The following is a 54,674-nucleotide window of genomic DNA, read 5'->3' on the forward strand; positions in this document are numbered from 1 at the left end:
CCGACCGTCACCGAGGTGAGGCCGGCCTGCTCCGTATCGGACGGCACCGGGTAGCCGCGCTCGCGCAGCAGCCGGGGCCGGCCGATCAGCACCTCGCGGCCGTCCACGGTGCCGGTGACGCCGAGCCCTTCCAGGTTGGCGAAGCCGGTGACCGGCAGCAGCGGGGCCTGCTCGGCGGCGGCCCGGGCGACGGCCTGGGCGATCGGGTGCTCAGAGGCGGCCTCGACCGCGCCGGCCAGGCGCAGCAGCTCGTCGCGGTCCTGCCCGTCGGCCGGGTGCACCTCGACCAGGGTCATCCGGCCGGTGGTGACGGTGCCGGTCTTGTCCAGCACCACCGTGTCGACGGCGCGGGTCGACTCGAGCACCTGCGGGCCTTTGATCAGGATGCCGAGCTGGGCGCCGCGGCCGGTGCCGACCAGCAGGGCGGTCGGGGTGGCCAGGCCGAGCGCGCACGGGCAGGCGATGATCAGCACGGCCACCGCGGCGGTGAACGCGGCGGTCCAGCCGGAGCCGGTGCCGACCCACCAGCCGAGCGTCGCCGCGGCCAGGGCGATGACGATCGGCACGAAGATCCCGGAGATCCGGTCGGCGAGCCGCTGCACCGGCGCCTTGCCGGTCTGCGCCTGCTCGACCAGTGTCGCCATCTGGGCCAGCTGGGTGTCGGCGCCGATCCGGGTGGCCCGCACGATCAGCCGGCCGCCGGCGTTGACGGTCGCGCCGACCACGGTGTCGCCGGGTTTGACCTCGACCGGCACCGACTCGCCGGTGAGCATGCTGGCGTCGACCGCCGACACGCCGTCCTCGACGACGCCGTCGGTGGCGATCTTCTCGCCCGGCCGGGCCAGGAACCGGTCCCCCACCGCCAGCTCGGCGATCGGGATCCGGCGCTCGGCGCCGTCGCGCAGCACGGTGACGTCCTTGGCGCCGAGTTCGAGAAGGGCACGCAGGGCGGCGCCGGCCCGGCGCTTGGAGCGGGCCTCGAAGTAGCGCCCGGCCAGGATGAACGTGGTCACCCCGGCGGCCGCCTCCAGGTAGATGGCGCCGGTGCCGTCGCCGCGGCCGATCGCGAACTCGAACGGATGCGTCATCCCGGGCGTGCCGGCCGTACCGAAGAACAACGCCCAGACCGACCAGCCGAAGGCGGCCAGGGTGCCGAGCGAGACGAGCGTGTCCATGGTGGCGGCGCCGTGCCGCAGGTTGGTCCAGGCCGCCCGGTGGAAGGGCAGCCCGCCGTAGACGACGACCGGCGCGGCCAGGGTCAGCGACAGCCATTGCCAGTAGTCGAATTGCCAGGCCGGCACCATCGCCAGCAGCACCACCGGGACGCTCAGGACCACCGAGACCCAAAGTCGGGTACGGGCATCGCGCAGCTCGTCGACGGGCTGCGCCGCCTCGGCCGGGTCGGTGCCGCCGGTCGCGGGCGGCGGCGGCAGCGCGGCGGTGTAGCCGGTCTTCTCCACCGTGGCGATCAGGTCGTCGGTGCTGACCGAGTCCGCGTAGCTGATCGACGCCTTCTCGGTGGCGTAGTTGACGGTGGCGGTGACGCCGTCGAGGCGGTTCAGCTTCTTCTCGATGCGGGCGGCGCAGGAGGCGCAGGTCATCCCACCGATCGACAGTTCGATCTGGTTCGGGGCCACCTTGAGGGTCATCGGTGTCCTCCTATTCGTGGGTGTGACCGTCGGAGCCGTGCCCGGACGGGGTCGGGGTGGCGGTCGCGGCCGCCGGTGGCGTGCTGATCGGCGCGCCGGCCACCGCGGTGAACTCGGCCGTGCGCACCTTCCCATCATGCTGGAAGTCCAGGTAGAGCCGGTAGGCACCGGTTGACGGGACCTCGGCGTGGAAGACCACCTCGGGCCCGGCCTGGGTGCGGCCGTCGCCCGGCTCGCCGTCCGGGTGGACGTGCAGGTAGGCCAGGTCGCCGTCGCGCAGCGCGACCAGGTGCCCGTAGGCGCCGAGGTAGGGCTGCAGGTCGGTGACCGGGCGGCCGTCCTTGCTGACCGACAGGGTCAGCCGGGACGAGGCCCCGGGGGTGAGCTCGCCGCCCAGCGTCACGGTGTAACCGTCGACGGTGGCGGTGCGGGCGGCCGCGGGCAGCGGGACCGGCCGGTAATCGCCCGGGGCCGGCACATCGGCGCCGAGGGTGAGCCCGTCGTGCCCGACGGGCTGGAAGTCGGCGAACACCCGGTACTGCCCCGGGGCCGGCACCGCGAGGGGGATGGACCAGGTGCCGTCGGCGGCCAGCCGCGGGTGCACGTGCTGGAAGCCGGCCAGGTCGCGGCGGACCACGATCAGGTGCAGGTCCTTGTCGTGGCTGGTGGTGTAGCCGGTGACCGGCTTGCTGTCCGGCCCGGTGATCTGGAACCGGAACTCGCGCGGCGCGCCGGTGGCGAGGGTGGCGGTGAGCGGGGTGAGCCGGTAACCGTCCTGGCTGATCTGCAGCCCGGCCGGCAGGGCGGTGGCCGGCCCGGCCGCGGTGGCAGCGGCGGCGTGGCCGCCGTGGGTCGGGGCCGGGGCGGCGGCCGGGGTGTGGCCGACCGTGCGGCCGAGGCCGAGGGCGGCCGTGAAGACGGCCGCCAGCCCGATCCCGAAGCCGCCCAGCTTCGCAACGGTGTTCATCTCCTACCTCGCCAGCTCGTAGCCGGCCTCGTCGACGGCCGCGGCGACCGCGGCCTGGTCGAGGGGCTGGTCGCTGGTGACGGTGACCGCGCCGGAGGGCAGGTCGACCTGGACGGCGCTCACGCCGGGCAGCTGCCCGATCTCGGTGCTGACCGAGGTCACGCAGTGCGAGCAGGTCATGCCGGTCACGGTGTAGGTCTGGGTCGCCATCTCGTCTCTCCTGTCTCGGGCTTCTGCCATCAGCCTATACCCATACCCCCCATGGGTATCAAGCGGACGCGCGATGGCGCGGCTCACAGATCGCTTCAGCCGGCCGTCAGGACTGGCGGCTGCGGCCGTAGTGACGCGCTGCCTTGGCCCGGTTGCCGCAACCGGTCATCGAGCACCAGCGGCGCGCCCCGTTCTTCGTGGTGTCGTAGAAGTGCAGGATGCACTGGTCGTTGGCGCAGGCGCGGATCCGGTGCGGGTTCTCGCGCAGCAGCTCGAGGTAGTTGTCGACGGCCAGCCACGCCGGTCGCCAGGCCGGGTCATCCGTCTCCAGGTCGTCGACCGGCACGCCGCCGGCCAGCCGCCGGCGGATCCGCCCGCGGGCCAGCACCTCGTTGGCGGCCGAGGCGTCACCGTCCCCGGCGACCAGGTCGAGCAGCGCGTCCCGGGCGGTGCGCACCGCGGCCAGGGCGGCCTCGTCGGCGGCGCAGCGGTCGGCCAGCCCGGCGCCGGTCAGCCAGATGGTGAGCCCGGCCACATCGGTGAGCAGGTCCTGGCGGCCACCCGCGTCGATCCACCGCGTGTTGACCAGGTCGAGGGCGAGCGGCTCGCCGATCAACGGCCGGGGATCACCCTGCATCTCTAACTCCCTAAACACGGTTAGCCGGTTGCACGCCGCCGACTAACCACCTAACCTCGTTTTGAAGGTTAGCGCGGCGTTCGGAGGCGTTCATGAGTACTGCTGCGACCTATCATCGCGGCGAGCACGCCGTACAGAAGCGGGTGGGTCTCGACGGGCCGGCGGGCAACGCGGTGCGCGGCATCCGGGACGCGGTGCCGGCGGTCGCGGCGGAGTTCCTGGCCGAGCAGCCGGCGGTCTTCCTGGGCGCGGCCGACCGGGCCGGGCGGATCTGGTCCACGATGCTCACCGGCGAGCCGGGCTTCCTGTCCGCGCCGCGGGCCGACCTGGTCGTCGTCCGGAACCGGCCCGAGGCGCCGGATCCGCTGGCCGAGGCGCTGGCCGGACCGGCCCGGCTCGGCATGATCGCGATCGAGCCGGCGACCCGGCGCCGGATGCGGATCAACGGGCGCAGCCGGCCGTACCGTCAAGGGTTGGCGATCGAGATCGAGCAGGTCATCGCGAACTGCCCGAAGTACATCCAGAAGCGCAGCCCGGAAGCGGTCGCCGCCGGTCCGGCCCGGCTGGTGGCCCGCGGCGCCGCGCTGACCGACCGGCAGCGGGCGGTGGTGGAAGCGGCGGACACCTTCTTCGTCAGCACCGCCGCCGACGACGGCGCCGCCGACACCTCGCACCGCGGCGGCCGGCCCGGTTTCGTCCGGGTGACGTCGCCGACCCGGCTCAGCTGGCCGGACTATCTCGGCAACGCGATGTTCCTGACCCTGGGCAACCTGGAGCTCAACCCGGCCGCCGGCCTGCTCTTCCCGGACTGGTCGACCGGCGGCCTGCTGCACCTGTCCGGCACCGCGGCGGTCGACTACTCGCCGGACCGGGCCGCCCGGGTGCCCGGCGCGCAACGCCTCGTCGACTTCACCGTCACCGACGTCGTCGAGGTCACCGGCGGCAGTCCACTGCGGTGGAGCGCACCGGAACCGTCCCGATTCAACCCACCCACCAGCACGGAGGTTCATCCGCGATGATGCAGACCGGCCACCTCGGCCTCAACGTCACCGATCTCTCCAGGTCCGTCGACTTCTACCGCCGTGTGTTCGGCTTCGAGGTGATCCGCGGCGAGGAGTCGTTCGCCTTCCTCGGCCGCGACGGCAAGCTGGTCGTGACCCTGTGGGAGCAGAGCAAGGGCGAGTTCGGCACCGCGACGCCGGGGCTGCACCACCTGTCCTTCCAGGTCGACTCGATCGACGAGGTGCGGGCGGCGGAGGGCGTGCTGCGCGAGCTGTCGGCGCGGTTCGCCTACGACGGCGTGGTGCCGCACGCCGAGGGTGCCACGTCCGGCGGGATCTTCTTCACCGACCCGGACGGTATCCGGCTGGAGATCTACGCGCCGACCGGCGCGGAGGGTGCGCCGGCGCCCAGCGGCGCGGCACCTACCTGTGGTTTCTTCTGAGCGCAAGTGAGGACAGCATCCCTCTTTATTCGGGATGTACCGTCACTGCGCCGCCCCGGTCGCGACCGACATCCTTGTGCCCATGTTGAATCGGGGAGATCGCACCATCAGCCGGCGCGTGGTTCTGGGCGGGGCCGGTGGCGCCGCCGCTGGAGTCCTGCTGGGACCGGCCGGGATCGGGCACGCCGTGCCGCGCTCGGTCGATCAGGATCTGATCGGGCTGCGCCGCGACATCCACCGCCACCCGGAGCTCGCCGGTCAGGAGGTCCGCACGTCCGCCCTGGTCGCGCAGCAGTTGCGCGCGGCCGGGCTGGACGTCACCACCGGCGTCGGCGGGCACGGCGTGGTCGGTGTGCTCACCGGCGCGCGCCGGGGACGGACCGTCGCCTACCGCGCCGACATGGACGCCGTGTCGCCGCAGGAGCAGATCGAGGGCGGCACCACCACCGCCCACCTGTGCGGGCACGACCTGCACACCACCATCGGGGTGGGCATCGCGCGGACCCTGGCCCGGCAGCGCCGCCGGCTCGCCGGCCGGATCGTCTTCGTCTTCCAGCCCGGAGAGGAGTCGCTCGCCGGGGCCCGCGCGATGCTCGGCGACGGCGTGTTCGACGAGGTCCGCCCGGCGGAGATCCATGCTCTGCACTGCGGGCCGTTCCCGGTGGGGACGTTCGCCACCACGGCCGGGTTCGGCCTGCCCGGGCAGGACCGGGGCACCGTCACGCTGACCGGGCCGGACGCCGCGGCGAAGGCGGCCGCGCTGGCCGGGGACATCGCCGCGCTCGGCACGGTCGCCCGCCCGGTCACCTCCGCCGACCTGGAACACCTGGTCGGCGAGCTGGAGCGGCCGGGCACGCCGCTGTCCCGGTTCGTCTTCATGCAGGCCCAGCCGGCCGGGACCGGGGTGCGGTTCGCCTACCGGTGCTGGCCGCAGGACCGGCACGCCGAGGTGCGGGACGCGATCCGGCGGCTGGCTGCCTGGTACGGCGCGGACGCGGTCACCTTCCCGGCCGAGCCGTTCCCGGCGATGGTCTGCCCGCCGCGCGAGGGGCAGGCGCTCCACCGGTATCTGCGGCACACGGTCGGGGACAGCAGGACCCTGCCGACGTACGCCGCCGTCCCGTTCAGCGGCGAGGACTTCGCCCTCTTCCTGAACCGGATGCCCGGCACCTACACCTATCTCGGGGTCCGCCGCCCGCGCTCGGACATCAAGACCGGCTACCCGCACTTCGGCGCCTTCGACCCGGACGAGCGCGCCATCGGGATCGGCGTCCGCGCCATGGCCGGCTGGCTCACCCACCGCGGTCAGGGATAGCGCCGCCGGAAAGTGGTAGAAAGTCATGTGATCGATCCGCTGCGGCTGCTGCTTCGCGAGTCGCACCATGCCCGGCCCGAGGACCTCCCGGGGATGGCGATGCGCGCCGCCGGCCTGCTGGGCGTCTCCGCCATCGTCATCTACCTGGTCGACCACCAGCAGCACCACCTGACCCCGCTGCTGGGCGACTCGGCGCCACCGCGGGAGACGATCGCGGTGGACGGCACCCTGCCCGGCCGGGCATTCACCCAGGTCAGCCCGTACCGCGGGGGCGACGAGGGGGATGCCCGGCTGTGGCTGCCGCTGCTGGACGGCGCCGAGCGGCTGGGCGTCCTCGAGGTCGTGTCGGACGGCCCGCTGGACGACGCCATGATCGACCGGTGCGTCTCGGTGGCCTCGCTGCTCGGCGAGCTGGTGGTCACCCGGAACCTCTACAGCGACACGATCGAACGGAGCCGCCGGCGGGCACCGATGCAGCTGGCCGCGGAGATGCTGCGCGCGCAGCTGCCGCCGCTGACCTTCTCCACCGGGCACCTGATGATCAGCGGCGTGCTGGAGCCGTGCTACGACGTCGGCGGCGACGCCTTCGACTACGCGGTGAACGGCGACACCGCGCACCTGGCCCTGTTCGACGCGGTCGGGCACGGCTCGGCGGCCGGCATGCGCGCGGTCATCCTGGCCTCGCTGGCCCTGGCCGGTTACCGCAACGCCCGCCGCTCCGGGCTCGACCTGGTCGCCACCTACCACCACATCGACGCCTCGGTCCGCGCCTACGACCGGCCCGGGATGATCACCGCGGTGCTGGCCGAGCTCGATCAGCGCACCGGCGTGCTGCGGATCATCTCGGCCGGTCACCCCGGCGGCATCGTGCTGCGCGACGGCAAGGTCGTCAAGATCCTGCCGTCCCCCACGGCGCTGCCGATGACGCTGGGCAACCGGCGGCCGCCGATCGTGGTGGAGGAGGAGCTGGAGCCCGGGGACCGGCTGCTGCTCTACACCGACGGGATCATCGAGGCGCGCTCCGCCGACGGTGAGGCGTTCGGCCTCGACCGCCTGGTCGATTTCGCCGTCAAGGCCGCCGCCGACCAGCTCGCCCCGCCGGAGACCACCCGGCGGCTGGTGCACGCCATCCTCGCCCACCAGAACGACAGCCTGCAGGACGACGCCACCGTGCTGCTGGTGGAGTACCGCAACCCCGCTCCGGCCCGGTCGGACGCCGAGCAGCACACTCCCCCGGCCACCGATCTGCTCGCCGGCCCGGAGAGTTCGTAGCGCCGGCCTGTTTCGCTTCACCATCGAGACGCCGGGAACCAGACGGCCGTCCCGGGCGACTACCGCTGCGACGCCTCGGGACGCCGGTGCGTCGACTGCAACTCCCGGATGCCGGCGCGACCTTCGCGCGCCGCCGACACCTCGACGAGGACAGCCGATGGCCATCACCCCCGACATCACCGAGCCGGTTGCCGCCCCGCCCACGCCGGCTCGCGCGCCGCGACAGCAGTCCGCGTTCGGCGGCCTGCTGCTGCGGCTGCACTTCTACGCAGGACTCCTGGTCGCGCCGTTCCTGCTGGTCGCCGCCGCGACCGGGATCCTGTTCGCGGTCACCCCGCAGCTCGAGAAGGCCGTCTACAGCACCGAGCTCACGGTCGACAACCCCGGATCCGCGGCGTTGCCGCTGGCTGATCAGGTTGCCGCGGCCCGGGCCGCGCACCCTTCCGGAGACCTTCTCACGGTACGACCGGGGGCCGGCGACGCGACCACCCAGGTCGATTTCAGCGACCCCGCGTTGGACGCCGACCACCAGCACACGGTCTACGTCGACCCGTACACCGGCGAGGTCACCGGGCAGCTGACCACCTGGTGGACCGCCACCCCGCTCAACGAGTGGCTGGACAACCTGCACGCGAACCTGCACCTCGGCGAGACCGGCGCGCTCTACTCCGAGCTGGCGGCCAGCTGGCTCGGGGTGATCGCGCTCGGCGGGGTGTTCCTCTGGTGGCGGCGGCTGGCGGGCAACCGCCAGGCCCGCCGCCTGCTCGCCCCGGACCTGTCCGCGAAGAAGGGCGTGCGTCGCACCCGCGGCTGGCACGCCGCCACCGGCATGTGGCTCACCGTCGGCCTGCTCTTCCTGTCGGTGACCGGCCTGACCTGGTCCAACCACGCCGGTGCGAACTTCGACGACGTCATCGACTCGCTCGGCGCCAGCCGCCCGGCCGTCTCCACCGACCTGACCGGCGCCGCCTCGGCGGCCGGCGGCGGGCACCACGGCGGCATGACCACCGGCGGCGCCACGGAGGCCGCACCGGTGGACCCGGCCGCGATCACCACCGTCTACCAGAGCGCCCGCGACGCCGGCCTGACCGGCGCGGTCTCGATCGCCGTCCCGGCCGACGCGAACACCGCGTGGAGCGTCACCGGTAACGACAGCCTCTGGCCGGTCGGCCGGGACAGCGTCGCCATGGACTCGACCGGCCACATCGTCGAACGCGTCGACTTCGCCGACTGGCCGCTGCTCGCCAAGCTGACCCAGTGGGGCATCTACGCGCACATGGGCCAGCTGTTCGGCCTGGCCAACCAGATCGTGCTGGCCGCCCTCGCGTCCGGGCTGATCTGCGTGATCATCTGGGGCTACCGGATGTGGTGGCAGCGCCGCCCCACCCGCGCCGACCGTCGCGCTCCGGTCGGCGCCGCGCCGGCCCGTGGCAACTGGACCGGCCTGCCCGCCTGGTCCGTCGCCGTCGGCCTGCCCGCGATCTTCGCGGTCGGCTGGTTCCTGCCGCTGTTCGGCATCCCGCTGCTGGCGTTCCTGGCCGTCGACTTCCTGATCGCCACCTTCGGCAGCCGCAAGCGCCCCGCGATCCCGGTGTCACCGGCGCCGCTCGACCGCTGAGCGACCTGGTTCCCGGCCCCGGCCCCCATCTCGGCCTCGGCCGCACGGTCGGAGCCGGGAGGATCCGATGACGCGCACCGGCGCTATCCTGCGCCGGTGCGCCCCGCGATGATCGCCGAAGTCGCTCTGCCACCGACGAGCGGGATCATCCACGTCGCGGGGATCGGATGGCTGGCCACCCACCGGGCCGCACGGTCGGTGTCCGTCCTGGACGCCGGCCTGCGCGTCGTCACGCAGGTACCCATCCCGGTCGCGGCGCACCAGTTCGAAGCGAGTGTCAGCGAGCACCACCTGGCCGCCGTGACCCTCGACGAACTCGTCGTCTGCGACCGGCTCGGCCGGCCGCTGTGGCGGCGCGAGCACTCGATTCCCCGTGCGGGCCTGCCCTGCCGGCCGAACTGTCATCTCGACTCCCAGGGAAATCTGTGGGTCTATCTGCCGGCCGGCGACGAGTTGGTCACCTACGCCGCCGCGACGGGTGCCGAACTGGACCGCATCCGGCTGGCCTCCGAGGTGGGCGTGGCCTACTTCTTCCCGCATCCCGACGGCCGGCGGCTCGGACTGCACGTCGCGATGGGGCAGGACACTCCGCTGAGCCATCTGGCCTGGATGTCGGACGGCCGGATCCACGGGCGGGACGTGCCGGGTGCCTTCCTCAACGGCTTCACCTCCAGCGGCGACCGCTACCTGGCAACCCCGCACGCGGACGTGCCGGAGCTCGCGATCCGTGACCTGTCCACCGGCGCGGTGGTCGTCGCCTGTGATCCCGCCGAGATCGCCGGCTACCACAACGCCGGCGACTACCGCCTCGCGGACGATCCCGCGCTGGTCAACGACGACCTGGTCCTGGTGGCCGTCAACACCGACGGGTTCGCCACCGCCTTCCAGGATCACCTGCTGCTCTCCACCCGCAGTCTGCGCTGGCAGGCCGATGTCGACTACGGCGGCACCATGACACCCGAGACCTTCGCCGCGACCGACGGCCAGGGCCGCTGGGTCACCCGGGCTCCGGGCGGCGTCGCGCGGCTGTGGCAGCTTCCGGAACGCATCACCGATGACATCCCCGGACAACTCCAGCTCTGGTGACCCGCCTTCAGGCGAGCAGCACGGACCTGGTGAGCAGCCGGGGGCGGTCCGGGTCGAGGCCACGGTGCTCGGCCAGGGCGACGGCGAACCGCTGCGCCAGGACCAACTGGGCCAGCGGATCCAGGTCGTCCCGGTGGACGATCGCGCCCGCCGCCCGGGCCGTCTCGTCCAGGGACGGCGGCACGTCGCCGAGCGACCACACGAGACTGCGCGCGCCGGCCACCGCCACCGGCCCGTGCCGGAAGTCCATCGCCGGGTAGGACTCGGCGTGGGCCTGCGCCGCCTCGCGAACCTTCAGCGCCGCCTCATGAGCCAGCCCCACGGTCCAGCCGGTGCCGAGAAACACCAGGTGGTCGACCGCCTCCGGGTCCGCGGGCAGGCTTGCGGCCAGGGCCGCCGCACCGTCCGCGATCACCCCGTCAAGACTTTTCCCGTACGCCCTCCGCACCATCGCGAGCACCGAGGTCGGGAACCGGGTCTGCACCACGCTCCGCTCGTCCGCGAAATCGAGCAGCAGCCGCGCGTCGGTCAGGTCGTCCACCGGCTCGCCCCGCACGGCGGTCACCGCGATCCGCCGGGTCCCCGCCGGAATGCGGCGCAGCGCGTCCAGGACCTCGGTCGACGTCCCGGAGCGGGTGATCGCGACGACCCGGTCGTAGCGGCGGCGCGGCACGTACTCGGAGGCGCAGACCGCGTCGGTCTCCCCCAGCCCGGCGCCCTCCCGCAGCTCGGCGATGCTCTGCGCGACGAACCACGAGGTGCCGCAGCCGAGCACGAGCATCCGCTCGCCGGGTGCGGCCAGCTCGCGGTTCGCGGCCTCGGCGAGCGTCCCGGTCTGCCGCCAGGTCACGGGTTGGCTGAATACCTCGGTGAGCGTGCTGTTCATGCCTGGCGATTATGCTCGTTTGTGCGCGCTTCACAAGACTCGCTCAGGAAATGAACATCTGTGACTGAGCGTTTCGGCCGACTCGGAGGCGGCATCGGCGCGCGGAAACGGACTATATTGACTGCGCGTTTGATCACCAGTTCCGGGAAGGTCCCATGTCTCTGCGTCGCGCCGACCGCGTCTCGGCCATTCTCGAACGGCTCACCGGCGCCGGCACGGTCGACGCCGGCCAGCTCGCCGAGGAGTTCGCCGTCTCCCCCGCCACCATCCGCCGCGACCTGCAGACCCTGGAGGACCAGCGGCTGCTGTCCCGGACCCACGGCGGGGCGGTCGCCGTCGACGCGGCCTACGAGCTGCCGGTCCGCTACCGGATCGGCCAGCAGCGCGAGGAGAAGGCGCTGATCGCCAAGGCCACCGCGGAGCTGCTGCCCAAGGGCCCGCTCACCCTCGGCCTGACCGGCGGCACCACCACGCACCTGCTGTCCCGGCTGCTCGCCGAGCGGGTCGACCTGACCGTGGTGACCAACGCGCTGAACATCGCCGCCGAGCTGGCCCTGCGCCCCCGGCTGAAACTGGTGATGACCGGCGGGGTGTCCCGGACCCAGTCCTACGAGCTGGTCGGCCCGATCGCCGACCAGGCGCTGCAGGGGCTGAACATGGAGGTCGCCGTGGTCGGCGTGGACGGGATCAGCGCCCGCGGCGGCCTGACCACCCACGACGAGATCGAGGCGAACACCAACGCCACCATGATCCGCCGAGCCGACCGGGTGATCGTGGTCGCCGACGGCTCCAAGGTCGGCAAGGTGTGCCTGGCCGGCATCTGCCCGATCACCGGCGTCGCCACCCTGGTCACCGACACCACCGCCGACCCGGCCGGCGTCGAAGCCATCCGCCGGGCCGGCACCGAGGTGATCGTCGCCGGCGCCTGACTCAGCGCACCGGGTACCGCGGGCGGCCGGACGGGCGGTAGACCTGGGTCGTCACACCCTTGCTGTCGGTGCGCGACTCGACCAGGTCGAGCTGGATGTCGGGGCCGGTCGCCGGGAAGAGGCGGGTGCCCTGGCCGAGCACGACCGGGACGGTCAGCAGGATCATCTCGTCGACCAGGTCGTGCTCCAGCAGCCGGCGGACGAGCGTGCCGCTGCCGTGCACCTGCAGCTCGCCGCCCGGTTTGGCCTTGAGGTCGGCGACCGCGCCGGCCAGGTCGCCGGTCAGCACCGTGGTGTCCGGCCACGCCGGGTCGGTCAGGGTGGTCGTCGCCAGGTACTTCGGCCGGGTGTTCAGCGCCCGCCAGACCCGCTCCCAGCCCGGGAAGCTCTCGACCGGCATCGATCCCCAGGATCCGGCGAACAGCTCGTAGGTGCGGCGGCCGAACAGGAAGGCGTCGGCGCGCCGGTAGGTCTCGTTGAGGAACCCGGTGGTGTCGGCGTCGCCCCGGCCCAGCGCCCAGCCGCCGCGCAGGAAACCGTTCGCGCGGTCCTCCTCCGACGCGCCGCCGTTGCCCTGCACCACGCCGTCGACGGTGATCTGGGTGATGGTGGTCAGCTTCATGATCCTGGTTCCCGCCTCGCTCGGCGCCGCCCCTCGCGGGCGGCTTCATCCCTGCTACGAACCGCGCCGCCCCGATCCGACACCGCCTCCCGGAATTTCTGCCAGATGCTCACCTGAGCAGCCCCGAACCGTCAAACGTGCAGAATCTGCGCTTGACAGTGCGCGTTCGATCAGTTGGAATCTGGGCGCCCTGCGCCGCTGACGCGAGGCCGTGCCGGCTCCGGCCGTCACGCGGCTCCCTGTCCTCGGCTGGCTCTCATGGGTGCCTCGAGGGGCTCGAGGCACCCATGAGAGCCAGCCGAACTGCCGCGAGGGGCGCTCCGGGCCCGGGACCCCGCGCGGTCCCGGCTTTCGACCATGACATCCATCAGGACTTTCGCACCCTCGGAGGGATCACGTGCTGACGCCGACCGGAGACCTTGTCGCCACCGCCCGGGAGCGTGGTGGCGCGGTCTGCGCCTTCAACGTGATCACCGTGGAGCACGCCGAGGCGATCGTGACCGGGGCCGAGGACGCCGGCTGCCCGGTGATCCTGCAGATCAGCGAGAACGCGGTGCGTTTCCACCACGGGCGGCTCGCCCCGATCGCCGCCGCCGCGCGGGCCGTGGCGATGTCCGCCGGCGTGCCGGTCGCCCTGCACCTCGATCACGTCGTCTCGGCGGAGCTGCTGGAGCAGGCCGCGCCGAACGGGTTCGGCTCGGTGATGGTCGACGCGTCGCACCGGCCGTACCGGGAAAATGTGGCAGCGACCGCGAGCGCCGCAGCGGCCTGTCACGCGGCGGGCCTGTGGGTGGAGAGCGAGCTGGGCGAGGTCGGCGGCAAGGACGGCGCGCACGCGCCGGGGGTCCGGACCGACCCGGCGGAGGCCGCCGCCTTCGTGGCGGCGACCGGGATCGACGCGCTGGCGGTGGCGGTCGGCTCGTCGCACGCCATGCTGGACCGGACGGCGCGGCTGGACCAGGAGCTGATCGTGCGGTTGCGGCGGGCGGTGCCGGTGCCGCTGGTGCTGCACGGCTCATCAGGTGTGCCGGACGACGAGCTGACCGCCGCGGTGCACGGCGGCATGGTGAAGGTCAACATAGGGACGGCGCTGAACACCGCGTTCACCGGCGCCGTGCGGGCCACCCTGGACGACCGGCCGGAGCTGATCGACCCGCGGCGTTATCTGATCCCGGCGCGGACCGCGATGGCGGAAACTGTCACCGCGGCGCTGCGGCTGCTCGCCTGCCCGGCCCGGGTTTGACGGTCAGGAGTGCTCGCCGCGATCGTTGCGGAACGCGGCGAGCACCGTTTCCCTGTACCGTTCGCTCGCTTCGCCGTGCCTGGCGAAGCCCCCGATCGTCAGGCGTTGCGCTCGGCGTCGGAGCGCTCGACGCAGAACTCGTTGCCCTCCGGGTCGGCGAGCGTGACCCAGCCGGTGCCGTCGGTCCGCCGGTGGTCGCCCACCAGGGTGGCGCCGAGCTCGAGCAGGCGGGTGACCTCCTCGTCGCGGGTGCGGTCGGTGGGCTTGAGGTCCACGTGCACCCGGTTCTTCACCGTCTTGGTGTCGGGCACCTGGACGAAGAGCATCCGGGGACCGGTGCCGGCCGGCGGGATCACCGAGGCCTCCGGGTCGCCCGGCTGGTCGTCGTCGCTCACCGGGTTGCCGGTGACGGCGCTCCAGAACTGCGCCAGGTAGTACGGGTCACCGAGAGTGTCGACGGTGATGTGGTTGACCACTGAACTCAACGTTTCCCCCAGGTCGGGCTATGCGACATCGGGAAGCCTATCGAAGAACGTCCGGAGGTCGGCGACCAGCAGCTCGGGCGCCTCCATGGCGAGGAAGTGCCCGGCCGTGTCCAGCTCGGTCCAGTGCACGATGTGGTGGTCCCGCTCGGCCCACGGCCGGATCGCGTTGTCGTGGCGGGACACCAGGACGCCGGTCGGCACGGTGCCCCGCTCCCCGCCGGGTGAGAGGACGGAGAACTCCTCGTAGTAGACCTGGGCCGCGGAGACGGCGGTCCCGGTCAGCCAGTAGATCGACACGTCGGTGAGGATGCGGTCCCGGTCGATGCCCGCCTCCGGCAGCGCCTCCTCCGGATAGGTCTCCTCCTTGAACTTCTCCACGATCCAGGCGAGCTGACCGGCCGGGGAGTCGGTCAGGGCGTACCCGACGGTCTGCGGACGTTTGCTGTTGCACCGCAGGTAGCCGTCGTTGCCGTTCTGCATGCGCTGCCAGCGTCGATGGTCGGCCTCGCCGAGGCTGTCGAACTCGCCGTCGGCTCCGGCCGGCAGGGTGACCATCGCGGTGACGTGGACACCGCGGACCCGCTGCGGGTCGCGCCGGCCCACCTTCGGGGCGATCCACCCGCCCCAGTCGTAGCCGTGGACGCCGTAGCGGTCGTATCCGAGCCGGGCCATCAGCGTCGCGAAGATCCCGGCCATCCGGTCCGCGGTCATCCCCGGCCCGGCCAGCGGGGTGGAGAACCCGAAGCCCGGCAGCGACGGGATCACCAGGTGGAAGGCGCCGGCCGGATCGCCGCCGTGGCCGCGGGGGTCGGTCAGCGGCCCGATGACGTCGAGGTAGTCGACCACCGAGCCGGGCCAGCCGTGCAGCAGGAGCAGCGGCGTGGCGCCCGGCTCGGGCGACGGCACGTGCAGGAAGTGCAGGTTCTGCCCGTCGATGGTGGTCAGGTGCTGCGGGTACCGGTTGAGCGCCGTCTCCTGGGCCCGCCAGTCGAAACCGGTGCGCCAGTAGTCGGCGACCTCCCGCAGGTATCCGACCGGGACGCCGCGGCTCCAGCCGACCCCGGGCAGCTCGTCCGGCCACCGGGTGGCGGCCAGACGGGCCGACAGGTCGTCGAGCTGGGACTGCGGGATGTCGATACGGAACGGGCGGAGGGCCGGGTGGCTGTCGGTCATGCCGCCACGCTAGGGAGCGGTCAGGACAGTTCCGGTCCTAATTACCGGCACGTTCTCGCCGGTGGTCCAGCCCTGGTGGTGCGGGCGCCAAATCCCCCGCGATCGCGACGCGCAGACCCACCGGGCCGCCTCAGTGACCTCCACGCCGCGGGCGGCGGCCTCGCGACGCTCAGGGGCAGATCGTCGGTTCCTGGCCCTCGACGTGGCCGGCCTGCAGGACCTTCTCCACGCACGAGGTCAGCTCACGAGCGAGGAAGGGCTTACGAAGAACCGCGGTGGCCTGCGCGACCGCCTCGGTGTCACCGGGCATCAAGCTGCCGCTGATGAAGATCACCGGCAGTCCGCGGGTCTCGGCGTGCTCTCTGATCCGGGCACAGAGGTCGGTGCCGGACATGATGGGCATGTCGATGTCGCTGACCACGATATCGGGACGAACCCGCTGGATCGCCTCCCACGCGGCGGCCCCGTCGGCGGCCACGACCACCTCGTGTCCGGCACGGGTCAGCAACCGCTGCGTGACAGCGAGAATGTCACGCTCGTCGTCAGCCAGGACGATCGTCGCCATGCACTCCCCCGATTGCCGTGCGCCACCTTTCCGACTACCCACCGGGCGACGGGCTACTCTCCCGGTCGGCCACCTGCCGCGTTCCGGGCACGCGGGGTGGCCGCCGAGACGACACTGACAGGATGGACTTCCGTCCCGCACCCGAGCACGGCGTCCTGATCGACGAACCGGTCCCGGCGGGGACCCCGGCGCCAACCATGGAGATGACGCCGGGCGGCATGTCGCGCACGGCCGCGGACCGGCTCGCCGCGCTGACCGAGGGCGGGGCACGGGCGGCCGGCGCGATGATCCACCTCGCCGAGGGTCGCAACATGCGGCTGATCGGTGGCCACAACCTGCCGCCGGGCTTCGAGCCGATGCAGCGGGTGCCGATGACCTCGACCCTGGCCGGACTGCTGCTGCGGACCGGCTTCCCGCTGGTGATCAGCGACGTGGAGGCCGACGACCGGGTGCCGGCCGACGCGCCGGCGCGGGCCGTGGGCATCCGCGCGTACGCCGGATTCCCGGTACGCGATCCGGCCGGTGCGATCGTCGGCGTCTGTGCCGTCATGGACTACCGGCCCCGGCACTGGCAGCCCGACGAATTGGCCGCTGTCGACAACGGCGCCCAGGCCTGCACCGCCTTCGTCGCCGAACAACGCGCCCGGGAGGCCGAACACCAGCAGCGTCGCTACCTGGACACGATGCTGGACAGCCTGGACACCGGCGTGGTCGCGTGCGCCGCCGACGGCCGCCTCGTCCTGGTCAACCGCTCCCTGCGCGAACGCCTCGCCATGCCGGCGGAGATCACCGACCTGGACACCTGGGCCTCCTGGCTGCCGATCACCACACCCGACGGCAAACCGGTCGACCGCTCTCACATGCCACTACGGCGGGCCCTGCACGGCACCGACATCCGCGGCACCGAATTCGCCCTGCACACCCCCGACGGCCGGCGTCTGATGCGCGTCAACGCCCACCCGATCACCGACCACCGCGGCAGCCGGCTCGGCGCGGTGGCCGTCTTCCACGACATCACCGAGGCGCGCCAGGCCGAACACCTCCAGGACATGCTCAGCCGCGCGAAGGACGAATACCTCAATCTCGTCGGGCACGAGCTGCGCACTCCGCTCACGATCATCGTCTCGTACCTGGAATTGATGGGCGACGCCGAACCGGACGCCCCGGCCGCCGACCTGCTCCCCATGGTCGAGGCGGCTCGGCGCGGCAGCGAACGGCTACGCCGGCTGGTCGACGCGCTGCTGGACCTCTCCGCCCTGGATGCCGGCCAAGCCAAGCTGCGTGTCGCCGACATCGACCTGGTCACCGTCGTCTCCGGGGCCACCTGCGCCGCCGAGGAACACGCGCAGGACAAGAACATCGCGCTCACCCAGACCACGCCGGCCCGCCTGCCCATGCGAGGCGACCCACGCCGGCTCACCCAGCTGGTCACCGCGCTGCTGGACAACGCGATCATCTACACCCCGCGCGGCGGCACGGTCAGCGTGACCGTCTCCGGTACCGAGACGACCGCCACGATCGAGGTGACCGACACCGGCCTCGGTATTCCGGACCACGAGCGCCCCCACGTCTTCGACCGCTTCTATCGGGGAGCCGTCGCCACCGAACTGGCCATTCCCGGCACCGGTCTGGGACTGGCCGTCGCGAGGCTGATCGCCGACCGCCACCACGGCACCATCACGGCCGGTCCGTCCGGCGCCCGCCCCGGCACCACGATGCGCGTGGAGCTGCCCCGCGACCTGCCCGCCGGCGGCAATGCCGGCTAGCCGGACCGGAGATCGCCAGGACCGGCCGGCTGAGCATCGCCGTCGGCCATGGCGCGGGGCAGCGTGAGGGTGAAGGTGCTTCCGTGCCCGGGACGCGACGAGACGGCGATGTCCCCCTGCATGCGCTGGGCGAGCAGGCGCGCGTAGTGCAGCCCCAGACCGGTGCCGGTGGCGGTCGAACCGGGGAGGCGCTGGAAGGGCTCGAAGATCTGCTCCAGCTCGTCGGCGGCGATGCCCGGCCCGGTATCGCGCACATCGAGCTCGATGTGCGCCGGTCCGGCGCGCACGACGACCTCGATCGCGCCGTGGTCACGATTGTATTTGACCGCGTTGGACAGCAGATTGACCAGGATCCGGTGGACATGGACCGGGTCGGCCCGCACCCACGCCGGCGCGTCGGTGACGGCCCGCAGCGCGACGCCGAGGTGACGTTGCTCGGCCAGCGGGCAGACGGTCACGATGGCGCCCCGGACCGTTTCGGCCAGGTCGATGACGGTGGTCCGGTCGGGCACATGACCGGCTTCCGCGCGGCTCTTGTCGAGAAGCTCATTGACCAGGTCGAGCATCCGGTTGCCGCCGTTGATGAGGCGGTCCAGCAGCTCGCCCTGCTCCGGCTCGAGACCCTCGTCCTGCAGCAGTTCGGCATAGGCCAGCACCGACTGCAGCGGGGTGCGCAGTTCGTGACTGATGTGCGCGACGTGCTCCCGCATCAGGCGGCGTTCGTCGTCCACCTGCCGATGTCTGCCCGCCAGGCTGGTGATGCGGTCGAGCAGCTCCTGCTGGGGCACCGGAACGGTGACGATCTCGTCCGCCGCCTCCAGTACCCGCGCCGGGAGAGCGGGCCGGTCGCAGGCCCGGGTGAGCACCATGATGGCCGGTTGACCGGCGGAACCGTCGTCGGCGGGCAACGGTCCGGCGCCGGGCCGCAGAGCCGCGTCCAGCGCCCGGGGCTCCGCGAGCAGGACATCGACCGGGGCGTCGGCGATCGCGGCGGCCGACACGATCTCGACGTCCAGGTCGTGATGGGTGAGGGCCGCCTCGATGAGTTCCCGGTTGCGTCCGGCAGGCAGCAGCAGTCCGATGCGGCTCACCGATCCTCCTCGCTGACATCACCGCCAGAACGGCGACCGGCGGTGCGAACGGTGCTATTCGAGCAGGGTCGGCGTGCCCTGCAGGATGCCGCGCATGTTGGTCAGCGCGGCGCCCACCTTGACGCCGTACCGGGTGATCTCGAATTCCCGCATGGTTTTCTCGAAGTCGCTCATCCGTTTCTTCAGCACGCCCATGACCTTGCGCAGTTCGCCGCGGATCTCGATGTACCGGAGATAGACGATGTTGTCGGCGAGATAGCTGATCTCGTTGTCGGTCGCGCGGAAGTCTCCGGTGATATTGGTCGTCTCGTTGATCAGTATCGTGGTGACGCCCATGTTGCGCAGGTATTTGGCCAAGGCGTGCAGATATGTCTGCGGATCGTCCTCACGCATGCACATCCCGAAGCCCGAGATGCTGTCGATCATGACGATTCGGGCATCGGCCTGCTCGACCTCGTCGCGCACCATGTGGCCGAACTGGTCGGCGGTGTAGCGCAGCGGCTCGATCTGCACCAGGGACAGGGCGCCCGTCGCGATCATCTTCGCGATCGGGATGTTCACCAGGTGGGAGCGGTGCGCGAGCGCCTCGGCACCCTCCTCGAAACTGTAGATCACCGAGCGTTCGCCGCGCCCCGCAGCCTCCTTCATGAACTGCAGGCCCAGCGTCGTCTTTCCCACTCCGCTCGGCCCCGACAAGATGGTGACGGTGCCGCGCTCGATGCCGCCCGCCATCAGTTCGTCGATCTCGGGAACTCCCGAGGAGATCGTTTCGGCGACGAACGGCTTGCCGTGGTCCTGCGGCATCAAGCGCGGATAGACGTGCATGCCGTCCGCGTCGATGCTCAGTGTGTGGCCACCTCCGGCGAATTCCGATCCACGGAACTTCGACACCATGATGGTCCGCAGTCCGGAACGATTGTCCATGTGGATCACGCCGTCGGACATGAACTGCAGATCCGCGTCGCCGTTGGCGTCCTGGCTCTCCGACACGAACAGGACCGTCGCACCGGACGAGACCAGGAACCGCAACAGCGACAGCGCCTGGCGGCGGAAATGGGTCTGGTCCAGGGACAGGTACCGCAGCTGGGTCATCACGTCGAGGAACACCCTGCTGGGCTGCGCCTGCCGGACGGCTTCGATGATCGCCTGCGTGGTCGGCTCGAGTTCCACCTCAGCCGGGTGGAAGATGTCGTAGGACTGCCCCTCCGCGAACAGCGTGCCCGAGGGGGCGAGATCGAGGAAGGTGACGCCGGCCAGGTCCAGGCCGATCGACGCCGCGTTGGCCCGCACCTCGTCCTCAGGCTCACCCTGGTTAATGAACAACGTCGCTTCACCAGCCACTACGCCCTGGGTGAGGAAGTGCAGGCCCACCGTCGTCTTGCCGGTACCCGGCCCGCCCCGCACCAGGTACGCCCGCTGCTTCAGCAAGCCACCGTGGAGAATCTCGTCCAATCCCCCGATTCCGGTATGCAACCGGTCACCCACCAGCGACTCCCCACAAAAGTCTGATCCCGCCCCCACCATGGCACAACGCCGGGAGCGGCGCGGGCAGATCGCGGATCGCCGGGTCGAGGCTGATGCCGCCGCTGCCCGCTGCTCAGCCGGCGGTGGTCGCCACGTAGACGGTGTTGGCGGAGCGGCCGCCGGTCAGCGGGTTGGCGAAGCTGACCACGTGCGCGTCGGCCGTGGCGAAACACTCGCGCAGCACCGTCAGGAAGGGCTCGTCCGGGGCGTCGTCGGACCACAGGCCGAACACCCCGCCCGGACGCAGGCGGTCGCCGAGACGGCGCAGACCGGCCGGCGTGTAGAGGTCGGCGTGCGTGGGGTCCAGGACGTTGACCGGCGAGTGGTCGATGTCGACCAGGACGGCGTCGAAGCGGCGCCCCGGATCCGCCGGGTCGAAGCCGGCGCCGTCGCGCAGCAGCGCGAAGAAGTCGCCGTGCAGCATCGTGGCGCGCGGGTCGGTGGTGAGACCGTGCGCGTCCGGCAGCAGCTCACGGCGGTGCCAGTCGATCACCGGGGCCAGCGCCTCGACCACGGTCAGCGAGCGGACCCGGTCGTCGGCCAGCGCCGCGAGGGCGGTGTAGCCGAGGCCGAGACCACCGACCACCACGTCGCAGGGCCGGTCCGGCAGGGCGGCCAGGCCCAGCCGGGACAGCTCCTCCTCGGCGACGGTGAACAGGCTCGACATCAGGTACTCGTCGCCGAGCTTGACCTCGTACACCTCGGTCCTGGTGGTCGGCTCCAGGCGCCGGCGCAGGCTGATCTCGCCGATGTGGGTGGGTGCCCAGCCGAGCTCGGCGAAGTGCGGACGCATGGATGTCCTTCCGGGGGCGCCTACTTGAGGCCGGTCGCGGGTGGGTTCACCCGCAGGTCACCGTAGCGCGCCAGGGCCGCCGGAACGTCGACCGACAGGCCGCGCAGCGTCGCGTCGAGGAAGGCGGCACAGGTCGCGGCCGACATCCGCACACTTTCGGTACGGCCGAGCGAACCCACCAGCGCCGGAACCGGCGGCAGGTAGAGCGGAGCGTCGGTGAAGCTGAGATGGGCGCTGTCCCGCACCGTGAGCCGGTAACTGGTCGCGGCTCCGCGCTCCAGGATCCCGGACAGCAGCGCGAGATATTCGGTGTCGGCCTTGCTCTCGATCGGGTGCGTGAGGGCGAGCACCGGCTGACGCAGCGGACCCTGGTCCGGGTCCGGCCCACCGTCGAGGTTGATCACGGCGGTGAACCGCGGATCCCGCCCGGCGGCGCGCATCGCGGCCGCCCCGCCGACGGAGTGACCGGTCGCCGCCACCCGCCCGGTGTCGAGCCGCCCGGCCAGCGGCCCGGTGAGCTCGCCCAGCCGGGTGAGCACGAAGCTGAGGTCGGCGGCCCGCACGTCGACCCAGCCCGCCCGCCGCCGGTCGTCCTCGGCCGCGTTCCCGCTGGCGGCGACCCGGGTCCGGACGGTGCTGCCGTCGGCCAGCACGACCGCGGCCGAGTCGTACGGATGGTCGACACCGGCCACTACGTAACCGCGACTGGCCAGGTCCTCGGCCCAGGCGGTGTTCTGGGTGCGCACGCCGCCGAGCCCGGGCGAGAACAGGACGACCGGGAAGCGGCCGGCGGCCGGCGCCGCGTCGAACGCCGCGTGGCTGCGCGAGCGCACCGCCCCGTCCAGCAGGAAGGCCGGCGCTCCCAGGTAGCCGGCCTCCGCCGCGGCCACGATGTCCGCCTCCTGCCGGGTGCGGCCGAGGTACTGCGCCCGCTGGGTGCCGGAGGGGATCGGCTGCGCCGGATACCAGAGCTGCGCCACCACGACGCGCCCGTCCCGGCCGGCATCGGTCCACTGCTGCACGGTGGTGCCGACCGCGGACGGCCCGGACGGCTGCGGGAACTCCGGCACCGGCAGCGCCCAGGCCGCACCCACGCCCACCGCGATCAGCGCGAGGCACAGCACCGACCCGGGCAGGGCCAGCCACCAGCGGGCCCGCCACTCGCCCCGCCCGGCACGGCGGCGCAGCAGCCAGGCCACCCCGGCTCCGACCCCGACGAGCAGGTCGGCCGCCAGCACCGGCAGCAGGTACCAGCGCATCCCCGGCAGGCTCAGGGCGGCCCCGACCGCGACCACTGCGGCCGCGGCGAGAGCAACCCGGCGGCGCGCACCCGACGGCAGCCACCGGCTCCCCACCAGAACGATCGAACCCAGCACGACGACGATGTCCATCACGCCAAGATCGTTCATCGCCCGTCCTGAGAGTCCGCTGAGGAGAGACCCGCCTCAGTGCGGGAAGGCGGTCGGCGGCCGGACGGTGATCTCCTGCCGGAAGGCGGCGATCCGGGCCGCCACCTGCACCATGTCGTCGGTCTGCTCGATCCGGTCGAGGTAGAGACAGCGGGCGGCGAGCGTCGCCAGGTCGACGGTGAAGTAGGCGGCCATCAGCGGGTTGACGAAGAGCGTGCTGCCGGCGGTCCGGCTGGTGAACTGGACGTCGCCGAAGGCTCCCGTGGTCGCCGCGGCGATCTGGCCCTGCACGATGCTGGGCCGGATCGGGGTGGCCCGGTGCGCGTCCGCCACCGCGTCGCGGTACAGCACCGCCTCCCGGCTCGCCCCGGGCAGGGACAACACGCCGAGGTAGCCGCCGTCCCGGTCGAGCGCGGCGAGGTTCTCCAGGACCTGGCTGTGCACCACCCCGTGGTAGGCGTCGATGCCGAAGCCCAGGCAGGTCACCAGCTTCACCGGCACGTCCAGGCCGGCGACCGCGGCCAGGCTGGTGAGGTCCTCCTCGGGGGTGCCGAGGCCGGTCTCGTCGCCGCGCATCAGGATGTCGGTCCCGCCGTCGACCAGCACGATCGCGTCGACCCCGAGCCGGTCGGCCAGGTGCTGGTAGGCGGCCCGCAACGGTCGCACGCCGGTCCGGGCGAAGGCGTACACCGCCGCAGGCAGACCGTGGCCGGCCAGCCAGCGGGCCAGGGTGCGCTCCGGGAAGTACTCCTCCGGCCCGTGGGTGGCCGGGCCGATCAGGGCCACGTCAGGCGCCAGCCACGCGTCCAGGTCCAGCGTCTCCATCGGGGTGAAGGACAGGTTCGCCAGGTGCGCCGGAACGCCGCGGTCCCACAGCGCGACGGCCAGCGGCAGCGCGGCGTAGACGTCGAAGCCGCCGCCGGCCCCGGCGAGCAGCACGCTGCGGGCCCCGTCCAGGGCGGCGAACAGCGGCGGCACAGCGAGGGAGAAGGTCACCCTCCGATGATCCGTCAGCGGCGCTCAGGCCCGGGCTGCCGCCGGCACCTCACACCCAGAGGTTGTCGTGCTTGAGGTAGAACTCGGTGCGCTCGTCGTCGGTCATCTCGTCGAGGTGGGCCAGGCCCTCGAAGTAGCCCTCGCGCGGGGCGCCCGGGGAGAAGTGCAGCAGCATCGAGGCGGGCTCGCCGGACTTGTTCTTGAAGGCGTGGATGCCGCCCGGCGGGACGTGCACCCAGTCGCCGGGCTCGGCGGTGATCCATCGACTGCCGTCATAGATGTTCATGACGCCGGTGAGAATGTAGAACGACTCGGCCAGGGAGCGGTGGAAATGCGGCTCGGGGCCGGTCACGCCGGGTCCGCACTCCCAGCGGTAAAGGCCGAAGAGTCCGCCGGTCGACTCGCCGGTGGACAGATAGTGGATTCTGGTGCCGTTCGGATAGACGAGTTCGGGCTTGCTGTCAGCGGGCCGATGGGTCGCCGAGACCTCGCCCGTCTCCCCGTGATACAGCGGCGGCGGATACGTCATGATCCGAACCTATCGCTCTCCGCCGCGAAATCCATGGCATGATCGCGAGCCCATTCCGCGAAGGTCCGCGCCGGCCGCCCGGTCACGTCCCGAGCCGTCGGCATCCCCTGCCCCGCAGCGGACCCTGGGCCGGGCGCGGGAGCAGCCGGCGCAGGATCGGACCCCGGCGCGGGATCGGACCCCGGCGCGGGATCGGACCCCGGCGCGGAGTCGGACGCCGGCGGCGAGTCGGGTGACCCGGCCGAGTAGGGCTGGAAGCCGGTCAGGAAGTTGGCGGAGGCGGCCGCGAACCCGCCCTGCGCCAGGTACAACTCCCGGGCCCGGGCCGGAGTCACCGCTTCGAACCGGATCTCCTCGCCGATCGCCGCGGCGATCGCCCGCACCTGCTCACGGCGGCTGAGCACCGCCGGGCCGTAGATCGTGTACGCCCGCCCCGAGTGCCCGGCACCGAGCAGCGCGGCGACCGCCACCTCGGCCACGTCCCGCTCGTGCACCGGCCGCCCGGTCCGCTCCGGGAACGGCTCGTAGACCGCCCGTTCGGCCCGGATCGTCGGACCCCACAGCCACAGGTCGTTCAGCATGAACTCGGCCGGCCGCAGATGCGTCCACTCCGTCCCGGACGCCTCGACGGCCCGTTCCACCGGCAGGTGGAAGTCGGTGTCGTACCCGGTGGTCACCGCCCCGGAGGAGAGCGTCACGATCCGGCGGACCCCGGCACGCTCGGCGAGACGGACGACTTCGGCAGCGGTCCGCGGGCACGGGAACAGGTACATCCGGTCGACGGATCGCAGGGCCGGGAGCAGAGAATCCGGGTCGGCGAGGTCACCCCGGACCATTTCCACCCCGGCCGGACCGCCGCCCGGTCGCCGGCTGAGCACGCGCACTTCCACATCGACCCGCGCCAAACGCTCGACGACCAGCCTGCCGACATTTCCGGTTCCCCCGGTGACCAGAATTCGCATTCCCTCTGCCTATCGCCCCACCGCCCCCGGAGCAAACGCGAACACGACGTTCACCTATCCATGGTCACCTGCCAAAACGCACTATTTCCCGATCCGGAAAATCCTGAATGTGAATGCTGCCGCGAAGGGAAGCCGGCGCGCGGTCAGGCCGCGGCGAGACCGCGCGGTCAGGCAGCGGCCGGTGAGACGTCGCGGGTGAGCTGGTCGGCCCGGCGCAGGCGGCCGTCGGCGGCCAGCTCACCGAACATGCAGATCTCCGTGGTGATCACCCGGCCGCGCCGCATCACCGCCGTCATCGTGTACCGAGCGGCCACCCGCCCCGGCGTCACCAGCGCGTCGTGCACCTCCACGTGCACCTCGGCGGCGTTGCGCCGGGCGGCCCGGACGTGCGCGAGCAGCCGCTCCCGGTCCAGCGGCAGGCCGTCGTTGCGGAGCACGAAGTCGCCGGTGTGGTAGCGGTCGAAGACGGCGGCCGGGTCGTCGTCGCCGAAGGTCAACTCATCGGGATAGCGGATCAGGTAACCGGTCAGGTCGGTCCCGGGTGTGGAGTGCACAGCGCCACCGCCTTATCTCTGACACCTGTGTCTAAGATAAGCCCATGCCCGCCGTACCCCGCAAGCCCCGCCTGGACGGCGAGCGCAGCCGCGCCGCCGTGCTCGACGCGGCGATCACCGTGCTCGGCCGGCGACCGGACGCGAGCGTCGAGGACGTCGCCGCGGCGGCCGGGGTGGTCCGGCAGACCGTCTACGCCCATTTCGGGTCCCGCGCCGCGCTGCTCACCGCCGTCGTCGAGCACCTCACCGCGGAGACCGCGCGTTTGCTGGACGGCCTGGACCTGAGCGGCCCGGCCCCGGACGAGGCGCTGCGGCGCTGGCTCACCGCGAGCTGGAGCATCGTCGACCGCTATCCGGTGCTGCTCAGCCCGGCCCTGGCCGGGGCGGCGCCGGCCGGTGACCAGGCGGCCCAGCACGAGCCGGTCACCGCGCGCCTGGTGGAGCTGCTGCGGCGGGGCCGGCGGGCGGGGGTGTTCGACACCCGGCACTCCGAGTCGTGGCTGGTCACCGCGATCATCGCGCTCGGGCACGCGGCCGGGCAGCAGGTGGCGGCCGGCCGGATGACCGCGGCCGAGGCGGGCGCCGCCTACCGTGACGGTGCGCTGCGCGTGGCGCTCGCCACCGGCTGAGCGGGCAGCCGCACCTCGAAGCGGCAGCCGCCCCGGATGTTGCCGGCCCGGACCCGGCCGCCGTGCGCCTCGACCAGCCCGCGCACGATCGCCAGCCCGAGCCCGCCGCCCGCGCCGCCGTCCGGGGTGCGGGCCCGGCTGCCGCGGAACGCGATGTCGAACACCCGGGGCAGGTCGTCCTCCGGGATGCCGCCGCAGCTGTCCGAGACGGCGAGCCACACCTCGCCGGTGTCCCGGCCGGCCTCGATGTGCACGGTCCCGTTCGGTGGGGTGTAGCGCACCGAGTTGGTCAGCAGGTTGCTCACGATCCGGTTCAGCTCGGCGGCTCCGCCGGTCACCACCGGCCACTCGTCGCCGGTCGCGGTCAGGGTGATCCCGCGCCCGCGGGCGAGCGGGGCGACCGCGGCGACCGCGTCCGAGACGATGTCGCCGAGCGGCAGGTCGGCCGGGATGAGCCGGAGCGCCCCGGCATGGATCCGGGACAGCTCGAACAGGTCGTCGACCAGGCCGCTCATCCGGTCGGTCTCGGTCCGGATCCGGCGATGGTATTCGGCCACGCCGGCCGGGTCGGCGACCACGCCGTCCTGCAGCGCCTCGGTCATCGCGCGCAGCCCGGCGAGCGGGGTGCGCAGGTCGTGCGACACCCAGGCGACCAGGTCGCGGCGACCGGCCTCCATCCGCCGCTCCTGCTCGCGGGCCTCGGCCGCCCACATCGCGGCGGCGGCGAGCCGGCGCCCGAAGACGATGCCCAGGGCCAGGCTGACCACCGCCGACGCGGCCACGGTGACCAGCACGACCTGCATGTCGTGCGCGGACAGGAACATCGCCCGGGCCACCGTGGTGACGCCGGCAACCACCGCGGTGACCGTGATGGCCAGCAGCACGCACACGTGCACGGTGATCGACCGGCCGCGCAGCAGCCGCAGCACCAGCCACCCGCACAGTCCGACGAGGGTGCCGGCGGCCAGCGAGTAGGCGCCGATCAGCAGGATGTCACGCATCGGCACGCGGCTCGTAGCGGTAGCCGACGCCCCAGACGGTGACCAGCCGGGCCGGAGCGGCCGGGTCGGCCTCGATCTTCTCGCGCAGCCGGCGCACGTGGACGGTGACCGTGGACTGGTCGCCGAACCGCCAGCCCCACACCTTCTCCAGCAGCTCGGCGCGGGAGAACGCGCGGGCCGGGTGCCGCAGCAGGAACTCCAGCAGGTCGAACTCGCGGACGGTCAGCGCGAGGGGCTGCCCGGCCAGCTCGGCGGTGCGCCGGCCGGTGTCGGCGACCAGGTCGCCGTCGCGCAGCAGGGCGGGCCGGGCGGGCGCGGCCGGGGCGGTGCGGCGCAGCACCGACCGCACCCGCAGGGTCAGCTCCCGCGGGCTGAACGGTTTCGTCACGTAGTCGTCGGCGCCGACCTCCAGGCCAAGCACCCGGTCGCTCTCCTCGCCGAGCGCGGTCAGCATCACCACCGGCAGCCCGGGCTGGTCGCGCTGCAACCGGCGGCAGACCTCGAGGCCGTCGAGGCCGCCGAGCATCAGGTCGAGCACGACCAGGTCGGGCCGTTCGGCGTCGACGGCGGCGAGCGCGGCGAGGCCGTCGGAGGCCAGTCGCACCCGGCAGCCGTCCTGTTCGAGGTAGCGGCGCACGACGTCGCTCACCGTCGGGTCGTCGTCGACGACCAGCACCTGATGGGTCACCCTGGCAGGCTATCCGGGTCGCCGCCGCCGGTGCCCGGCGGAGAGCCTTTCGATTCCCTTACGGCCCGCTAGCACCGTCACGGTCACCACCACCACGACCAGGACCAGGCTTTTTCCGTACGGCCGCAGCCCCGGTCCGAGCGCCAGCGGCACCGCGATCACGGTGAGTGCCAGCGTGCTGACCGCGACCGACCGCACCGCCGTCCGGCACCGTTCCGGCACCGTGCGGCGGATCAGCTCCCCGCCGGCCAGGACCAGCGGCAGCAGCACGGCGTCGTGCAGCACCAGCACCACGAGACCGAAGACGACCACGCCGAGCAGATCCCCGGGAGCGTCGGTGAGCAGCCCGCTCACGCCGTACCCGAAAAGCAGTAGCCCGGCGCCGATCAGCGAACGTCTCATCACGCGCCCCGCACGGTGATCCGGCTGAGCCATTTGGTCTGCAGCACGCCGGGCCGGTTCGGCGCGATCAGCCGGGCCGGGTAGCCGTGGTCGAGCGCCAGGGGTTCGCCGCCGAGCCGGAGCGCGACCAGGGTCCGCTCGTCGGTGAGGTGCGGCGTGGCCACCTCGGAGCTCCGGTACCGGCCGCCGGCCTGCAACGACTCGACCTGGACGATGCACGCCGCCGGGTCCGCGCCGACCAGGGCGACCAGGTCGCGCAGCCGGACGCCGGTCCAGGTGCCGGTCGAGCTCCAGCCCTCCACGCAGGCGACGGCGAGAACCGTGGTGTGCTGCGGCAGGGCGGCGAGGTCGGCCAGGCTCAGCTCGACGGTCCGGCCGGGGGCGGCCACGGTCAGCCGGTACCCGGGGTCGAGCGCGGCGTCGCGGACCCCGGCGCCGGCCGCCGTCTTGTTCACCGGCACGCCCTGCGGCCCGTCGCCCGGCCGGCGCGGCGCGAGCAGCGAGACCGGGGCGAGCGGCCGCACCGTCTGACCGATAGTGCTCAGCGTGACCAGCCCGGCCGCGGCTGCCACCGCGAGCAGCACCCGGCGGCGGCCGGGACCGTCCGGGGCGTGCCGGATCGCGGGCAGCTGGACACCGATGTGGATCAGCAGCGCGCCGGCCGCCACCCAGGCCACCCGGTAGTGCGCGGTGGTGAAGAAGAACGGCATCGGCGCGTACCACCGGGCGACGTTGAACACGCCGCCGACCACCTGGAACAGCGCCGCGCCGACCAGCACCAGGACCGACAGGCGCTCGGCGGCGTGCGCCGGGCTCCGCAGCGGCGGCCAGGCGAACAGCCGCGGATAGACCGACCACAGCTTGGCGCCGAGCAGCGGCACGGTCGCCAGGCCGGTCGCCACGTGCACGCCCTGGGTGACCCGGTAGAGGCCGGCCGGGCGGGACGGCCACCAGAACCAGCCGGGCGGGTGCTGGATCAGGTGGCTGAGCAGCCCGGTGCCGAAGCAGACGCCGAAGGCGAGCCCGAGCGCGATGCCGAGCTGGGCGGTGAGCCGGGTGGAGCGAAGCGGCGACCGGAAGGCGTCCGGGCGCAGCGGCCCCCGCCGGAGCCGGTCCGGTGGTGCCGGCCACGGCTCGCCGAGCCAGGTCAGGGCCCGTCGGAGCCGGGTCGCAGGGTGGCGAACCATCGTCCCTCCTCGGTCCAGGTCGCTTCGGTGCGCAGGCCCGCCGACCGCGCCAGGGCGTCCAGGTCGTCGGCGGCCACCTGCGCCCAGCGCAGCGGCGCGCCCGGCTGGTCGCGGCCGGCGTGCAGGGTGGCGACGCCCGCCCAGCTGCCGCCGCCGGGCGGTTCCACCTCGACGTGCGCCCGGCCGGTCCGGGCGAGCAGTTCCCGGCAGCGGCGCAGCAGCGCGGCCGGGTCGCCGCCGATGCCGAGGTTGCCGTCGGCGAGCAGCAGGTGTTCCCACCGGCCCTGCCCGGGCAGCGGCGCGAACACGTCCCGGCGCAGCGCGGTCGCGCCGCGCGCCCGGGCCAGCCGGACCGCCGCCGCGCTGACGTCGATGCCGAGCGCGGCCCGGCCGAGGCGCAGCAGCGCGGCGGTGAGCCGGCCCGGCCCGCAGCCGACGTCCAGGGTGGCGCCCCGGCACCGGTCCAGCAGGCCGGTGTCGCCGGGCCGGTGGTCGTCGCACCAGGCGCCGGCGTCGACCCGGGTCTCCCGGCCGCTGTCGCCGCGCAGGATCAGCGGGCTCCGGGCCCCGGCCGCCGCGCGGGTCAGCGCCCGGTCGTAGATGGCCAGCGCCGCCGGGCAGACCACGGCCGGCGCGGTCACGCGACGACTCCGGCGGCCACGGCGGCGACCGCGGCCGGGAACCGGGCACCGGCCGGGCAACCGGCGGCGACCGCGGTGGCGTCGGCCATCGTATCCACGTCGCGCAGCGGCGCCAGCAGGGTCGGGCGGACACCCCGGCCGAACAGCGCCTCCCGGGTCAACCGGCCGGTGCGCGCGGTGGACATCGGCACCCCGGCCAGCACCGCCGCGTCGGCCGGGTCGCTCAGGCCGAGCGCCCACCAGCCGCCGTCGAGCGCCGGCCCGAGCACCGCGCCGTCCCGGCACAACGCGCCGGCCGCGGCGGACAGCAGGTCTCCGGTCAGCTGCGGGGTGTCCATGCCGATCAGCAGCGCCGGGACGCCGGGCAGCGCGGTGTCGGCGAACGCGTGCGCCAGCCGCTCCCCCAGCCCGTCCCCGCGCTGCGGCACCGTCGTCCATCCGGGCGGTGCCGGATGGTCGCCGTCGAGCACCAGCGTGTGCCGGACGGCCGCGACCGCCGTGCCGGCCCGCAGCGTGTCGGCGAGGGCGGCGGCCGCGATCGCCGCCGCCTGTTCCGGCGTGCACGGTGGACAGAGCCGGGTCTTCACCCGCCCGGGCACCGGCGCCTTGGCCATCACCAGGAGCTGGATCATCGGGCCAGCACCGCCCGCATGTCGGCGACGGCGCGCAGGGTGCCGCGGACCGTGCCGGTCACCTTGGACCGGGTGCCGGCCGCCCGCGGGTGGTAGGTGACGTCCAGCTCCCGCACCCGCCAGCCGGCCCGGGCCGCGCCGAGCAGCAGCTCCAGCGGGTATCCGAAGCGCCGGTCGCGCAGGTCGAGGGCGAGCAGCGCGTCGCGGCGGGCGGCCCGGATCGGCGCGATGTCGTGCACCGGCAGGCCGGTGTCGCTGCGGATCCGGTGGGCCAGCACCGCGTTGCCGAGCCGCGCGTGCACCGGCCAGGCGCGCCGGGTGGCCGGCCGGCGGCGGCCGCAGACCAGGTCGGCCTCGCCGTCCCGGACCGGGCCGGCCAGGCGCGGCAGGTCGGCCGGGTCGAACGAGCCGTCGGCGTCCAGCACGCACACCACCCCGTCGTCCGGGTCGGCGGCCAGCAGGCCGGCGTGCACGGCGGCGCCGTACCCCCGGTCCGGCACGTCGATCACCCGGGCGCCGTGCCGGCGGGCGATGGCGGGCGATCCGTCGGTCGAGCCGTTGTCGGCCAGGATCGGCCGGTAGCCGGGCGGCATCCGGTCCAGCAGCCACGGCAGGGCGGCGGCCTCGTTCAGGCAGGGCAGCACCACATCGGTCATGGCCGGAAAGTTAGCCCTGCTCAGAGCCGGTAAATCTTACGAACTCGGGACGTCGCCGGCAGTTCTTACGAACCGCTGACGGATCGACGCGCGGCGCTCCCGGGGCGCCGGATCGGCCCTACGGTCGCTGTCGTGACGCACATCCTCGTGACCGGCGGCGCCGGTTTCATCGGCACCCATGTGACCACCGCGCTGCTGGCCGCCGGCCACGACGTGTCCGTGCTGGACTGCGGCCATCCGGCGGCGCACACCGGGCCGCCCGAGGTGCCCGACGGAGCGGTGCTGCACCGGGCCGACGTGCGCGACCGGGACGCGGTGGGGGCCGCGCTGCGCGGCGTCGACGCGGTGGTGCACCAGGCCGCGCTGGTCGGGCTCGGCGCCGGGCCGGACGACCTGCCGGACTACGTCGGCTGCAACGACCTGGGCACCGCGGTGCTGCTGGCCGCGATGGGCGGGGCCGGCGTCCGGCGGCTGGTGCTGGCCAGCTCGATGGTGGTCTACGGGGAGGGTGCGTACCGGTGCGAGCGGCACGGCCCGGTCCGGCCGGCGCCGCGCGAGGTGGCCGACCTGGCCGCCGGCCGGTTCGAGCCGGCCTGCCCAAGCTGCGGCGAACCCCTGGCGCCCGGGCTGGTCGGCGAGGACGCGCCGGTCGACCCGCGCAGCGTCTACGCGGCGACCAAGGTGGCCCAGGAGCACCTGGCCGCGGTCTGGGCGCGCGAGTGTGACGGCGCGGTGGCCGCGCTGCGCTACCACAACGTGTACGGCCCGGGGATGCCGCGGGACACCCCGTACAGCGGGGTGGCGGCGATGTTCCGGTCGGCGCTGGAGGGCGGCCGGGCGCCGCGGGTCTTCGAGGACGGGGCGCAGCGGCGCGACTTCGTGCACGTCAGCGACGTCGCGGCGGCGAACGTGCTGGCGCTGGCCGCCGGGCCGGGCTTCCGGGCGTACAACGTCGCCTCCGGCCGGCCGACCACCGTGGGCGCGATGGCGGCCGTGCTGGCGGACGCGTTCGGCGGGCTGCCGCCGGTGGTCACCGGGCAGTTCCGGCTCGGCGACGTCCGGCACGTGGTGGCCTCGCCCGCCCGGGCCGCCGCCGAGCTGGGGTTCCGGGCGGCGGTGCGGCCGGAGACCGGGCTGCGGGAGTTCGCGTGCGTGCCGCTGCGCGGCTGACCGCCCGGCCGCGGCTGTCCTGGCCGTCGTCGCGGGCCGACCGGTGGGCGCTGATCGCGGTGCTAGGCCTGGTCGCGGCGGCGGTGCTGACCGGCGCCGCGCTCGGCTGGCTGGACCGGCCGGTCCGCGCGCCGGCCGCCCCGATCTTCGGCCATGTCCTGCCGCACGCCGGCCCCGGCACCCCGCTCGCCGTGCTGACCGCCTGGGCGGTGATCCGCTGGGGGCCGGAGCTGGCCGGGCGGCTGCCGTGGCGGCGGCTGCTGGCCGCGGCCTGGGCGGCGGCGGTCGCCTGGACGTTCGCGCTGGCCTTGGTGGACGGCTGGCAGCGCGGCGTGACCGGCCGGTTGACCACCGAGTTCGAGTACCTGGCCGAGGTGCCCGGGGTGACCGACGTGCCGGCCATGCTGCGCGGCTTCACCGGCCGGATCCTGCTCGACGCGCCGGACAACTGGGCGGTGCACGTGGCCGGGCACCCGCCCGGCGCCCTGCTGGTCTTCGTCGGCCTGGACCGGCTCGGCCTCGGCGGGGGCGGCTGGGCGGCGCTGCTCTGCGTGCTGGCCTGGGGCGGGGCGGTGGTCGCGGTGGCGGTGGCGCTGCGGGCGCTCGGCGACGAGCCGGCGGCCCGGGCGGCGCTGCCGTTCCTGGTGCTCTTCCCGGGCGCGGTGTGGGCCGGGGTGTCGGCCGACGCGCTGTTCGCCGGGGTGGGCGCGGGGGCGCTGGCGCTGCTCGCGATCGGGCTGTCCCGGCCGTCGCGGTGGTGCCTGGTCGCCGGTGGGGCCGGGCTGGCCGCCGCCGGATATCTCTCCTACGGCCTGGTGCTGCTCGCCCTGCCGGCGGCGGCGGTGCTCGTGCTGCGGTGGCGGCGGTTCCCGCTGCTCGGCTGGGCGGGGCTCGGCGCCGGCATCGTGGTGGCCGCGATGACCCTGCTCGGCTTCGCCTGGTGGGACGGCTACCACCTGGTCCAGGTGCGGTATTACCAAGGACTGGCGAGCTCCCGGCCGTACGCGTACTGGATCTGGGGGAATCTGGCGGCCCTGGCCGTCTGTGCCGGACCGGTCACCGCCGCGATGCTGCGCCGCGCCGCGGCCGCGGTGGTCGCCACCCGGACCCCGGCGGTGCTGCTCTGCCTCGGCGCGGCCGGCGCGGTCCTGGCCGCCGATCTGTCCGGGCTGAGCAAGGCCGAGACCGAGCGGATCTGGCTGCCGTTCGCGGTCTGGCTGCCGGCCGCCGCGGCCCTGCTCCCGGTCCGCGACCGGCGCGGCTGGCTGATCCTGCAGGCAGTGACCGCGCTGGTTGTCAACCACCTGGTGCTGACGTCCTGGTGACTGATCCTTTTGGGTCGGTGGCGTTACCGTGTGCCGTATGCGGGTGAGTCCGGCGGATGGGGTGCGGCAGACGGCTGACGGCTGGCGCCTGGTGTTCGTGCCGAGCCTGTGGGGCGCCGCGGTCGGCCGGTTCCTCGGCTCGCTGGGGTGTGCCGGCTACCTCGCGGCCGTGCTGGCCCTCTTCGTGCTGCCGGCGGTGGGGTTCATCGTCGGGTCCGCCGGGGTCTGGCAGGGGATCCGGGTGATCCTCGCGCTGGCGGCCCTGGTGGCGGCGCTGTTCCTGACGGCGATGGTGGTGAGCGACCTCCGCGCGGTGCGGCGCGTCGACCTGCGGCCGCGGAGCCTGGTGCTGACCCGCGGCTGGCGACAGCGGGAGCTGCCGCTGGACACGGTGTCCCGGATCGTCGTCGAGGAGCGGCACAAGCTGGGCCGGCAGGTCGGCATCGCGGTCGTGCTGAGCACCGGCGACGGGGACATCCGGTGCGAGGCGGACGAACACTCCCCGCTGGGCCGGTCGTCCGCGCCGCGGCTGACGGAGTGGCTGGCCGAGCTGCTCGACCCGGCCGAGGTGCCGGTCACCATGGAGAAAGTCCTCGTCAAGGCCTACGTCTCGGTCGAGAGCTGGTGGACGACCGCCCAGGTGGCCGACTTCTGGGACGTGCCCGCCGAGGACGTGGCCGGGCTCGCCGACGTCTGGCAGGTCGCCCACCAGACCTTCCTGCCGCGGGCGGCCGTCTACCGGTCCGACATGGAGTCCTTCCGGCGGCTCGTCTACCGGCCGGACGACGTGTGCGAGGTGGCGGACGCCATCCGCGGGACCCGCCCGGTCGTCGACCGGGACTGAGCCGTCAGCCGGCCCGCAGGTCGCGGCGCAGCCACAGGTACGCCGGGACGCCCATCAGCAGCACCAGCCACATGGTGATCAGCCGGTAGAGGACCACGATCGCGGCCGCGGCCGGATGGCTGCAGCCGGCGGCGACCAGCGCGGCCAGCATCACCACCTCGATCAGGCCGGTGCCGCCCGGGGTCAGCGGGATCTGCCGGACGATCTGGATGCCCAGGTAGATCACCGCGATCCGCCACCAGCCGAGCGTGGCGTGACAGGCGGTCGCCGCCGCGGCCAGGCAGAACAGGTCGAGGACCCACTTGGCCGCGCCGGCCGCGAAGATCGACACCCACCGGCGGGCCGGGATGGCGGCCATCTCGGCGGTGGTCCGGGCGGCCGCGGCGGCGATCCGGGCCAGCCGCGAACCCGGTGACGGGGCGAACGCGGACCGGAACCGCCAGCCCAGGTAACCGGCGACCGCCACACCGGCGGCGATCACCGCCGGGCGCCACGGGACGGTCTCCAGGTCGGAACTGATCAGCCAGCCGAACGCGTACAGCAGGGCGAGGCTCAGCATCGACACGACGCCGGAGACCACGGTGACGGCGGTGGCCACCGGGGTGCTGGCGCCGTACCGCCGGAAGGTCCGGAAGGTGAAAGCGGTCGCGACCGCCGCGCCTGCCGGGACGGCCATGCTCACCGCGGCGCCGCTGACGGTCAGCGCGATCGCGCTGTCCCGCGGCAGCCGCACGTCCAGGCCGGCCAGCAGGAGCCGCTGCTGCTCGGCGAAGGCCACCTGCGACACGAACCCGGCGATCACCGCGGCGGCCGCCCAGCCCAGGTCCAGCTCCCGCCAGACGGTCAGCAGCGAACCGAGATCCGGCAGCTGATCACGCAGGGTGACCAGGATGGCGACGGTGACCACGATCCCGAGGCCGGGCCGCCACCACCGGCGCAGGACCGGCGGGATCGCCGCCTCCCGGCGCCTGGTCACGGAGCGCAGAGCTGAAAGCATCGGCACAGCATGCCAGGCCGGTGATCAGGGCACACGTCCCACTACGGCGTAGCACATGGCATCGGTGACGCTTGTCACGACATCCGGACCGGGCCGCCACTCGACGCTGGACACCATGCCCGGCTCGACCAGCTCCAGCCCCTCGACGAAGACGGCCACCTCGGCCCGGCTGCGCGCCCGGTAGGAGCCGTGCTGACGGCCGTCGATCAGCGCCTGCGCCTTCTCCCGCACCTCGGCCGGCAGCGTGTCGAAGGTGCCGTGCACGATCACCAGGTAGCTGCCCGGGGCGAGCGCGCCGGTCAGTGTGCGGACCGCGGCGCAGGCCTGCTCGTCGTCCTCGATCAGGTGCAGCACGCTGCTGAGCAGCACCGCCACCGGCTCCTCGAGGTCCAGCACCGCGCCGGCGCCGACCAGCACCTTCTCGGTGTCGAGCAGGTCACCGTCGACGAACTCGGCGGCACCCTCCGGGGTGCTCACCACGGTGCCGCGGTGGTGGACGCCGACCAGCGGGTCGTTGTCGACGTAGACCACCCGGCAGGCCGGGTCCAGCTCCTGGGCGACCTCGTGCACGTTCGGCGTTATCGGCTGCCCGGCGCCGATGTCCAGGATCTGCCGGATGCCCAGCTCGCCGACCAGATGCCGGACCGCGCGCAGCAGCATGGCCCGGGCCTCGCGGGCGGCCACCACCACGCTCGGCAGCGCGGTCAGGATGGTGGCTGTCGACTCCCGGTCCGCCGCGTAATGATCTTTCCCGCCGAGCCACTGGTTGTACCGACGGGAGGTGTTCAATCGACCGATGTCATCCGAATCGCCAGCCATGCGGTCACTGTAATCAATCGACCGGCCGCCGCGGTGCCCGGTTTGTCACCCGACCACATCGAGGATCATGACGGCTTTGCCGGCCGCCCGGCTGGCCTCGATGTATCGGTCACACCGGCCGGATCGACAACCCGATCGAGGTGCGGCCGGTAGGCACCCCACCTCCACCGCACGGATGACACCCGGCGGGATTTCGGTACGCCTCCGTCAGCGGCTGTCCCGGCGGGCCTGGCGACGGGCGCCGGTGGCCCGGGTGGAGGCGTGGCGTTTGCGGCGGTCCGGACTGTCCGGGCGGCGGTCCTCGCGCTGGGCGGTCAGCTTCTTCGCCTTCGGCGCGGGCGGGGCCGGCCGGTTGGCCCTGTTCTTCGCCTCCTCGGCCAGCCTTTCCGCGCGCAACGCCTCGGCGCTCTCCAGGGCCAGGACCGCGAGCCGGGTGCTCACCGTGGACAGCAGTTCCTCGAAGACCTCAGCCTTGGCCCGGCGGCGGGTGTTCCGGGCGTACGCCTTGCCGCGCCCGCCGGTCTCCTCGACCCGGCTCGCGGCGCGCCGCCGATAGTTCTTGACCTGCTTGTTCCGGGCCCGCCGCACCCGGTCGTGCAGGTCGATCAGGGCGTCCTCGTCGAGTTTCGCCAGGCGCGCCGGGTCCGCCTCGCGAACCAGCGCCAACTCCGCCTCGGTCAGTGATCCCAGAATCGCGTCCATCCCGCCACCGTCGCCGACGACCCCGCACGGGTCCTCATGCCCAGCGGATGATCCCTGCCCGGGCTGGCGTCCAGGGGTGTCTCCCGGTCCGCGAGACACCCCTGGACGCCAGCCCGTACCGCGCCGCGCGCCGGCAATCCGGATCCGGAGCGGGCGGCAAGGCGTCGCCCTTGAAGGAAGCCGCTGGGCCGGGCAGCGGACTGGTCGAGCAGCGGGACTTGCGGAAGCGGCATGATCACGCGGCCGGAACGCAGAGCGGATCATCGATGGATGTCGGCCGTCCAGGCGTCCCGTTCCGGAAGGGCTCGCGGTACGTTCCGGGCGGAAGGGGGTGGTCGGGCATGCTCGACGGCGAATGGGCGTGGCGGGTCGGACGGCCCGCCGGCGCCGGGGAGTACTCCTTCCGGCTGCGTGGCAAGGTCGGCGTCTGCACCAGGACGAACGCGCCGGCCGTCTTCACCGTGGGCCAGGTGATCTTCGAGCTGACCGGCTGGCACGGACCGTTGATCTTCGCGCGGCAGCTCTTCACCGACGGGGTCTGGCACAACCTCGTCGCCGCGGCCGCCGGTGACAGCCTCTACCTCTCCGGCGGTGGCTGGCAGTGGATCCTGACCCGCACGACCGCCGCACAGCCGATCAGTCAGGGCACCCGCTGGCCGAGACGATGATCGCCCGGCCGTGCCGCGCCGCCAACGGAGCGGCCGGGTGACGGCCGCGACCGCCTGAGCACCCGCCAGTCCCAGCACCGACCGCGAACAAGCCCGTCGGCCGCGACCCAGCGCAGGGTGGCGCGTTGCTCCTGGACACCGTGCTTTCGCTGAGCCGCGCGCCCGCGCGCCACGGCCGGAGGGTGCGCGGGCCCAAGGGTGCGATCGGGCCATCGGGCCGGGGCCGGCGGTTGTGAGGCGGGGAGGTGGGCTCGCGGGGTTGATCTGGAGCGCGCTCCAGGTTCTACGGTCGGCTCTGAGAACGGGCTGGAGGGGACGACGGTGGAATATCGGGAGTTCGGGCGGCTGGGCCGGGTCAGTGCGCTGGCGCTGGGCGGGGGCGGCATCGGCGGGGTGTGGGGCAGCACCGACCGGGCCGAGGCGGCGGCCACCGTGCACGCCGCGCTGGACGCTGGGGTCACCATGCTGGACCTGGCGCCCAGCTACGGCGAGGGGGCCGAGGCCGAGCGGGTCGTCGGCGACGTGCTGCGGGAACGGCCCGCGCCGGACGTGCTGATCACGTCGAAGGTGCAGCTGCCGGGTGACCAGGACGGCGACGTCGCCGGGCGGATCCGGGGCAGTCTGCGGGACAGTCTGGACCGGCTCGGCCGCGGCCACCTGGACCTGCTCCTGCTGCACACGCACCTGCGGCCGGACGACGCGCTGCCGCCGAAGCCGTGGACGACCGGCTGGCGCACCTACCGGCAGCAGATCGTCCCGGAGTTCGAGCGGCTGCGCGACGAGGGCCTGATCCGCGCCTGGGGGATCACCGCGGTGGTGCATCCGGACACCGTCTTCGCGGCCATGCGGGACACGCCCCGCCCGGACGCGGCGCAGGTCATCGTCAATGCGATGGACCTGGACGGCGGGAACGCGGCGTTCCACGGCACGCCGCCGTCCAACGACCGGATCCGGCGGGAGGCGAACGCCGACGACGTCGCGGTGATCGGCATCCGGGCGGTGGCGGCCGGGGCGCTCACCTCGGGGCTGGACCGCGCGGTGCCGGCCGACGATCCGGTGGGCGCCGACTTCGTCCGGGCCGAGCCGTTCCGCAAGCTCGCCGCAGGCCTGGGCGAGACGCCGGCCGCGCTCGCCCACCGGTACGCGCTGAGCGTCCTCGGCGTGGCCACGGTGGTGCTGGGCGTGAAGAACCGCACCGAGCTGGCGGAGTGCCTGGCGGCCGAGGACCGTGGTCCGCTGACCGCCGAGGAGATGGCAGCCGTCGCGGCGCTGCGGTGAGCCACGCCGGTCACCACGGCCGGCATGCGGTGCAATGGTGACCATGGACGTACCGGAAAGCTCTTGGCGGCCACGGCATCGGCGCTTCTCGGGGGTGCGCCGGTGAGCGGGCCGCTGGCCGGGCTGGTGGTGGCGGATCTCAGCCGGGTGCTCGCCGGTCCGCTGGCCACCATGACACTCGCCGACCTGGGTGCGACGGTGGTGAAGGTGGAGCGGCCGGGGACCGGCGACGACACCCGGTCGTGGGGGCCGCCGTGGGGCGCGCGCTCGTCGTCGTATTTCGAGGGGCTGAACCGGAGCAAGTACAGCATCGCGCTGGACTTCGCCGACCCCGACGACCGGGCGACGGCCCGCGAATTGGCGGCGCGCGCGGATGTCGTCGTACAGAACCTGAAGCTGACCCGTTTCGATCTTGACTATGAATCGGTGGCGGCGGCCAATCCGGGCGTGGTGTATTGCTCGATCACCGGGTTCGGGGCGGACGCGGAGCTGCCCGGCTACGACTTCCTGGTGCAGGCGGTCGGCGGGCTGATGAGCATCACCGGGGAGGCCGGCGGGGAGCCGCTCAAGGTCGGGGTGGCGCTGGTCGACGTGCTGACCGCGAAGGACGCCACGATCGGGATCCTGGCGGCGCTGCACCGGCGGCGGGCCACCGGGCTCGGTGACCACGTCCAGGTCGACCTGATGTCGAGCCTGCTGGGTGGGCTGGTCAACCAGGCGTCCGGTTACCTGGCGACCGGGGTGGCGCCGGGCCGGATGGGCAACCGGCATCCGTCCATCGCGCCCTACGAGACGCTGCGCTGCGCGGACGGGCCGATCGCGGTGGCCTGCGGGAACGACCGGCAGTTCGCCCGGCTGTGCGCGGTGCTCGGGGTGCCGGGGCTGGCGGCGGATCCCCGGTTCGCCGACAACCCGTCGCGGGTCGCACACCGGGAGGCGCTGGCCGGGTTGCTGGAGGCGGCGCTCGCCGAGGACGCGGCGGCGGTCTGGGAGGAACGGCTGACCGCGGCCGGGGTGGCCGCCGGGGTGGTCCGGGACATCGGCGAGGCCCTGTCCCGGGCCGCCGACCTGGGTCTGGACCCGGTGGTCGACGGGCAGATCCGGCACCCGGTCCGCTACGGGTCGGGGTCGGTCGCCGCGCCCGCGCCGCCGCCCGCGCTCGGCGAGCACACGTCGCGGGTGCGCGCGTGGCTCGCCGGGGAGGCCGATCTGGATCATCCCGTTTAGGGTTTCCGGTGTGGACGTCAGGGAGATGATCGCCGAGGAGCGCCGGCGGACGGCCGATCTGGTCGAGTCGTTGGACACCGAGCAGTTGCGGACGCCGAGCCTGTGCGGCGCGTGGACGGTCAAGCAGGTCATGGGCCATCTCGTCGCGGCGGTCGCGGGCGCCAACGGGTCGGCTTTCCTGCTTCTGGTACGCAACGGCTTCCGTCTCCACCGGGCGAACGCGCAGCTGGCCGCGAAGATGGCCGAGCGTCCCGCCGGTGAGCTCGCGGCGATGCTGCGCGAGCACGCGGAGGACCCGTTCTGCCCGCCGATCGTCGGATATCCGGGGCAGCTGACCGACCTGCAGGTGCACGGGCAGGACATCCGCCGGCCGCTGGGGCTGCCGCACGACCTGCGGCCGGACCGGCTGCGGGTGTCGCTGGACTTCTTGGTCGGCGGGCGCGCGGTGGGGTTCGTGCCCCGGCGCCGCCCGGCCGGCCTGCGGTTCGAGGCCACCGACGTGGGCTGGTCGTGGGGCAGCGGCCCGGCGGTGCGCGGCCCGGCGGAGGCGGTGATGCTGGCCCTGACCGGCCGCCGAGTCGCCCTGGCCGAGCTCAGCGGCGACGGCGTCGCGGAGTTCGCCAGGCGCATCCCGGCTCCCGACCGGCCGTGATGAGCGACAGCGCCGGCTCTTTCGTGGTCGAGATCGGGTATCGGCAGTTCCCGTTCCTGGGTTTCTGCGACAACCGCCCGACGCCCTCCTGGGAGGCGCGCCTGTACATCGACACGACCTGGTCCATCAGCGGCGTGCAGACGGTGAGCGGCGGCGTCGACGGGACCCGAGAAGGTGTCTGCTCAGCCCGCGCTCATCGTCGTTTCCCCGCAGCGGGCCAGACCTAACTGGCTGTGGACCAGAAGACGATCATCGACGCGGCGTAGACCAGCCCGAACGCGACTACCCAACCGAGCGCGGCGGCCACGATCCCCCGACCGACCCCGGCGACGGGCGGCCGGGCTGTCGCGCGCTGACGCCCCGCGATCAGCAGCGCCACGGCAAGTCCGAGCGCGAGGGCGCTCAGTCCCTCCGGCTCGAGCATGACGAAGAACGGGAACAAGTTGCCACGTGCGTTCATGGCTTGCGCGAGGAGCACCGCCATGAGAACGCCGTTCGCGCCGAGCACGGTCCCTACCGACCACCAATCCCGCCCGCTCGTCGGAGCCGAGCCCGCAACCGGGTTCGTCATGTCAACCACCCTTCCACGTGACCAGCATGGCCGGCGTGAATATGCGCGCTCGGGTTCTCGGTGCGACCGCGGGGCGCTCATCGAGGCAGGCAACTCCGCCTGAACCCACGACCGTCAAGGCCATTGTGGACGGCTCTCGCGCACGTCGAGCATGACATCCGGCGTTCACTCACCTACGTCGCGGTACGGGCCCCGGTCGAGGGCCAGCAGCGCGGCATGCAGTACTTCGATCGTCTCCGACGTCCCCGGAGCTGCCAGCGTCAGGGTCGCGGGCACTCGCCGAGTTGGGCCTCGCCTTCCGCTCGCGGGGACCGGCGACGCGACTCTCACCCACCCGGCCTTCGTGGGTCTACCTGTTCCTACCGCTGGGCGGGTCCGGGCAACCGTATCGCTCGGTTCGGCCGAGAAAGCCCGGCAGACCTCGTGCCGAAACGGTGACGTCGGCCGGTGACGCCGCGGACGCCCGAGGTGCGGGCAGCGTCACCGTCTTCGTATGAACGGCTCCTTAGCGGAAGAGATGGGTGGTGGAAAGGCCCGCTGATCCCCATCGGACCGGACCGCGACAAGCATGTTTCGGAGAGCGCACCATGCAAGGAGCGCTCGTCGTGGCCGTAGGTCTCCGCTGCCATCAGTTCAGCGCGGACGATGCCGGCATATTTGCGAGATCGGGTTTCGGCAGTTGTGGTGTTGGCGTTTCGAAAGGCGCGCGCATTTTCGGACGGCGTAGTGGATCTTTTATCGCCAATATGGTCGAGGAAGTTGAGCGTTGCCTTAGGAAACGCCAGATCCGGCCGTTGATCTCCAGATTCCGGTTAGGCTCCGGGCGGGCCGGACCCGGTCCGGCGGCATGCCTCATGCCGGACGGTGCGGTGCGGAACGGCCCGTGCGGAACGGGCTTCGCTGCTGACGGGCGGAAGGCGGAGATGGGCATAATCGGCAGCGATCGACGGGCACGGTACGTCGTGGCCGCGCTGGTCCGCATGCTTGTGATGTCGCCGGCGTTGCTCGGGATGCTGGTTCTGCCGGCCGTGTCGGCCCGGGCCGCCGATGACGCAGCGACCCCAACCGACCTGGCGTTCATCCGCCGCGTGCACCTGACGGCGACCGGGGCCGGCGCCGCCAGCGCGCTGGCCCGGGCGATGAGCGTGAACGGCGCGGTCAAGAGACTGACACAGCAGGTCAGCACAGAATGTGAGCAGCTCGACGGCCTGAGCCGGAGCGCGGCCGGGACACTGGAGGTCGCGCTCGACGATCCGTTGCCCGCCGAACAGCGGAGCGCCCTCGCGGCCCTGCAACAGAGCGTGGGAGCAACGTTCGACGCCGGAGTTGTCGACTACCTCTGGCGCGCCGGCAGTGAGCTGCTGCCGATCGCGACGACGGTCAGGGGCACCACGCGTAATCCGATCGTGCGCCGGCTCGCTCAACGTGCCGAGGCGGTCACCGCGGCACAATTGCCGAGGCTGCAGGGCAGCGGCCTGTTGAAGATGACAGTTCTACCGTCCGTCGCGGCGACCAGCCCAGTCAACCGACTGCCCGGCGGGGTGCCGATGGATGGGCAGTTGATGGCGCAGGCGCGCGAGGGCACCGGGTATCTCGTCCCGTCGGCCTGGAGCAGAATCACCGTGCTGGTCGTCGCCACCGGCGTTGCGGGAGTCCTGTCGTGGCGCCTGTTGATCAGGCCCCGAGGTAGCCGCGTCCGTGCCCGCCGAATCCCGGCGAGGCGCCGGGGGCACCGACAGCCGACCGGGCCGGAAACCGGCCGTCTCGCGGGCCCTCGGCACCGGAGAGCGACCGTGCCGGAAACCCGCCGGCTCCGACCACGTCATCCACCGCCGTGACGACATGTTCACCTCGACGCGGGTATCAACCCGCTGGACCCTGGATCTGCTTCGCTGATGCTCGCGCGTGATCCGCGCCGCCCCGACCGACAGGCGAAATCAGCGGCAGTTGAGGACGTTCTGAAGTCAGCCGCTACTGGATCCGGCTGGCCGTTACTCCGACCGGATCCTGCTCGGGGCGAAGCACTATCCAGCCGAGGTCATGGTCTACGAGGACGGCAGCGAGTCGCCGGAGAACCGTCTGAAGTTCCTCGACTCCGGTCGACACTTCGACATCGAAATGCCAACGCCCAGATCCGGAGCCCGCGCCCGTAACCTCGCCGTCTTTGCCCAATGCGACTACGAGGAGGTCCTCGACGTCGTCCCGATCGACGTCGCCCGGCAACGGCCGTGGGCCAATGACCTCTACAAACACGAGCGTGATCGTAACGGCTACCGAGGATGGCCATCTACCACCTCGACCGCCCACTGAGAGAGCGCACGATACGCGGCAAATGAGTGCGTTGCATCGGCGATGGCTCAACCGACGTTGAGCAGCAGAACCTCGTCCTCTTTCAATCCGGACAACACGTCGTGAAGAAGTTTCAGGCCGTCCATGGCAGCCATCCCAGCCTCTTCGAAGTCCAGACGCTTCTTCTTGAAGTAGGCCTGGAGGACGTCTTCACGATGAGCCTCTGGCACGAGACCATCCAGATACTTCTTGTGCGCCGGAATGAGTAGGAGTGTCTCGCCATAGACCCTGTTGATGGCGGACGACTCAGCTCTAAGATCCGAGCGTCGCAGCCATACGCCGCGGCGCTCGAGACAATCCACCAGCGCGAGCATTCAGGATCCGGACCACTCGTATCCAGGCCGCACGCGACGTGCATGTCGAGCTAGCGACTGGAAGAACGCGGCGTTTCCGTCAGTAGTGGTGCCGGAGCGAGCCAATCGGGCGCGCCACGAAGTCCGGCCGACTAGGCTGGCCAGTTGCACAACCCGGCCTCGATCGAGCACGTAGAGCGATGCGATCGTCGACACTCAAGGGCCCCCTCACGGGCGCGGGCACAAAGGATACCTGCAATCCCGGCAAGATCCGTTGAGCGATGCTGCCGGGACAGAAAACTAAACAGACGACCCGGAGCTGACCGCGCTTCGACGTTATCAACGCACCTCTCGTCGGCACGGTCGTGCGTTGATCGCGACTATGTTCCGGAAGCCATGAAGGCGGCCAGGATGTAGTTCGGGTGTCGGTCGAGGTTCTTGCGGGCGCGGTCGTAGCGGATGGTGGTGCGTGGGTCGGCGTGGCGGGCGGCGATCTGGACGTCGCGGAGGCTGACGCCGGCGTCGAGCATGGTGGTGACGAAGGTGCGTCGCAGCATGTGCGGGTGCATCTTCGGGATCCGCAGGTCGGCGGTCTCGGCGAGATGCCTGAGCCGTCGGGTCGCCGCGTGCCGGTCCATCCGGCCGCCGCGGGCGTTGCGCAGGATCGGGCCGGCGTCACGCTCGCTGACGGCGCGGTCGATAGCTCGGGCCACCGCGGGAGGCAGCGGGACGAGAACGACCTTGCCGCCTTTGCCGCGAACCTTTTGTACGCGGTGACCGTGTTCTTCGCCGAGATCGGCGATGTTGGCGCCGCAGGCTTCGAAAATCCGTAGTCCGAGTAGACCAAGCATGGCGACCAGGGCGAAGTCGTTGATGTTGGCCGACAGCCTGGCGGCGGTGATCATCGCCTCGAACTGGAGATGGCGGAGACCGAGCGTGGGCGACTCGGGCGGGACCAGCGGCCGGCGGACGTAGTCAGCCGGTGAATGCGGCAGGATCTCGTCGATGACCAGGACGCGGTAGAAGCCGATCACCACGGACAGTCGCCGAGAGACCGTCGATGGCTGGTAGCAGCGGACATCTTGCAGCCATCGCACGTAACGCTCGATGTCGACCCGGCTGCTTGTAATGGGTCCAGTGGCTGGGCAGCTGACCAGCGCAGGAAGACTCTGAGGTCGGAGTCGGTGTGCATCCGCGATTGGCCGCGGTACCGGCCGAGGTAGGCGGCGACCGTCGCGGCCAAGAGCCGTGGGTCGGAAGTGGCCGGGGTGGGCTGGAGTGCATTCGAGGTAGTCATACTCTCGCTTCGACCGGCCGGCGCCAGCCCTGACAGTCCGGAGCCGTCCGCGATTAGCGGCGCCTACCCTGTGCAGGTGCCGGGCAGCGGTGCAGCTTCGTGCGGTTCTCTCCCGGCGATGACCGCTGCTTTGCACCTGATCCTCTCTTGCCGACACCGTCACGCTCGCGGCGGCAGATCCGGATGGCAGGACAATGGTTGCGTGACGTGGCAGGAATACGACCTGGCGATGATGGCGATCGAGCGGCGCGACCCGGTCGCGGCACGCGAGCATCTGGAGCGGGCCGGAGAGGACGGGCGGGCGCTGCTGGCGCTGGGACAGCTCGCCGACGATGCCGGCAAGCCGGTGTTCTACGAGCGCGCGGCCGAGCTGGGCAACGGCGAGGCCGCCTACAACCTGGGCGCCTGGCATGCCCGGCATCACGACTACCCGGCCGCGCTGCGCTGGTATGAGCGGGCCGCCGAGCTCGGCGACAAGAGCGCCCGCCGCATGATCGGGATCATGTACGCGACTGGGCAGGGCGTGGCCGTCGACAACAATGTCGCCGAGGCGCACTGGCGGGCCGCGGCCGCCACCGGCGACACCCGCGCTTTCCACGACCTCGGGACGATGTTCGCCTACCACAAGGTGGACCTGGCCGAGGCCGCCTATTGGTACGCGGAGGCTGCCCGGGAAGGCTTCGAGCCCGCGAACCGGGAGCTGGCGCTGCTAGCGCCGCGGCTGTCCGAGGACACCACACGTACCCGGACGATGCGCGGCGTCCTTCTGGCGTTCTTCTTCGGCAAGCCCGCCGCGGGAGCGCGGCTGCTGGCCGTGTCCGCTGCAGAGAACGACCCGGTCGCCCAGCGCTCGTATGCATTCCTGCTGCAGGAGGGCACCGGCGTCGAGAAAGACCGCGAGCAGGCCGCCGCTCTGTTCCGCGCGGCCGCAGAAGCCGGTGACGCGTGGGCCGCCTTCAACATGGCCTCGGTCCTCGGCGACCACCCCGACGCCGTGCGCTGGCTCCGAGCGGCCGCCGAGAACGGCATCGGCGCCGCCTACCCCGCGCTGGGCGACCGACTCAGCGCACTGGATCAGGACGAAGAGGCCCTGAGCTGGTACGTCCGAGCGGCCGAAGAAGGTCACCAAGGCGCGATGCGCGCCGCCGCTGATTGGTACCGCGACGGCTACGGCGGGCCGGTCAACCTTGTCCAGGCACTACGCTGGTACCTGAAGCTGCTCGACCTGGGCAGCGGGGACGGCATCCATCAGGCCCACTCGATCGTGTCCCGGATGACCGTCGACGAGATCCACGAAGCCGGCCGTCTCTCCGGCCGCTACACCGAGGCCGAAGCCTTCACCCAGCGTATGGCTCAGTAACGGCCAGCCCAGTTCCAATGCCCGACCGCGCCTTATCAGCGGCAGATCCGGATGCCGTTGGCCGTCCTGATCGCCGACGGTAGAGTCCGCGGTTGTGGCCGCTCCCCCTGTCCTGCGAGACATCTTCAATGCCTACCGCACCCGCCAGGGCGAGGAGGACGACGGCTTCCTCTTCGAAGACGAGCACGCACCGATCAGCCGGCTGGATGTGCTCGTCTATCGGCCCACACCGACGGCGGATCTGACCTCGTTCGCCACCATCGGTATGGCGGCCAACGAAATGTCGGCGATGCCGGGACCGGGTGGAGGCGGCCGGGCGGAACTCCATTTCCGGCGACGCGGGCGGCTCACGCGTTCTGGCGAGGGCGCCATCGCCCGACGGTTGGCCAACCTCGCGATACACCCCTTCCTCACGGGCACGCAACTGAACTGGGGGCACATGATCGGTTTGGGCGAGGACTTCCCGACCTTTCCTGGGTGCCGGGCGGTCTTCCTTGCTGGGCCGCTGAGCGCTGAAGGTCTGGACTACGTCCGCACCAGCGCGGGCGCTGTCCGCGTCATCAACGTCGTGCCGATCACGGACGCGGAACGCGAACGGGGAAGAAGCCTGCCGCCCGTCGAGTTCGCTCAATCACTGCTGGAGCATGTCGACATCTTCGCCGAACGACCACGGTAGCTGGATCAAGCCGTACTCACGCCGCCGGCGCGCTCTCATCGGCTAGACAAGACGGCGGACCCCGTCTCAGCCGACCACCGGTCGTGACGGCGGTGGCCGGGCCGAGCGCGGACAGCGGCATGACAGTGCGTTGCGGGCCCGAAGATCGGTGACTGCGCGGGTTGATTTTGGTGCCGCGCTGTAACGGGTCGTTGTGGTTGACGCTCAGCCGCTAAAGACGTCCCACTCGAATCCTGGATTCCGCCACTCGCGGAGTGCGCAACGCTGTCGGCTGGCGACCGAAAACTGCAATCCTTCGTCCGGGAAGGCGATCGCGACCAGGCCCTGTGCCACGTAGATGCGGGTCGGGTTCTCCGGGAAATTCGCGGGAGGCAGGGGCAGCATTCGCATCCGCTCAGTGACATGCGCAAGGTCGGTGACACTGATAGTTGCGTGGCCAACGAACGGCGCCGACATCACCGCCTCGACCAATGCGAACTGCAGCAAGAATTGGCTCAGTCGTTCGATGGTGCCGGGCGGTGGGGCGGAATCACCCGTCACCGGATCGGACCATCCGAAGCAGCCGCGGTTCTCCACTATCGGGTCGTCTTGGCTGGGATCAATCAGCTTTGCCCACACGCCCTGGTTTTCCGTCGCGATGGTGACCTTCCCCTTGGAGTACTGGAGCTCTCCGGGCGTGACGATACGGTTGTGTACGCCGTAGATGACCGGCTTCTCGGCGGCCAGCCGGTAGAAGTCGGCCAGCGGCTCCGGTAGCCGCATCGATGTGGGCTCGTTCGACGTAGGTGTTGCCGCGACGTCGGCATACCAGCCGGTGAGAAAACCACGCAGTGCGGCGGCCCGATCCTGCGGAACCTCCGCCAGCCACTCAATCCCCGGCAAGTCTTGCACCAGCGTTGGCCGGATCAGGTCCAGCACATCGGCCGGCAAGCTCTCATCCATGGCCAGATTGACCTGGCGCAGTGATCCCGCCGATCCCGCAGCGACAGACCCGGCCGCCCATTGGCTTCCCCACTGGCCGACTCCGGCGCCGACTCGACGAATCTCGCACAGAGAGCCGATCGCCAGGCAACCGTCATGCAGCCGAACGAAGCCGAGCAACGGCAGCTCGTGGGAGTCGAGCCACTCAAATATCTCCGCAGGGAACGGCGTCCGCAGCTCGATGTTCTCTCTGCCGTCCACCGCGCTGCCGCCCGGCCGGTCCCCGGCCTGGATGATCAGCACCCGGGCAGCTGGGCCGTGCACGTAGGTCACCGGCCCGACTGCCGCAACACGCGCACCAGGACCGGCAAGGCGCACCGCCTCGCGCTCCGCCACCACGGTCAGCCTTTCGATCATCCGGTGATGATAGGGCTAGGCGTGCGACCTTCCGGACGACGGAAGCAGAAAGCAGAGGTATCGAAAAAGCCACCAGCGCCGATCAACCAAGCCAGCGATAGTCCACCGCTCGGCACGCACGGACGGCGGCAGATGAGGACGCCCCGAAGCGGGGCATTCGTCGTATTCAGGCGCCCGCTGCAGGCCCGAGCGTCAGTCGCAAGGGTTCCTTGCCTTCGTCATGCAGCAGGCCGGACTGTTCCGCAGTAGTGAGACCGTCGCGGACATCCGCCTCGCTGACCAGGAGGCGTTTTGCCAGGTCAGGGATTGAGGTCTGGAGGGGTAGCTGGGGCGTCCATCGCAGTATCGCTTCCAGGTCCTGTGCGAGGAGCGGGCCGCTGACCGCCTCGCTACGTGCGAGCCAAACGGGAGCTGCTACAGCCGTGTCAGGCCAGAATTGCAGTAACCAGTGAGAGCGGAACCCGGGATGGAATCCGGGGCGTTCCCCGAGGTCTTCTCGTCGGAGGGCGATCCGGACGCGGAACCATTCGGCGTCGCCGAGCTCGAGGTCTACTTGATCGCCAGGGCCAGAGGTTACCGAGGCGAGAGATATCGTGCCGGAACTTGACCGGTACGGTGTCTCGAGGACCTCATCGAACTGCAGTTCGCCGGGAGGCGGCGGTTCGTCGTGCAGTTCGAGACGCACGAGGTGACCGTCCAGGCCGGGGGCGTCGGCGTAGATCCAGCCGGCGCCTGAGCCGGCGAACGTGCCGTTCGGAGTGTCGCCCCGGTCGCGGTAGTGCGGTATTTCCGGCTCCTCGTCGGGCCAATCGACGGCTGGGTCGTTCAAGACGAGGAGGCTGTACTCCGCTTGGTAGCCGTCATCTTCGAACACCCGTAGAAGGCCCATTCGATCAAGGTAGCGAAAGTGGCTGCTCAGTATCGTGCAAAGGCCGAGGCCGCAGAGTGAATCTCCCCAATGCGACGACGCGCTCTCATCGGCGCGACAAGACGCCGGACCGTCACAGCCGGCCGCCATTGGTGTGACAGCGGCGGCCAGCCCGAGCGCGGAGAGCGGCCAGATCAGTGCGCACGTTATGACTGCTTCGCTGCTTGCGATACCGAGATGAAATCGCTTCCGCAAACAGATGTGGCAGTACGTCTAAGCTCACCGCCATGTCCGACGCCATCCGTGACGCGCTGCTGAGCGCCTGGCTTGATCTTGTGGCGGCGCTGGAGCTCTCCGATGACGACCTGGTAGATCCAGGCTTCGTCTCCGACGTACTTGGTGACCTCACCACTGACCTCAGGAGCAGCCTGAGTCAGAGCGATCGTGCACTGCTCGTCAAGCTGATCAGGCAGCACGCTGCTCGCGAGTCGGATCCGGAGCGGCGCGAAGTCTTCGAAGAGACACCAGAGCATTTCGGCCTGATTGACGACCCCTGAGCGAGCGCTGTGCGCAGCATAAGAGCAAGGCGGGCGACCGAGCGTGACAGCCGCTCACCGGCGAGCACGCCCGCTCCCCGGACAAGATCGAGACGGCACTACGTCGAGCAGCATGGTTGTCGGTCGCCGGCGGGGTTGCTGAACGGCTTGTCCGCTGCGATGCGGCCGCGGTGCGAATGGCGCGCCGAGCCGTTGACGTTGATCCTTGCCGGAAAGGTGCTTGATCGCGGACCAGGCACATGATCGGCTTGTGACCGTGAGCTTGTTGGTGGACGTCTGGGTGGCCGATGAAGCTGGCCCCGACAAGATCTGCATCCTTGAGGTGCCGAGCGGGCACTCGGATCTAGCGGGATTCGAGAGGACCCGAACCGAGTTATGGGGGTCGCCAGTCGTTCGCTCGCTCGGCGCTGCGTTTCTGCCGCGACTTGCTGAGGGTGACCTATGGCTGGCCAATGACGAGGTTGAGGCTTTCGCTGCGGAGTGCGCCCTACTTCTCACCAACCGCACGAAGATCGCGTCGACCTCGGGTTACCGCGAGGACTACATTCATGGCCGCCTGACGAACATGGTCGACGCCGCGCGCAGAGCTATCCAGGCCTGCGGAGGCGTGGTCGTCTGGTAGCTTCGCCGCCTTCTGCAGGCACGACTCGCGGCAGAAGAGCATGCGCGATCTTGGAGTCAGTCCCAGTAATTGAACAGACCCTCGCCCAACGTTTGGGCTTCCCAGTAGCGCATGTCCTGTTGGCTGAGCCGTGGCCACTTCGTTGCATCGATCGGCCCATCCAACTCTGCCGCGGTCAGCAGGCGGAACCCGGGCGCCGCTGTCAAAGCGGCGGCCAGGTCGGGGAAGTCGACGAAAGTCAGCGGGCCCGCCTCGCGTGCCGGTGTGAACTCCATGGCGCGGGGAACAGCGAGCGCCATAAGCGGAGCGTCGCGGACGCAGACAACCGCGATTTTGCGGTTTGGGTAGGCAATGATCGCCTGGTGGAAGTTCGGCGTCGGACCGTCGCTGACCCGGAACTCGGTCAGCTCGCCGCCAGTGCGTCGCGCGGCCTCATGGCAGGCGCAGCGGAACGCCTTCAGATCGGTCACGACGGCCAACTCTACGTGCCCGCGGACCAAGCAAGAACGCTCGCGCTGTCGACACGGGATCATGGCATTTCCCGCCGACAAGCGCACGACTTAAGGATGCGGGTCGGTCACGCCGAGACCTCGCCACGATCGCCGCACGCTCGGCGGCATGTGAGTGAGATGCGCGGTCGCGGGTTGCGGCCAAGCCGACTCACAGATAGCCGCGGCAGGCGCGCCGGGCAAAGGCGGATGGGAAAGTCCGTTACTAGCGTTTCGCTAACGACCGCAAGGTATGAGCCGGTTCGAGTCCGGTAGCCCGGCGCTCCCGATCGGCTGCAGAAGCGGATATTTCAAATTCCGGGTTGTCGGCTAGCGTCACGTCCGACTGTTCACGTCCGGCGTCGCCAATAGGGCACGATCGTGGAACGCACCTCATTCCCTTACCCAGCTGCGACTATAAGGCCCTCCATCTAGTCCTATTCGCCAGGAAAGTAGTGAATATCAGACGAACTTCGCTTGCTAGCTTCGATAGCCGCCGCCATCTCTTCCTGACTCAATTCTCTACCCCGGGTATAGATTTCAATGGCTTGCTCATATGTCATTCCCGGTGGAAACGGTATAAAATCTTCTACGTCGCCGACTAAGGGCACCGGCGGCGGCGCGGAGACGCTCGGCGTGACAGGCTCAGGGTCGCCGCCCCCAACCGCCGAGCCACCCGGCAATGCGGCGCAGAGCAATCCCAGAACGAAGATTCCGAGAAATCGCAACTCAATCACAACCTTCTGAGGTCCACTACCAGCGCACCTCAAATCTTATAGCCCTCGAGGGCGAGATCGCGCTGCCAGGCACCGCAGAGGCCTTCCATCACGCATGCCGACTTACCAAAATGGCTACCTGCTTGCTCGGCGAGCACCATCCAGTCCAGTTACATAGCCATACGGTCACACTTCGTGGGACCTCTTGCCGATCGGAGAACCAAATGCCGCAGTTCACAGGTTTGTCCCACCCCGCGGCGTGACCGTCTCACTGACCCCCGCCAGACGGCTCGCTCCGCAACTACGCCGTGCTACCGGGACAAGAGTGACGAGCGCGCGGATCGCGGCATGAGTGCGCGGTGTCTCTCGAAACCGGCGTACCGAAGCACTCATGCCCAGGCTGCTTCACCTGAAGGAGCAAGCACTCAGCGGGAATCAGTTAGGATGACGGCCGCCACTCGCGCTTGATCAGCCCGAACACCCACGAGTTCGAGACCTCGCCGTTCACGATGCAGTCTTCCCGCAACGTCCCTTCGTGAACAAATCCGAGCTTTTCCAGCACGCGGGCAGATGCCACGTTGCGCGTATCGGTCTCGGCCTGGATCCGATTCAAATTCAGCGTGTCGAATGCCCACTGCAATAGGGCGCGGGCGCTCTCCGTCGCGTAGCCGCGACCCCACGCCGCCTCGTCGAAGCAGTAGCCCAGCGCTGCGCTGCGATAATCCGAGTTCCACCGGGACAGGCTGCACCAACCGATGAACGCCCCGTCGGAGACACGATCTACGGCCAGTCGCGCCCCGGTGCCCCCGTCTGCCATCTCTCGGCAAGCTGCGATGAACCGCTCGGCGCGTGAACGCTCGGTCCAGGGCGGCGAGTCCCAGTAGCGCAGCACGTAGGCATTGCTGTGCAGCGCGAATAGAACATTCGTATCCGCGTTGTCGAAGGGACGCAGTCGAAGCCGAGCGGTGTGCAACGTCGGGGTGGGCAGCGGCATGCGCGTCATCTTCCTCCGTGATCAACGGCCGATCTATCGAATATCCGCTGCCGGCGACTTGCAACGAGCTGGGCGGACAGGCAGAACGACACTCGCTCACATCGGCAAAGCCGTGCACTCGTAGGGTCACGCCGCTGAGCTGCACGAACGTGACCTAATTTAGGTTTCGGAACCTCCGCGTGACCAGCGGCTCACCAGCGCGTGCGCCTAAACCCAGCCCGCCCTGGCCCCGGACGGCCACCGGGCTCCCGCAATCGGCAGCCCGCTGCCCGTCACGAAGTCGGACTTATCCTGGTCACCGGCCAGGCTCACCAGCGGCCGGCCCATCACAAGAAGGGCACCAAGCCCCGCCGAGCTGGTTGAACGGCAAGCTGACGAAGGGACGCCGATGCGGATCAAGACGTGTCTCAACGGCGGGCGGCGGCCGGACGAGCATCCGGCCGTGCCGATCACGCCCGGGGAACTTGCCGCCGAGGCGGTCGCCGCCGTCCGCGCCGGCGCGGAAGCGGTGCACCTGCACCCGCGCGACGCAGCCGGCGCGCAGTCGCTGGAGCCGGAAGACATAGCAGCCGCCGTCACCGCCGTGCGCCGGGCCTGCCCGGACATCCCGGTGGGAGTCAGCACCGGCCTGTGGATCACCGACGGCGACGCCGGACAGCGGCTGGCGACGGTGGCCCGCTGGGCCGATCTCCGCGCGGCCGCCCGGCCCAGCTTCGCCTCGGTCAACGTCAGCGAGCCGGGCTTCGCCGACCTCGTCGCGGCGCTGACCCGGGCCGGGATCGCCGTGGAGGCCGGGGTGTGGTCGACCGACGACGCACGGACGCTGGCCACCGCCGGCCACGAGGAATGGCTGCGGATCCTGGTCGAGATCGTCGACGGCACCGCCGAGACAGCCGTCGCCGAGGCCGACGCGGTCCTGGCTGGCCTCGACGAACACGGCATCGCCGGGCCGCGCCTGCTGCACGGGGAGAACGCGGCCTGCTGGCCGCTGATCGCTCACGCGGGCCGGCTGGGACTACCCACCAGGATCGGACTCGAGGACACCGTCACGGGTCCGGACGGCGAGCCGGTCACCGGCAACGCCGAGCTGGTCCGGCAGGCGCTGAGCATCTGGAGCGCTGCCGGGTCAGGCGGGTGAGGCCGGGCGCCAGGTTCTCGCCCGGGATCGACCGTTGGTGAGACGGTGTCGGGCCGCCGTCAGGCGGCGATCAGGGACTGCGGGGCGGCGGCCTTCAGGCGGGTGTTCAGCCAGGACAGCTGGCGGGAGTTCTGCCCGGAGGCGTGTTCGCACAGCTCGATCAG

General features: G+C 71.7%; 60 protein-coding genes and 1 pseudogene (2 of these 61 only partly in view). 26 read left to right on the forward strand and 35 right to left on the reverse strand.

Annotated elements, in window-relative coordinates:
• From BJY16_RS32730 to BJY16_RS32745, 4 genes are all read right to left on the reverse strand, one after another.
• Window positions 1-1,649, reverse strand: the 5' portion of a protein-coding gene (locus BJY16_RS32730; protein WP_185043420.1) for a heavy metal translocating P-type ATPase. Its footprint begins 577 nt before the window's first position; only the first 1,649 of its 2,226 coding nucleotides appear in the window; it begins with the start codon at window positions 1,647-1,649; its stop codon lies off the left edge, out of view.
• Between the two features lie 10 nt (window positions 1,650-1,659).
• Window positions 1,660-2,616: a DUF8832 domain-containing protein gene (locus BJY16_RS32735; RefSeq protein ID WP_185043421.1), complete on the reverse strand. Its 957-nt coding sequence runs from the start codon at window positions 2,614-2,616 to the stop codon at window positions 1,660-1,662.
• Between the two features lie 3 nt (window positions 2,617-2,619).
• The gene (locus BJY16_RS32740; protein ID WP_185043422.1) at window positions 2,620-2,826 is read right to left on the reverse strand and encodes a heavy-metal-associated domain-containing protein; all 207 of its coding nucleotides are present in this window, start codon (window positions 2,824-2,826) and stop codon (window positions 2,620-2,622) included.
• Window positions 2,827-2,932: 106 nt separating this feature from the next.
• On the reverse strand, window positions 2,933-3,463 hold the full coding sequence (locus BJY16_RS32745; protein WP_185043423.1) for a CGNR zinc finger domain-containing protein: 531 nt from the start codon (window positions 3,461-3,463) through the stop codon (window positions 2,933-2,935).
• A gap of 92 nt (window positions 3,464-3,555) precedes the next feature.
• Here BJY16_RS32745 and BJY16_RS32750 point away from each other — a divergent pair, with 92 nt between their 5' ends.
• The 6 genes from BJY16_RS32750 (at window position 3,556) to BJY16_RS32775 (ending at window position 10,198) form a co-directional block, all read left to right on the forward strand.
• Window positions 3,556-4,482, forward strand: coding sequence for a pyridoxamine 5'-phosphate oxidase family protein (locus tag BJY16_RS32750; protein WP_185043424.1), 927 nt, complete (start codon window positions 3,556-3,558; stop codon window positions 4,480-4,482).
• Window positions 4,479-4,907, forward strand: coding sequence for a VOC family protein (locus BJY16_RS32755; RefSeq protein ID WP_185043425.1), 429 nt, complete (start codon window positions 4,479-4,481; stop codon window positions 4,905-4,907). Before BJY16_RS32750 ends, BJY16_RS32755 begins: the two co-directional genes overlap by 4 nt.
• Window positions 4,908-4,989: 82 nt before the next feature.
• Window positions 4,990-6,222 (forward strand): M20 metallopeptidase family protein, encoded by a 1,233-nt coding sequence (locus BJY16_RS32760; protein ID WP_185043426.1) that lies wholly within the window; start codon window positions 4,990-4,992, stop codon window positions 6,220-6,222.
• 27 nt (window positions 6,223-6,249) lie between these two features.
• On the forward strand, window positions 6,250-7,494 hold the full coding sequence (locus tag BJY16_RS32765; protein ID WP_239177825.1) for a PP2C family protein-serine/threonine phosphatase: 1,245 nt from the start codon (window positions 6,250-6,252) through the stop codon (window positions 7,492-7,494).
• A gap of 157 nt (window positions 7,495-7,651) precedes the next feature.
• Window positions 7,652-9,112 carry a PepSY-associated TM helix domain-containing protein gene (locus tag BJY16_RS32770; RefSeq protein WP_185043427.1) on the forward strand — a complete coding sequence of 487 codons (1,461 nt, stop codon included), beginning with the start codon at window positions 7,652-7,654 and terminating at the stop codon, window positions 9,110-9,112.
• A gap of 96 nt (window positions 9,113-9,208) precedes the next feature.
• Window positions 9,209-10,198, forward strand: coding sequence for a hypothetical protein (locus tag BJY16_RS32775; protein WP_185043428.1), 990 nt, complete (start codon window positions 9,209-9,211; stop codon window positions 10,196-10,198).
• Between the two features lie 7 nt (window positions 10,199-10,205).
• Here the strand turns inward: BJY16_RS32775 and BJY16_RS32780 are convergent, their stop codons facing one another.
• Window positions 10,206-11,084 (reverse strand): SIS domain-containing protein, encoded by an 879-nt coding sequence (locus tag BJY16_RS32780; protein WP_185043429.1) that lies wholly within the window; start codon window positions 11,082-11,084, stop codon window positions 10,206-10,208.
• 155 nt (window positions 11,085-11,239) lie between these two features.
• Here BJY16_RS32780 and BJY16_RS32785 point away from each other — a divergent pair, with 155 nt between their 5' ends.
• Window positions 11,240-12,013, forward strand: a complete 774-nt coding sequence (locus BJY16_RS32785) for a DeoR/GlpR family DNA-binding transcription regulator (protein WP_185043430.1) — start codon at window positions 11,240-11,242, stop codon at window positions 12,011-12,013.
• A 1-nt stretch (window position 12,014) separates the two neighbouring features.
• Here BJY16_RS32785 and BJY16_RS32790 read toward each other — a convergent pair whose 3' ends face one another.
• The gene (locus tag BJY16_RS32790; RefSeq protein WP_185043431.1) at window positions 12,015-12,635 is read right to left on the reverse strand and encodes a dihydrofolate reductase family protein; all 621 of its coding nucleotides are present in this window, start codon (window positions 12,633-12,635) and stop codon (window positions 12,015-12,017) included.
• Window positions 12,636-13,032: 397 nt separating this feature from the next.
• Here BJY16_RS32790 and BJY16_RS32795 point away from each other — a divergent pair, with 397 nt between their 5' ends.
• Window positions 13,033-13,878, forward strand: a complete 846-nt coding sequence (locus tag BJY16_RS32795) for a class II fructose-bisphosphate aldolase (RefSeq protein ID WP_185043432.1) — start codon at window positions 13,033-13,035, stop codon at window positions 13,876-13,878.
• A gap of 98 nt (window positions 13,879-13,976) precedes the next feature.
• Here the strand turns inward: BJY16_RS32795 and BJY16_RS32800 are convergent, their stop codons facing one another.
• The 3 genes from BJY16_RS32800 to BJY16_RS32810 all read right to left on the reverse strand — a co-directional run bounded on the left by BJY16_RS32800 (window position 13,977) and on the right by BJY16_RS32810 (window position 16,101).
• Window positions 13,977-14,363: a VOC family protein gene (locus tag BJY16_RS32800; protein ID WP_185043433.1), complete on the reverse strand. Its 387-nt coding sequence runs from the start codon at window positions 14,361-14,363 to the stop codon at window positions 13,977-13,979.
• Window positions 14,364-14,381: 18 nt separating this feature from the next.
• Window positions 14,382-15,536, reverse strand: a complete 1,155-nt coding sequence (locus BJY16_RS32805; RefSeq protein WP_185043434.1) for an epoxide hydrolase family protein — start codon at window positions 15,534-15,536, stop codon at window positions 14,382-14,384.
• A gap of 169 nt (window positions 15,537-15,705) precedes the next feature.
• Window positions 15,706-16,101 (reverse strand): response regulator, encoded by a 396-nt coding sequence (locus BJY16_RS32810; RefSeq protein WP_185043435.1) that lies wholly within the window; start codon window positions 16,099-16,101, stop codon window positions 15,706-15,708.
• A 122-nt stretch (window positions 16,102-16,223) separates the two neighbouring features.
• Here BJY16_RS32810 and BJY16_RS32815 point away from each other — a divergent pair, with 122 nt between their 5' ends.
• Entirely contained in the window at window positions 16,224-17,867 is a 1,644-nt protein-coding gene (locus BJY16_RS32815) for a sensor histidine kinase (RefSeq protein ID WP_239177823.1), read from the forward strand.
• Here BJY16_RS32815 and BJY16_RS32820 read toward each other — a convergent pair.
• From BJY16_RS32820 to BJY16_RS32855, 8 genes are all read right to left on the reverse strand, one after another.
• Window positions 17,864-18,958 (reverse strand): sensor histidine kinase, encoded by a 1,095-nt coding sequence (locus tag BJY16_RS32820; protein WP_185043436.1) that lies wholly within the window; start codon window positions 18,956-18,958, stop codon window positions 17,864-17,866. The two genes, BJY16_RS32815 and BJY16_RS32820, sit on opposite strands and share 4 nt — an antisense overlap.
• A gap of 54 nt (window positions 18,959-19,012) precedes the next feature.
• Window positions 19,013-20,443 carry an ATPase domain-containing protein gene (locus tag BJY16_RS32825; RefSeq protein ID WP_203759166.1) on the reverse strand — a complete coding sequence of 477 codons (1,431 nt, stop codon included), beginning with the start codon at window positions 20,441-20,443 and terminating at the stop codon, window positions 19,013-19,015.
• A gap of 112 nt (window positions 20,444-20,555) precedes the next feature.
• Entirely contained in the window at window positions 20,556-21,275 is a 720-nt protein-coding gene (locus BJY16_RS32830) for a polyamine aminopropyltransferase (protein WP_185043437.1), read from the reverse strand.
• A gap of 20 nt (window positions 21,276-21,295) precedes the next feature.
• A complete protein-coding gene (locus BJY16_RS32835) occupies window positions 21,296-22,684 on the reverse strand; it encodes an alpha/beta hydrolase family protein (protein WP_185043438.1) in 1,389 nt (462 codons plus the stop codon).
• Between the two features lie 36 nt (window positions 22,685-22,720).
• Window positions 22,721-23,680, reverse strand: coding sequence for a DUF1152 domain-containing protein (locus BJY16_RS32840; RefSeq protein ID WP_185043439.1), 960 nt, complete (start codon window positions 23,678-23,680; stop codon window positions 22,721-22,723).
• A gap of 49 nt (window positions 23,681-23,729) precedes the next feature.
• Entirely contained in the window at window positions 23,730-24,209 is a 480-nt protein-coding gene (locus BJY16_RS32845; protein WP_185043440.1) for a cupin domain-containing protein, read from the reverse strand.
• Window positions 24,206-25,171, reverse strand: coding sequence for an SDR family oxidoreductase (locus BJY16_RS32850; protein ID WP_185043441.1), 966 nt, complete (start codon window positions 25,169-25,171; stop codon window positions 24,206-24,208). The genes BJY16_RS32845 and BJY16_RS32850 overlap by 4 nt, the downstream gene beginning before the upstream one ends.
• Window positions 25,172-25,338: 167 nt before the next feature.
• Window positions 25,339-25,725, reverse strand: coding sequence for a nuclear transport factor 2 family protein (locus BJY16_RS32855; RefSeq protein WP_185043442.1), 387 nt, complete (start codon window positions 25,723-25,725; stop codon window positions 25,339-25,341).
• A 44-nt stretch (window positions 25,726-25,769) separates the two neighbouring features.
• Between BJY16_RS32855 and BJY16_RS32860 the strand changes: the two genes are divergently transcribed.
• Window positions 25,770-26,354 carry a TetR/AcrR family transcriptional regulator gene (locus tag BJY16_RS32860; RefSeq protein ID WP_185043443.1) on the forward strand — a complete coding sequence of 195 codons (585 nt, stop codon included), beginning with the start codon at window positions 25,770-25,772 and terminating at the stop codon, window positions 26,352-26,354.
• On the opposite strand, the gene BJY16_RS32865 is transcribed toward BJY16_RS32860, so the two are convergent.
• Genes BJY16_RS32865 through BJY16_RS32890 form a run of 7 tightly spaced genes read right to left on the reverse strand, consistent with a single transcriptional unit; the run spans window position 26,312 to window position 31,561 of the window.
• On the reverse strand, window positions 26,312-27,355 hold the full coding sequence (locus BJY16_RS32865; RefSeq protein ID WP_185043444.1) for a sensor histidine kinase: 1,044 nt from the start codon (window positions 27,353-27,355) through the stop codon (window positions 26,312-26,314). The genes BJY16_RS32860 and BJY16_RS32865 overlap by 43 nt on opposite strands.
• On the reverse strand, window positions 27,348-28,043 hold the full coding sequence (locus tag BJY16_RS32870) for a response regulator transcription factor (RefSeq protein WP_185043445.1): 696 nt from the start codon (window positions 28,041-28,043) through the stop codon (window positions 27,348-27,350). The genes BJY16_RS32865 and BJY16_RS32870 overlap by 8 nt, the downstream gene beginning before the upstream one ends.
• 9 nt (window positions 28,044-28,052) lie before the next feature.
• Window positions 28,053-28,445: a hypothetical protein gene (locus BJY16_RS32875; protein WP_185043446.1), complete on the reverse strand. Its 393-nt coding sequence runs from the start codon at window positions 28,443-28,445 to the stop codon at window positions 28,053-28,055.
• On the reverse strand, window positions 28,445-29,632 hold the full coding sequence (locus BJY16_RS32880; RefSeq protein WP_185043447.1) for a molybdopterin-dependent oxidoreductase: 1,188 nt from the start codon (window positions 29,630-29,632) through the stop codon (window positions 28,445-28,447). Before BJY16_RS32880 ends, BJY16_RS32875 begins: the two co-directional genes overlap by 1 nt.
• Window positions 29,593-30,273 (reverse strand): methyltransferase domain-containing protein, encoded by a 681-nt coding sequence (locus tag BJY16_RS47740; protein ID WP_239177822.1) that lies wholly within the window; start codon window positions 30,271-30,273, stop codon window positions 29,593-29,595. Before BJY16_RS47740 ends, BJY16_RS32880 begins: the two co-directional genes overlap by 40 nt.
• Window positions 30,270-30,905 carry a TIGR04282 family arsenosugar biosynthesis glycosyltransferase gene (locus BJY16_RS47745; protein ID WP_239177820.1) on the reverse strand — a complete coding sequence of 212 codons (636 nt, stop codon included), beginning with the start codon at window positions 30,903-30,905 and terminating at the stop codon, window positions 30,270-30,272. Before BJY16_RS47745 ends, BJY16_RS47740 begins: the two co-directional genes overlap by 4 nt.
• Window positions 30,902-31,561, reverse strand: coding sequence for a glycosyltransferase family 2 protein (locus BJY16_RS32890; RefSeq protein WP_185043449.1), 660 nt, complete (start codon window positions 31,559-31,561; stop codon window positions 30,902-30,904). The genes BJY16_RS47745 and BJY16_RS32890 overlap by 4 nt, the downstream gene beginning before the upstream one ends.
• A gap of 132 nt (window positions 31,562-31,693) precedes the next feature.
• Here BJY16_RS32890 and BJY16_RS32895 point away from each other — a divergent pair, with 132 nt between their 5' ends.
• Genes BJY16_RS32895 through BJY16_RS32905 form a run of 3 tightly spaced genes read left to right on the forward strand, consistent with a single transcriptional unit; the run spans window position 31,694 to window position 34,900 of the window.
• A complete protein-coding gene (locus BJY16_RS32895; protein WP_239177818.1) occupies window positions 31,694-32,731 on the forward strand; it encodes an NAD-dependent epimerase/dehydratase family protein in 1,038 nt (345 codons plus the stop codon).
• A complete protein-coding gene (locus BJY16_RS32900; RefSeq protein WP_185043450.1) occupies window positions 32,710-34,056 on the forward strand; it encodes a hypothetical protein in 1,347 nt (448 codons plus the stop codon). The genes BJY16_RS32895 and BJY16_RS32900 overlap by 22 nt, the downstream gene beginning before the upstream one ends.
• Window positions 34,057-34,099: 43 nt before the next feature.
• Window positions 34,100-34,900, forward strand: coding sequence for a hypothetical protein (locus tag BJY16_RS32905; RefSeq protein WP_185043451.1), 801 nt, complete (start codon window positions 34,100-34,102; stop codon window positions 34,898-34,900).
• A gap of 4 nt (window positions 34,901-34,904) precedes the next feature.
• Here the strand turns inward: BJY16_RS32905 and BJY16_RS32910 are convergent, their stop codons facing one another.
• The 3 genes from BJY16_RS32910 to BJY16_RS32920 form a co-directional block, all read right to left on the reverse strand.
• Window positions 34,905-35,897: a lysylphosphatidylglycerol synthase transmembrane domain-containing protein gene (locus tag BJY16_RS32910; protein ID WP_185043452.1), complete on the reverse strand. Its 993-nt coding sequence runs from the start codon at window positions 35,895-35,897 to the stop codon at window positions 34,905-34,907.
• Window positions 35,898-35,921: 24 nt separating this feature from the next.
• Window positions 35,922-36,716: an SAM-dependent methyltransferase gene (locus BJY16_RS32915; protein WP_185043453.1), complete on the reverse strand. Its 795-nt coding sequence runs from the start codon at window positions 36,714-36,716 to the stop codon at window positions 35,922-35,924.
• A gap of 207 nt (window positions 36,717-36,923) precedes the next feature.
• A complete protein-coding gene (locus tag BJY16_RS32920) occupies window positions 36,924-37,418 on the reverse strand; it encodes a hypothetical protein (protein WP_185043454.1) in 495 nt (164 codons plus the stop codon).
• Window positions 37,419-37,759: 341 nt separating this feature from the next.
• On the opposite strand from BJY16_RS32920, the gene BJY16_RS32925 reads away from it, so the two are divergent.
• The 5 genes from BJY16_RS32925 (at window position 37,760) to BJY16_RS32945 (ending at window position 41,470) form a co-directional block, all read left to right on the forward strand.
• Window positions 37,760-38,086: a hypothetical protein gene (locus BJY16_RS32925; RefSeq protein ID WP_185043455.1), complete on the forward strand. Its 327-nt coding sequence runs from the start codon at window positions 37,760-37,762 to the stop codon at window positions 38,084-38,086.
• Between the two features lie 321 nt (window positions 38,087-38,407).
• Window positions 38,408-39,364 (forward strand): aldo/keto reductase, encoded by a 957-nt coding sequence (locus BJY16_RS32930; protein ID WP_185043456.1) that lies wholly within the window; start codon window positions 38,408-38,410, stop codon window positions 39,362-39,364.
• 102 nt (window positions 39,365-39,466) lie between these two features.
• Entirely contained in the window at window positions 39,467-40,591 is a 1,125-nt protein-coding gene (locus BJY16_RS32935) for a CaiB/BaiF CoA transferase family protein (protein WP_203759164.1), read from the forward strand.
• Window positions 40,592-40,601: 10 nt separating this feature from the next.
• Window positions 40,602-41,243 (forward strand): maleylpyruvate isomerase family mycothiol-dependent enzyme, encoded by a 642-nt coding sequence (locus BJY16_RS32940; RefSeq protein ID WP_185043458.1) that lies wholly within the window; start codon window positions 40,602-40,604, stop codon window positions 41,241-41,243.
• Complete coding sequence (locus BJY16_RS32945) at window positions 41,243-41,470, forward strand: hypothetical protein (RefSeq protein ID WP_185043459.1); 228 nt, start codon at window positions 41,243-41,245, stop codon at window positions 41,468-41,470. The genes BJY16_RS32940 and BJY16_RS32945 overlap by 1 nt, the downstream gene beginning before the upstream one ends.
• Here the strand turns inward: BJY16_RS32945 and BJY16_RS32950 are convergent.
• The gene (locus BJY16_RS32950) at window positions 41,467-41,814 is read right to left on the reverse strand and encodes a hypothetical protein (RefSeq protein ID WP_185043460.1); all 348 of its coding nucleotides are present in this window, start codon (window positions 41,812-41,814) and stop codon (window positions 41,467-41,469) included. The two genes, BJY16_RS32945 and BJY16_RS32950, sit on opposite strands and share 4 nt — an antisense overlap.
• A 962-nt stretch (window positions 41,815-42,776) precedes the next feature.
• Here BJY16_RS32950 and BJY16_RS32955 point away from each other — a divergent pair.
• Together BJY16_RS32955 and BJY16_RS32960 are read left to right on the forward strand one after the other, a co-directional pair.
• Window positions 42,777-43,652: a DUF4142 domain-containing protein gene (locus BJY16_RS32955; RefSeq protein WP_185043461.1), complete on the forward strand. Its 876-nt coding sequence runs from the start codon at window positions 42,777-42,779 to the stop codon at window positions 43,650-43,652.
• Between the two features lie 202 nt (window positions 43,653-43,854).
• Window positions 43,855-44,124, forward strand: coding sequence for a hypothetical protein (locus BJY16_RS32960; protein ID WP_185043462.1), 270 nt, complete (start codon window positions 43,855-43,857; stop codon window positions 44,122-44,124).
• A 47-nt stretch (window positions 44,125-44,171) separates the two neighbouring features.
• Here the strand turns inward: BJY16_RS32960 and BJY16_RS32965 are convergent, their stop codons facing one another.
• Entirely contained in the window at window positions 44,172-44,477 is a 306-nt protein-coding gene (locus BJY16_RS32965; protein ID WP_185043463.1) for a hypothetical protein, read from the reverse strand.
• A gap of 359 nt (window positions 44,478-44,836) precedes the next feature.
• Complete coding sequence (locus BJY16_RS48690) at window positions 44,837-45,493, reverse strand: tyrosine-type recombinase/integrase (protein WP_203759162.1); 657 nt, start codon at window positions 45,491-45,493, stop codon at window positions 44,837-44,839.
• A gap of 378 nt (window positions 45,494-45,871) precedes the next feature.
• Between BJY16_RS48690 and BJY16_RS32975 the strand changes: the two genes are divergently transcribed.
• The gene (locus BJY16_RS32975) at window positions 45,872-47,113 is read left to right on the forward strand and encodes a tetratricopeptide repeat protein (RefSeq protein WP_185043464.1); all 1,242 of its coding nucleotides are present in this window, start codon (window positions 45,872-45,874) and stop codon (window positions 47,111-47,113) included.
• Window positions 47,114-47,207: 94 nt separating this feature from the next.
• On the forward strand, window positions 47,208-47,789 hold the full coding sequence (locus BJY16_RS32980) for a suppressor of fused domain protein (RefSeq protein WP_185043465.1): 582 nt from the start codon (window positions 47,208-47,210) through the stop codon (window positions 47,787-47,789).
• Window positions 47,790-47,993: 204 nt separating this feature from the next.
• Here BJY16_RS32980 and BJY16_RS32985 read toward each other — a convergent pair whose 3' ends face one another.
• The gene (locus BJY16_RS32985; RefSeq protein WP_185043466.1) at window positions 47,994-49,127 is read right to left on the reverse strand and encodes a hypothetical protein; all 1,134 of its coding nucleotides are present in this window, start codon (window positions 49,125-49,127) and stop codon (window positions 47,994-47,996) included.
• Between the two features lie 166 nt (window positions 49,128-49,293).
• A complete protein-coding gene (locus BJY16_RS32990; RefSeq protein WP_185043467.1) occupies window positions 49,294-50,016 on the reverse strand; it encodes a hypothetical protein in 723 nt (240 codons plus the stop codon).
• 266 nt (window positions 50,017-50,282) lie between these two features.
• Between BJY16_RS32990 and BJY16_RS32995 the strand changes: the two genes are divergently transcribed.
• Together BJY16_RS32995 and BJY16_RS33000 are read left to right on the forward strand one after the other, a co-directional pair.
• A complete protein-coding gene (locus BJY16_RS32995) occupies window positions 50,283-50,552 on the forward strand; it encodes a hypothetical protein (protein ID WP_185043468.1) in 270 nt (89 codons plus the stop codon).
• Window positions 50,553-50,802: 250 nt separating this feature from the next.
• The gene (locus BJY16_RS33000; protein ID WP_203759161.1) at window positions 50,803-51,174 is read left to right on the forward strand and encodes a hypothetical protein; all 372 of its coding nucleotides are present in this window, start codon (window positions 50,803-50,805) and stop codon (window positions 51,172-51,174) included.
• A gap of 56 nt (window positions 51,175-51,230) precedes the next feature.
• Here BJY16_RS33000 and BJY16_RS33005 read toward each other — a convergent pair whose 3' ends face one another.
• Window positions 51,231-51,644: a hypothetical protein gene (locus BJY16_RS33005; RefSeq protein WP_185043469.1), complete on the reverse strand. Its 414-nt coding sequence runs from the start codon at window positions 51,642-51,644 to the stop codon at window positions 51,231-51,233.
• A 1,173-nt stretch (window positions 51,645-52,817) separates the two neighbouring features.
• A complete protein-coding gene (locus BJY16_RS33010; RefSeq protein ID WP_185043470.1) occupies window positions 52,818-53,372 on the reverse strand; it encodes a GNAT family N-acetyltransferase in 555 nt (184 codons plus the stop codon).
• A gap of 164 nt (window positions 53,373-53,536) precedes the next feature.
• Here BJY16_RS33010 and BJY16_RS48695 point away from each other — a divergent pair.
• Together BJY16_RS48695 and BJY16_RS33015 are read left to right on the forward strand one after the other, a co-directional pair.
• A pseudogene (locus tag BJY16_RS48695) lies at window positions 53,537-53,735 on the forward strand (NF041680 family putative transposase); the annotation flags it as partial.
• Window positions 53,736-53,760: 25 nt separating this feature from the next.
• On the forward strand, window positions 53,761-54,510 hold the full coding sequence (locus BJY16_RS33015; RefSeq protein WP_185043471.1) for a 3-keto-5-aminohexanoate cleavage protein: 750 nt from the start codon (window positions 53,761-53,763) through the stop codon (window positions 54,508-54,510).
• 59 nt (window positions 54,511-54,569) lie between these two features.
• Here the strand turns inward: BJY16_RS33015 and BJY16_RS33020 are convergent, their stop codons facing one another.
• Window positions 54,570-54,674, reverse strand: partial view of a hypothetical protein gene (locus BJY16_RS33020; protein ID WP_185043472.1) — the 3' portion only. 360 nt of this gene lie beyond the right edge of the window; the window shows 105 of its 465 coding nt (coding positions 361-465); its start codon lies beyond the right edge, outside the window — the gene reads right to left on this strand; it ends in the stop codon at window positions 54,570-54,572.

It is taken from the genome of Actinoplanes octamycinicus (genome assembly GCF_014205225.1).
Taxonomy (GTDB): Bacteria; Actinomycetota; Actinomycetes; order Mycobacteriales; family Micromonosporaceae; genus Actinoplanes; species Actinoplanes octamycinicus.

Excerpts from the sequence above, each read along its gene's own strand:
- BJY16_RS32960 (WP_185043462.1), top strand. The coding sequence starts at position 43,855 with ATGGTCTACGAGGACGGCAGCGAGTCGCCGGAGAACCGTCTGAAGTTC.
- BJY16_RS47745 (WP_239177820.1), bottom strand. The coding sequence starts at position 30,905 with ATGATCCAGCTCCTGGTGATGGCCAAGGCGCCGGTGCCCGGGCGGGTG.
- BJY16_RS32850 (WP_185043441.1), bottom strand. The coding sequence starts at position 25,171 with ATGCGAATTCTGGTCACCGGGGGAACCGGAAATGTCGGCAGGCTGGTC.
- BJY16_RS33010 (WP_185043470.1), bottom strand. The coding sequence starts at position 53,372 with ATGCCGCTGCCCACCCCGACGTTGCACACCGCTCGGCTTCGACTGCGT.
- BJY16_RS32745 (WP_185043423.1), bottom strand. The coding sequence starts at position 3,463 with ATGCAGGGTGATCCCCGGCCGTTGATCGGCGAGCCGCTCGCCCTCGAC.
- BJY16_RS32830 (WP_185043437.1), bottom strand. The coding sequence starts at position 21,275 with ATGCGTCCGCACTTCGCCGAGCTCGGCTGGGCACCCACCCACATCGGC.
- BJY16_RS32875 (WP_185043446.1), bottom strand. The coding sequence starts at position 28,445 with ATGAGACGTTCGCTGATCGGCGCCGGGCTACTGCTTTTCGGGTACGGC.
- BJY16_RS32740 (WP_185043422.1), bottom strand. The coding sequence starts at position 2,826 with ATGGCGACCCAGACCTACACCGTGACCGGCATGACCTGCTCGCACTGC.
- BJY16_RS32760 (WP_185043426.1), top strand. The coding sequence starts at position 4,990 with ATGTTGAATCGGGGAGATCGCACCATCAGCCGGCGCGTGGTTCTGGGC.
- BJY16_RS32890 (WP_185043449.1), bottom strand. The coding sequence starts at position 31,561 with ATGACCGATGTGGTGCTGCCCTGCCTGAACGAGGCCGCCGCCCTGCCG.
- BJY16_RS33015 (WP_185043471.1), top strand. The coding sequence starts at position 53,761 with ATGCGGATCAAGACGTGTCTCAACGGCGGGCGGCGGCCGGACGAGCAT.
- BJY16_RS32995 (WP_185043468.1), top strand. The coding sequence starts at position 50,283 with ATGTCCGACGCCATCCGTGACGCGCTGCTGAGCGCCTGGCTTGATCTT.
- BJY16_RS32770 (WP_185043427.1), top strand. The coding sequence starts at position 7,652 with ATGGCCATCACCCCCGACATCACCGAGCCGGTTGCCGCCCCGCCCACG.
- BJY16_RS32920 (WP_185043454.1), bottom strand. The coding sequence starts at position 37,418 with ATGGACGCGATTCTGGGATCACTGACCGAGGCGGAGTTGGCGCTGGTT.
- BJY16_RS32780 (WP_185043429.1), bottom strand. The coding sequence starts at position 11,084 with ATGAACAGCACGCTCACCGAGGTATTCAGCCAACCCGTGACCTGGCGG.
- BJY16_RS32750 (WP_185043424.1), top strand. The coding sequence starts at position 3,556 with ATGAGTACTGCTGCGACCTATCATCGCGGCGAGCACGCCGTACAGAAG.
- BJY16_RS32865 (WP_185043444.1), bottom strand. The coding sequence starts at position 27,355 with ATGCGTGACATCCTGCTGATCGGCGCCTACTCGCTGGCCGCCGGCACC.
- BJY16_RS32975 (WP_185043464.1), top strand. The coding sequence starts at position 45,872 with ATGACCGCTGCTTTGCACCTGATCCTCTCTTGCCGACACCGTCACGCT.
- BJY16_RS32790 (WP_185043431.1), bottom strand. The coding sequence starts at position 12,635 with ATGAAGCTGACCACCATCACCCAGATCACCGTCGACGGCGTGGTGCAG.
- BJY16_RS32910 (WP_185043452.1), bottom strand. The coding sequence starts at position 35,897 with ATGCTTTCAGCTCTGCGCTCCGTGACCAGGCGCCGGGAGGCGGCGATC.
- BJY16_RS32915 (WP_185043453.1), bottom strand. The coding sequence starts at position 36,716 with ATGGCTGGCGATTCGGATGACATCGGTCGATTGAACACCTCCCGTCGG.
- BJY16_RS32805 (WP_185043434.1), bottom strand. The coding sequence starts at position 15,536 with ATGACCGACAGCCACCCGGCCCTCCGCCCGTTCCGTATCGACATCCCG.
- BJY16_RS32950 (WP_185043460.1), bottom strand. The coding sequence starts at position 41,814 with ATGACGAACCCGGTTGCGGGCTCGGCTCCGACGAGCGGGCGGGATTGG.
- BJY16_RS32735 (WP_185043421.1), bottom strand. The coding sequence starts at position 2,616 with ATGAACACCGTTGCGAAGCTGGGCGGCTTCGGGATCGGGCTGGCGGCC.
- BJY16_RS32985 (WP_185043466.1), bottom strand. The coding sequence starts at position 49,127 with ATGATCGAAAGGCTGACCGTGGTGGCGGAGCGCGAGGCGGTGCGCCTT.
- BJY16_RS32965 (WP_185043463.1), bottom strand. The coding sequence starts at position 44,477 with ATGCTCGCGCTGGTGGATTGTCTCGAGCGCCGCGGCGTATGGCTGCGA.
- BJY16_RS32835 (WP_185043438.1), bottom strand. The coding sequence starts at position 22,684 with ATGAACGATCTTGGCGTGATGGACATCGTCGTCGTGCTGGGTTCGATC.
- BJY16_RS32990 (WP_185043467.1), bottom strand. The coding sequence starts at position 50,016 with ATGGGCCTTCTACGGGTGTTCGAAGATGACGGCTACCAAGCGGAGTAC.
- BJY16_RS32755 (WP_185043425.1), top strand. The coding sequence starts at position 4,479 with ATGATGCAGACCGGCCACCTCGGCCTCAACGTCACCGATCTCTCCAGG.
- BJY16_RS32945 (WP_185043459.1), top strand. The coding sequence starts at position 41,243 with ATGAGCGACAGCGCCGGCTCTTTCGTGGTCGAGATCGGGTATCGGCAG.
- BJY16_RS32785 (WP_185043430.1), top strand. The coding sequence starts at position 11,240 with ATGTCTCTGCGTCGCGCCGACCGCGTCTCGGCCATTCTCGAACGGCTC.
- BJY16_RS32880 (WP_185043447.1), bottom strand. The coding sequence starts at position 29,632 with ATGGTTCGCCACCCTGCGACCCGGCTCCGACGGGCCCTGACCTGGCTC.
- BJY16_RS32860 (WP_185043443.1), top strand. The coding sequence starts at position 25,770 with ATGCCCGCCGTACCCCGCAAGCCCCGCCTGGACGGCGAGCGCAGCCGC.
- BJY16_RS32810 (WP_185043435.1), bottom strand. The coding sequence starts at position 16,101 with ATGGCGACGATCGTCCTGGCTGACGACGAGCGTGACATTCTCGCTGTC.
- BJY16_RS32815 (WP_239177823.1), top strand. The coding sequence starts at position 16,224 with ATGGACTTCCGTCCCGCACCCGAGCACGGCGTCCTGATCGACGAACCG.
- BJY16_RS32845 (WP_185043440.1), bottom strand. The coding sequence starts at position 24,209 with ATGACGTATCCGCCGCCGCTGTATCACGGGGAGACGGGCGAGGTCTCG.
- BJY16_RS32925 (WP_185043455.1), top strand. The coding sequence starts at position 37,760 with ATGCTCGACGGCGAATGGGCGTGGCGGGTCGGACGGCCCGCCGGCGCC.